This window comes from Caballeronia sp. PC1, assembly GCF_021353155.1.
GTDB classification, from domain to species: Bacteria; Pseudomonadota; Gammaproteobacteria; order Burkholderiales; family Burkholderiaceae; genus Caballeronia; species Caballeronia cordobensis.
Genome location: NZ_JAJUBH010000001.1, coordinates 2,857,077 through 2,912,903, shown reverse-complemented (window position 1 = coordinate 2,912,903; position 55,827 = coordinate 2,857,077). Strand labels below are relative to the sequence as shown.

General features: G+C 64.2%; 56 protein-coding genes and 1 riboswitch (2 of these 57 running past the window's edge). Of the genes, 22 read left to right on the top strand and 34 right to left on the bottom strand.

What is annotated here, in order from left to right:
• The 4 genes from LY284_RS13900 to LY284_RS13885 all read right to left on the bottom strand — a co-directional run.
• Positions 1–1,066, bottom strand: the 5' portion of a protein-coding gene (locus LY284_RS13900; RefSeq protein WP_233386800.1) for a multifunctional CCA addition/repair protein. 170 nt of this gene lie to the left of the window's left edge; only the first 1,066 of its 1,236 coding nucleotides appear in the window; the start codon lies at positions 1,064–1,066; the stop codon falls past the left edge of the window.
• Positions 1,063–1,683 (bottom strand): glutathione S-transferase family protein, encoded by a 621-nt coding sequence (locus LY284_RS13895; RefSeq protein ID WP_014192588.1) that lies wholly within the window; start codon positions 1,681–1,683, stop codon positions 1,063–1,065. Before LY284_RS13895 ends, LY284_RS13900 begins: the two co-directional genes overlap by 4 nt.
• A gap of 31 nt (positions 1,684–1,714) precedes the next feature.
• Complete coding sequence (locus LY284_RS13890) at positions 1,715–2,671, bottom strand: complex I NDUFA9 subunit family protein (protein WP_014192589.1); 957 nt, start codon at positions 2,669–2,671, stop codon at positions 1,715–1,717.
• Between the two features lie 123 nt (positions 2,672–2,794).
• The gene (locus LY284_RS13885; protein ID WP_014192590.1) at positions 2,795–4,762 is read right to left on the bottom strand and encodes a lytic transglycosylase domain-containing protein; all 1,968 of its coding nucleotides are present in this window, start codon (positions 4,760–4,762) and stop codon (positions 2,795–2,797) included.
• 19 nt (positions 4,763–4,781) lie between these two features.
• Here LY284_RS13885 and LY284_RS13880 point away from each other — a divergent pair, with 19 nt between their 5' ends.
• The gene (locus LY284_RS13880) at positions 4,782–5,411 is read left to right on the top strand and encodes a 5-formyltetrahydrofolate cyclo-ligase (protein WP_233386792.1); all 630 of its coding nucleotides are present in this window, start codon (positions 4,782–4,784) and stop codon (positions 5,409–5,411) included.
• Here the strand turns inward: LY284_RS13880 and LY284_RS13875 are convergent.
• On the bottom strand, positions 5,408–5,920 hold the full coding sequence (locus LY284_RS13875) for a winged helix DNA-binding protein (RefSeq protein WP_008352632.1): 513 nt from the start codon (positions 5,918–5,920) through the stop codon (positions 5,408–5,410). The genes LY284_RS13880 and LY284_RS13875 overlap by 4 nt on opposite strands.
• Positions 5,921–6,101: 181 nt before the next feature.
• On the opposite strand from LY284_RS13875, the gene pxpB reads away from it, so the two are divergent.
• From pxpB to LY284_RS13850, 5 genes are all read left to right on the top strand, one after another.
• Positions 6,102–6,755, top strand: a complete 654-nt coding sequence (gene pxpB / locus LY284_RS13870) for a 5-oxoprolinase subunit PxpB (protein ID WP_014192592.1) — start codon at positions 6,102–6,104, stop codon at positions 6,753–6,755.
• Positions 6,752–7,792 (top strand): biotin-dependent carboxyltransferase family protein, encoded by a 1,041-nt coding sequence (locus LY284_RS13865; RefSeq protein WP_014192593.1) that lies wholly within the window; start codon positions 6,752–6,754, stop codon positions 7,790–7,792. The genes pxpB and LY284_RS13865 overlap by 4 nt, the downstream gene beginning before the upstream one ends.
• A gap of 64 nt (positions 7,793–7,856) precedes the next feature.
• Complete coding sequence (pxpA, locus tag LY284_RS13860; RefSeq protein ID WP_233386790.1) at positions 7,857–8,606, top strand: 5-oxoprolinase subunit PxpA; 750 nt, start codon at positions 7,857–7,859, stop codon at positions 8,604–8,606.
• 101 nt (positions 8,607–8,707) lie between these two features.
• On the top strand, positions 8,708–9,427 hold the full coding sequence (locus LY284_RS13855; protein WP_014192595.1) for a DUF969 domain-containing protein: 720 nt from the start codon (positions 8,708–8,710) through the stop codon (positions 9,425–9,427).
• Complete coding sequence (locus LY284_RS13850; protein WP_014192596.1) at positions 9,424–10,380, top strand: DUF979 domain-containing protein; 957 nt, start codon at positions 9,424–9,426, stop codon at positions 10,378–10,380. Before LY284_RS13855 ends, LY284_RS13850 begins: the two co-directional genes overlap by 4 nt.
• Before the next feature lie 177 nt (positions 10,381–10,557).
• Here LY284_RS13850 and LY284_RS13845 read toward each other — a convergent pair whose 3' ends face one another.
• From LY284_RS13845 to LY284_RS13795, 11 genes are all read right to left on the bottom strand, one after another.
• A complete protein-coding gene (locus tag LY284_RS13845) occupies positions 10,558–11,652 on the bottom strand; it encodes a TraB/GumN family protein (protein ID WP_014192597.1) in 1,095 nt (364 codons plus the stop codon).
• 42 nt (positions 11,653–11,694) lie between these two features.
• Complete coding sequence (locus LY284_RS13840) at positions 11,695–12,699, bottom strand: peptide ABC transporter ATP-binding protein (protein WP_014192598.1); 1,005 nt, start codon at positions 12,697–12,699, stop codon at positions 11,695–11,697.
• Entirely contained in the window at positions 12,696–13,685 is a 990-nt protein-coding gene (locus LY284_RS13835; RefSeq protein WP_014192599.1) for an ABC transporter ATP-binding protein, read from the bottom strand. Before LY284_RS13835 ends, LY284_RS13840 begins: the two co-directional genes overlap by 4 nt.
• Before the next feature lie 3 nt (positions 13,686–13,688).
• The gene (locus LY284_RS13830) at positions 13,689–14,606 is read right to left on the bottom strand and encodes an ABC transporter permease subunit (protein ID WP_014192600.1); all 918 of its coding nucleotides are present in this window, start codon (positions 14,604–14,606) and stop codon (positions 13,689–13,691) included.
• 89 nt (positions 14,607–14,695) lie between these two features.
• Positions 14,696–15,706: an ABC transporter permease subunit gene (locus LY284_RS13825; RefSeq protein WP_014192601.1), complete on the bottom strand. Its 1,011-nt coding sequence runs from the start codon at positions 15,704–15,706 to the stop codon at positions 14,696–14,698.
• A 123-nt stretch (positions 15,707–15,829) separates the two neighbouring features.
• On the bottom strand, positions 15,830–17,461 hold the full coding sequence (locus tag LY284_RS13820; RefSeq protein ID WP_045451418.1) for an ABC transporter substrate-binding protein: 1,632 nt from the start codon (positions 17,459–17,461) through the stop codon (positions 15,830–15,832).
• A 323-nt stretch (positions 17,462–17,784) separates the two neighbouring features.
• Positions 17,785–18,624: a methylenetetrahydrofolate reductase [NAD(P)H] gene (metF, locus tag LY284_RS13815; protein ID WP_014192603.1), complete on the bottom strand. Its 840-nt coding sequence runs from the start codon at positions 18,622–18,624 to the stop codon at positions 17,785–17,787.
• A 31-nt stretch (positions 18,625–18,655) separates the two neighbouring features.
• Positions 18,656–19,009: a phage holin family protein gene (locus LY284_RS13810; RefSeq protein WP_014192604.1), complete on the bottom strand. Its 354-nt coding sequence runs from the start codon at positions 19,007–19,009 to the stop codon at positions 18,656–18,658.
• 99 nt (positions 19,010–19,108) lie between these two features.
• Complete coding sequence (gene ahcY, locus LY284_RS13805) at positions 19,109–20,530, bottom strand: adenosylhomocysteinase (RefSeq protein WP_014192605.1); 1,422 nt, start codon at positions 20,528–20,530, stop codon at positions 19,109–19,111.
• A 32-nt stretch (positions 20,531–20,562) separates the two neighbouring features.
• Positions 20,563–20,700, bottom strand: a riboswitch (S-adenosyl-L-homocysteine riboswitch).
• Positions 20,701–20,735: 35 nt separating this feature from the next.
• Positions 20,736–21,458, bottom strand: coding sequence for an LrgB family protein (locus LY284_RS13800; RefSeq protein ID WP_045452248.1), 723 nt, complete (start codon positions 21,456–21,458; stop codon positions 20,736–20,738).
• Between the two features lie 10 nt (positions 21,459–21,468).
• Complete coding sequence (locus tag LY284_RS13795; RefSeq protein WP_045451420.1) at positions 21,469–21,912, bottom strand: CidA/LrgA family protein; 444 nt, start codon at positions 21,910–21,912, stop codon at positions 21,469–21,471.
• A gap of 129 nt (positions 21,913–22,041) precedes the next feature.
• On the opposite strand from LY284_RS13795, the gene LY284_RS13790 reads away from it, so the two are divergent.
• Positions 22,042–22,986, top strand: coding sequence for a LysR family transcriptional regulator (locus LY284_RS13790; RefSeq protein ID WP_233386788.1), 945 nt, complete (start codon positions 22,042–22,044; stop codon positions 22,984–22,986).
• Between the two features lie 85 nt (positions 22,987–23,071).
• Here the strand turns inward: LY284_RS13790 and LY284_RS13785 are convergent, their stop codons facing one another.
• The gene (locus LY284_RS13785) at positions 23,072–24,742 is read right to left on the bottom strand and encodes an OmpA family protein (RefSeq protein WP_233386786.1); all 1,671 of its coding nucleotides are present in this window, start codon (positions 24,740–24,742) and stop codon (positions 23,072–23,074) included.
• A gap of 321 nt (positions 24,743–25,063) precedes the next feature.
• On the opposite strand from LY284_RS13785, the gene LY284_RS13780 reads away from it, so the two are divergent.
• Positions 25,064–26,767: an isovaleryl-CoA dehydrogenase gene (locus LY284_RS13780; RefSeq protein WP_233386784.1), complete on the top strand. Its 1,704-nt coding sequence runs from the start codon at positions 25,064–25,066 to the stop codon at positions 26,765–26,767.
• Here the strand turns inward: LY284_RS13780 and LY284_RS13775 are convergent.
• From LY284_RS13775 to fliE, 5 genes are all read right to left on the bottom strand, one after another.
• Positions 26,764–27,075 (bottom strand): EscU/YscU/HrcU family type III secretion system export apparatus switch protein, encoded by a 312-nt coding sequence (locus tag LY284_RS13775; RefSeq protein WP_014192612.1) that lies wholly within the window; start codon positions 27,073–27,075, stop codon positions 26,764–26,766. The two genes, LY284_RS13780 and LY284_RS13775, sit on opposite strands and share 4 nt — an antisense overlap.
• The gene (locus LY284_RS13770) at positions 27,072–28,400 is read right to left on the bottom strand and encodes a flagellar hook-length control protein FliK (protein WP_233386782.1); all 1,329 of its coding nucleotides are present in this window, start codon (positions 28,398–28,400) and stop codon (positions 27,072–27,074) included. Before LY284_RS13770 ends, LY284_RS13775 begins: the two co-directional genes overlap by 4 nt.
• 46 nt (positions 28,401–28,446) lie before the next feature.
• Positions 28,447–28,776 carry a flagellar protein FliT gene (locus tag LY284_RS13765; protein WP_233386781.1) on the bottom strand — a complete coding sequence of 110 codons (330 nt, stop codon included), beginning with the start codon at positions 28,774–28,776 and terminating at the stop codon, positions 28,447–28,449.
• Between the two features lie 29 nt (positions 28,777–28,805).
• Positions 28,806–29,225, bottom strand: coding sequence for a flagellar export chaperone FliS (gene fliS, locus LY284_RS13760; protein ID WP_014192615.1), 420 nt, complete (start codon positions 29,223–29,225; stop codon positions 28,806–28,808).
• Between the two features lie 245 nt (positions 29,226–29,470).
• Complete coding sequence (fliE, locus tag LY284_RS13755) at positions 29,471–29,839, bottom strand: flagellar hook-basal body complex protein FliE (protein WP_233386779.1); 369 nt, start codon at positions 29,837–29,839, stop codon at positions 29,471–29,473.
• A gap of 267 nt (positions 29,840–30,106) precedes the next feature.
• Between fliE and fliF the strand changes: the two genes are divergently transcribed.
• The 13 genes from fliF to fliR all read left to right on the top strand — a co-directional run bounded on the left by fliF (position 30,107) and on the right by fliR (position 42,254).
• Positions 30,107–31,885: a flagellar basal-body MS-ring/collar protein FliF gene (fliF, locus tag LY284_RS13750; protein ID WP_045451426.1), complete on the top strand. Its 1,779-nt coding sequence runs from the start codon at positions 30,107–30,109 to the stop codon at positions 31,883–31,885.
• The gene (fliG, locus tag LY284_RS13745; protein ID WP_014192618.1) at positions 31,875–32,870 is read left to right on the top strand and encodes a flagellar motor switch protein FliG; all 996 of its coding nucleotides are present in this window, start codon (positions 31,875–31,877) and stop codon (positions 32,868–32,870) included. Before fliF ends, fliG begins: the two co-directional genes overlap by 11 nt.
• Complete coding sequence (gene fliH, locus LY284_RS13740; RefSeq protein WP_233386777.1) at positions 32,863–33,537, top strand: flagellar assembly protein FliH; 675 nt, start codon at positions 32,863–32,865, stop codon at positions 33,535–33,537. The genes fliG and fliH overlap by 8 nt, the downstream gene beginning before the upstream one ends.
• On the top strand, positions 33,531–35,054 hold the full coding sequence (gene fliI, locus LY284_RS13735; protein ID WP_233386775.1) for a flagellar protein export ATPase FliI: 1,524 nt from the start codon (positions 33,531–33,533) through the stop codon (positions 35,052–35,054). Before fliH ends, fliI begins: the two co-directional genes overlap by 7 nt.
• 65 nt (positions 35,055–35,119) lie before the next feature.
• Positions 35,120–35,575, top strand: a complete 456-nt coding sequence (gene fliJ, locus LY284_RS13730) for a flagellar export protein FliJ (protein ID WP_045451435.1) — start codon at positions 35,120–35,122, stop codon at positions 35,573–35,575.
• Positions 35,576–35,602: 27 nt separating this feature from the next.
• The gene (locus LY284_RS13725) at positions 35,603–36,961 is read left to right on the top strand and encodes a flagellar hook-length control protein FliK (RefSeq protein ID WP_233386773.1); all 1,359 of its coding nucleotides are present in this window, start codon (positions 35,603–35,605) and stop codon (positions 36,959–36,961) included.
• A 758-nt stretch (positions 36,962–37,719) separates the two neighbouring features.
• Positions 37,720–38,208 carry a flagellar basal body-associated protein FliL gene (gene fliL, locus LY284_RS13720; protein WP_014192623.1) on the top strand — a complete coding sequence of 163 codons (489 nt, stop codon included), beginning with the start codon at positions 37,720–37,722 and terminating at the stop codon, positions 38,206–38,208.
• A gap of 25 nt (positions 38,209–38,233) precedes the next feature.
• The gene (gene fliM, locus LY284_RS13715; protein ID WP_014192624.1) at positions 38,234–39,232 is read left to right on the top strand and encodes a flagellar motor switch protein FliM; all 999 of its coding nucleotides are present in this window, start codon (positions 38,234–38,236) and stop codon (positions 39,230–39,232) included.
• Positions 39,225–39,668, top strand: coding sequence for a flagellar motor switch protein FliN (gene fliN / locus LY284_RS13710; protein WP_041730814.1), 444 nt, complete (start codon positions 39,225–39,227; stop codon positions 39,666–39,668). The genes fliM and fliN overlap by 8 nt, the downstream gene beginning before the upstream one ends.
• Positions 39,665–40,156: a flagellar biosynthetic protein FliO gene (gene fliO, locus LY284_RS13705; protein WP_041730816.1), complete on the top strand. Its 492-nt coding sequence runs from the start codon at positions 39,665–39,667 to the stop codon at positions 40,154–40,156. The genes fliN and fliO overlap by 4 nt, the downstream gene beginning before the upstream one ends.
• Before the next feature lie 246 nt (positions 40,157–40,402).
• A complete protein-coding gene (gene fliP, locus LY284_RS13700; protein ID WP_053567159.1) occupies positions 40,403–41,173 on the top strand; it encodes a flagellar type III secretion system pore protein FliP in 771 nt (256 codons plus the stop codon).
• 17 nt (positions 41,174–41,190) lie between these two features.
• Positions 41,191–41,460, top strand: coding sequence for a flagellar biosynthesis protein FliQ (fliQ, locus tag LY284_RS13695; RefSeq protein WP_014192628.1), 270 nt, complete (start codon positions 41,191–41,193; stop codon positions 41,458–41,460).
• Entirely contained in the window at positions 41,460–42,254 is a 795-nt protein-coding gene (gene fliR / locus LY284_RS13690) for a flagellar biosynthetic protein FliR (protein WP_233386771.1), read from the top strand. The genes fliQ and fliR overlap by 1 nt, the downstream gene beginning before the upstream one ends.
• A gap of 644 nt (positions 42,255–42,898) precedes the next feature.
• Here fliR and flgL read toward each other — a convergent pair.
• The 12 genes from flgL to flgB form a co-directional block, all read right to left on the bottom strand.
• Positions 42,899–44,137 (bottom strand): flagellar hook-associated protein FlgL, encoded by a 1,239-nt coding sequence (gene flgL / locus LY284_RS13685; RefSeq protein WP_233386769.1) that lies wholly within the window; start codon positions 44,135–44,137, stop codon positions 42,899–42,901.
• Positions 44,138–44,148: 11 nt separating this feature from the next.
• Positions 44,149–46,092 (bottom strand): flagellar hook-associated protein FlgK, encoded by a 1,944-nt coding sequence (gene flgK / locus LY284_RS13680; RefSeq protein ID WP_233386767.1) that lies wholly within the window; start codon positions 46,090–46,092, stop codon positions 44,149–44,151.
• A gap of 816 nt (positions 46,093–46,908) precedes the next feature.
• Positions 46,909–47,661 carry a flagellar brake protein gene (locus tag LY284_RS13675; RefSeq protein ID WP_041731201.1) on the bottom strand — a complete coding sequence of 251 codons (753 nt, stop codon included), beginning with the start codon at positions 47,659–47,661 and terminating at the stop codon, positions 46,909–46,911.
• Between the two features lie 282 nt (positions 47,662–47,943).
• On the bottom strand, positions 47,944–48,999 hold the full coding sequence (flgJ, locus tag LY284_RS13670; RefSeq protein WP_200826395.1) for a flagellar assembly peptidoglycan hydrolase FlgJ: 1,056 nt from the start codon (positions 48,997–48,999) through the stop codon (positions 47,944–47,946).
• 16 nt (positions 49,000–49,015) lie between these two features.
• Positions 49,016–50,143, bottom strand: coding sequence for a flagellar basal body P-ring protein FlgI (locus LY284_RS13665; RefSeq protein ID WP_041730821.1), 1,128 nt, complete (start codon positions 50,141–50,143; stop codon positions 49,016–49,018).
• Positions 50,144–50,145: 2 nt separating this feature from the next.
• A complete protein-coding gene (locus tag LY284_RS13660; protein WP_053567163.1) occupies positions 50,146–50,829 on the bottom strand; it encodes a flagellar basal body L-ring protein FlgH in 684 nt (227 codons plus the stop codon).
• A gap of 75 nt (positions 50,830–50,904) precedes the next feature.
• On the bottom strand, positions 50,905–51,693 hold the full coding sequence (flgG, locus tag LY284_RS13655) for a flagellar basal-body rod protein FlgG (protein WP_014192636.1): 789 nt from the start codon (positions 51,691–51,693) through the stop codon (positions 50,905–50,907).
• Between the two features lie 36 nt (positions 51,694–51,729).
• Complete coding sequence (flgF, locus tag LY284_RS13650) at positions 51,730–52,482, bottom strand: flagellar basal-body rod protein FlgF (RefSeq protein WP_233386765.1); 753 nt, start codon at positions 52,480–52,482, stop codon at positions 51,730–51,732.
• 34 nt (positions 52,483–52,516) lie between these two features.
• Positions 52,517–53,734: a flagellar hook protein FlgE gene (gene flgE / locus LY284_RS13645; RefSeq protein ID WP_014192638.1), complete on the bottom strand. Its 1,218-nt coding sequence runs from the start codon at positions 53,732–53,734 to the stop codon at positions 52,517–52,519.
• Positions 53,735–53,779: 45 nt separating this feature from the next.
• Complete coding sequence (locus LY284_RS13640; RefSeq protein WP_014192639.1) at positions 53,780–54,502, bottom strand: flagellar hook assembly protein FlgD; 723 nt, start codon at positions 54,500–54,502, stop codon at positions 53,780–53,782.
• Between the two features lie 23 nt (positions 54,503–54,525).
• The gene (flgC, locus tag LY284_RS13635; RefSeq protein ID WP_014192640.1) at positions 54,526–54,951 is read right to left on the bottom strand and encodes a flagellar basal body rod protein FlgC; all 426 of its coding nucleotides are present in this window, start codon (positions 54,949–54,951) and stop codon (positions 54,526–54,528) included.
• Positions 54,952–54,968: 17 nt separating this feature from the next.
• On the bottom strand, positions 54,969–55,448 hold the full coding sequence (gene flgB / locus LY284_RS13630; protein WP_233386763.1) for a flagellar basal body rod protein FlgB: 480 nt from the start codon (positions 55,446–55,448) through the stop codon (positions 54,969–54,971).
• 212 nt (positions 55,449–55,660) lie between these two features.
• Between flgB and flgA the strand changes: the two genes are divergently transcribed.
• On the top strand, positions 55,661–55,827 hold the beginning of the coding sequence (flgA, locus tag LY284_RS13625; RefSeq protein ID WP_233386762.1) for a flagellar basal body P-ring formation chaperone FlgA. Its footprint extends 1,099 nt past the window's final position; the window shows 167 of its 1,266 coding nt (coding positions 1–167); its start codon is at positions 55,661–55,663; the stop codon falls past the right edge of the window.

Here is a 55,827-nt window from a genome sequence, read left to right as displayed (position 1 = left end):
ACCCAAGCCGCCCGCGCGCATCCGCCAAACAGGCCTGCAGCGCTTCGGCAAACCGCGCCGGTTTCCGCAACGCGTCCGATCGCTCAAAAAGCCGCACGAGCGCCTCCGCGCCCATCTCCATCACGCGATGAATATTGCCGTGCTCCCGCGCGACGAGCATCGCCAGATCGCGGCATTCGTTCGGCACGCGCAAGCGCTCGCACAACGGCCGCAGCAAATCGACGCTGCGCCCTTCGTGGCCGACGTGACGAGGCAAGATATCCTCGGGCGTCGTCGCCTTGCCAAGATCGTGCGTGAGCGCCGCGAAGCGCACCGGCAACGCGAAACCCTGCGACGCCGCATAGTCCAGCACCATCATCACGTGCACGCCGGTATCGACTTCCGGATGATAGTCGGCGCGCTGCGGCACGCCCCACAATGCATCGACCTCGGGAAGAATGCGCGCGAGCGCGCCGCACTCGCGCAACACCGCGAACATGCGCGACGGTTTCTTCTCCATCAGGCCGCGCGACACTTCCTGCCATACGCGTTCGGGCACGAGCGCATCGACTTCGCCGGCCGCGACCATCTTCTTCATCAAGGCCGCCGTCTCCGGCGCAACGTCGAAATCCGCGAAACGCGCCGCAAACCGCGCAAGACGCAGGATGCGCACCGGATCTTCGATGAACGCATCGCCCACATGCCGGAACAGCTTGTTCTTCAGGTCGCCTTGGCCGTCGAACGGATCGATCACCGCGCCGGTCAACTCGCCCGCGGGCGTCACTTCGCGCGCCATCGCGTTGATCGTGAGATCGCGCCGCGCGAGATCCTCCTCCAGCGTCACGTCCGGCGAATAGTAGAACTGGAAGCCGTGATAGCCCGCCGCCGTCTTGCGCTCGGTGCGCGCGAGCGCATATTCCTCGTGCGTCTCCGGATGCAAAAACACCGGAAAGTCCTTGCCGACCGGCCGATACCCCTGCGCCACCATCTGCTCGGGCGTCGCGCCCACGACGACATAATCGCGATCGACCACCGGCACGCCAAGCAATTCGTCGCGAATCGCGCCGCCGACTGCGTAGATGTTCATCGCGCCGCCTCGCGCGCGCCGTCGATCCACGCCGCGACCGCCGGCAGCGCCGTGATGCGCTCGCCATATTCGAGGGACGTCGCGCTCAGCGCCGGCGCATAAGTATTGAAGCGCATGACGACCGGCGCGTACATCGCGTCGGCGATACCGAATTCACCGAACAGAAACGGCCCGCCCGATTTCGCGAGGCACTCCGCCCAGATCGCCTCGATGCGTGCGATGTTCGCCAGCACCTCCGGCGTCGCGCCCGTGCCCGGCGCGTGCGTCGTGATTTCCATCGGCATGTTCTGACGCAGATCCGCGAAGCCGGCGTGCATTTCCGCGCTGACGCTGCGGGCATGTGCGCGGGCGGCGGCATCGCGCGGCCACATGGCGTGCTCGGGATACGTTTCTGCAATCGTCTCGACGATCGCCAGCGATTCCCACACGGCGTCGCCCGCATCGGTGACGAGACACGGCACCTTGCCGGACGGCGAGACTTCGAGAATCTTCGACTTCGTGTCGGGCTGGCCGAGGCGGATCAGCGCCTCTTCGAACGGGATGCCGAAATGCTTCAGCAGAACCCACGGACGCATCGACCAGGAAGAATTGAACTTGTCACCGATTACTAGTTTCATGCGCGAGTTTCGTGCGATCACAAAAAAATGTTTAACGATGCGCGGTTGCGCGAAAAGCGTTGAAGCGCGAGCGCGACGCGTTGCCCGTCAGATACAGCGGCGCAATCGTCTCGATGCTCGCGGGCTCGTCGATGCCCAGTTCCGGCGAAAGTGGCCCGCTCGCGATGCTCGGCGTCTTCATCGAATCGAGATTGTCGCGCGAGATGATCGGCTGGCCGGGGGCCATTTCCATTGTCATCGCCTGCAGGCGGCCGAGGCTCTCCGGCAGCTTGATGATGCGCGAATGCTTGCCGATGGTCGCGCCCGCGAAGCGCACGAGCTCCGCGAGCGTGTACACGCTCGGACCCGCGAGCTCGTAGACCTGGCGGTTCGCGGCGTCGAGGTCGAGCACGTTGACCATCGCCTTCGCCACGTCGCCGACGAACACCGGCTGGAACTCGGCGTCGGCGCACGCGAGCGGAATCACCGGGAACACGCGCTCGAGAAACGCAAACTGGTTGAGCAGATTGTCCTCGGGGCCGAACACGACGGAGCTGCGGAAGATGGTCCAGTCCAGTCCCGATTCGCGGACGATCTTCTCGCCATCGCCCTTCGAACGCAGGTACATGCTCGGGCCTTGCGGGTCGGCGCCGATTGCGCTCATGTGCAGCAGACGCCGCACACCCTTCGCCTCGCACGCCGCCGCGATCTTGTGCGGCAGTTCCACATGCGCCTTCGCGAACTCCGGCCCATACGGATCGTCGCGCCGCCCCTGCAGCACGCCGACGAGATTGATCACCGCGTCGCTCTGATCGATGAACGCGGCGAGCTTCACGGGATCGTGCACGTCGGTTTCGATGACATCGACCGGCAGGAGCGTCAGATGCGCGGCGTTGACGCGCCGCCGTGTCGCGATGCGCACGTTCTTGCCGAGATCGACGAGCGCATTGACGAGATGACTGCCGATGAAACCCGAACCGCCGATCAGCGCTATGTGTTGGTGTCGCATGGTTCGCCTCTAGGGTCGCGGCCTGAAGAATGCGGCGTCAGTCAAGAACGGCGGCGCCGAAAATGAAAACGCCCGCGCGTCCTGTCATTCGACGCGCGGGCGTGAGCTTTCGCTGGCGGACGGTCAGGGCGCGATGTAGCCCAGACGCGTCTTCAACGACTGCGGACGGCCTTCGAACAGCGCGGCGTAATAGACGGTGTTCGACAGCACGTTTTTCACGTAATCGCGAGTCTCGGTGAACGGAATCGTTTCAGCAAAAATCGCACCCTCCACGGGCGCGCGCAAGTCCTGACGCCACTGCTTCGGCCGGCCCGGCCCCGCGTTGTAACCGGCGGTGGCGAGCACGGGCGAGTTGTCGAACTGATTGTAGATCATCGACAGGTAATTCGTGCCGAGCAGAATGTTGGTGTTGATGTCGTTCATCTGCTCGCGCGAAACCGGCCCGAGTCCGATCTTCTTCGCGACGAGTTGCGCCGTGCCGGGCATCAGCTGCATCAGACCGCCCGCGCCCACTTCCGAGCGCGCGTTGATGATGAAGCGCGACTCCTGGCGAATCAGCCCGTACGCCCATTCGATATCGAGCCCGGTGTTCTGCGCGTCGCGCTCGACGATATCGCGGAACGGCGAGAGATAGCGCAGCGAGAAGTCGTGCTCGGCCTTCGTCTTGTCCGCGGTGTTGACGGTGCGGTCGAACATCTCGATACGCTTCGCGTACTGCGCGGCGGCGATCAACTGGCGGTCGGTCATGGTGCGCAGCGGCCAGTTCCATTCGCGATTGCCTTCGAGCCGCATGTTCAGCGCGTAGAAACGCTGCGACAGCGCGAAGCCGGGCACGGACTGCATCTGTGCGATTTCGGCGTCCGATACGGTCGTGCGCGGCGGCACCGTGATCTTCTGGCCGAGTTCTTCGAGCGCGAGCTGGCCGTAGAAATTGTATTGATCGGCGATGGTCTGGAATTCCTGATTCGCCGTGGCCGCGTCGCCCGCCTGCTTCAGCGCGCGCCCGTGCCAGTACACCCACGCGGGCTGGGCGCGCAGCGTGGGCGGCATCTGTTCGATGGACCAGCGCACCATGTTCCAGTCGCCGGCGAGCAGCGCGCTGCGCGTGCGCCATTCATACGCCGGGTTCGACAATTGCGCGTTCGCCGACAGCCGGTACCAGTCCGACGCGGCCGGCATGCGCTTGATCGCCGCCTGATAGCCGATCGTTCCCCAGCCGGTCGCGCGTTCGGTGGGCGTCAGGCTCGGCGCGACGGAACTGAAGGTGGCCGCGGCCATCGCCGGATCGTTGCGCGCCATGCGCGTGATGGCGAGCAGCGTCAACTGATGTGCCGGCGTATTGGGCATCACGCCGCGCGCGAGATAGAGCGGCGGCTTGTTGACGGCGTCGTCCAGCAACGTGCCCTTCGGCTTTTCCTGACCGAGCGCCTCGACGATGTTCGAGCCCGTGGTCGTGTAGTTCTGCTCATAGGCGAGACGGATTTGCTGCCAGATGTCGTCGCTGGTGAACTGGCCCGACTCGGCGAGCGCGCCGATCAGATCGACACAGCCGTCGCCGTACCATTTCGGCTCGACGAGCAGCGCGCGCGCCGCGTCCGCGACGTTCTCGCCGCGCGACAGGCGAGCTTCGAGCGCATAGCACTTGACCTGCGTGTCGTCGTTCAGAACGAAACGGGAATATTGCTGCTCGAAGTTCTTCCAGTCGTGACGGCCGCCGAGCACGACGAGATAGTCGTTGCGCATGCGGTCTGCAATCGCCTGGCCGTCGTAGCGCTGCAGGAACGAGAGCACGGGCGCGTCGGGCGCGTCGATGCGCGCGTGGCCCTGCGAATCGAAAAGCTGCGGCTTGATCGTGAAGTATTCGAGGTAGCTCGGCGCCGGATAGTTGGGAATCTGGGCGGCGAGCGCGGCGGCCTTGCCGGCATCGTTCGCGCGCGCGGCATCGCGCAGTTGCAGGAAGATGCGGTCGTCCGGGCCGGGCGACAAGTCAGCGTCGGGGCGAACGGCGGACGCCGTGCCGCAGGCGACGAGCGTCACCGCGGCAAGGGCCGAGCCGACCGCGAGATATACTCGGTTGAGGCGTTTTGACATCGTTATTTCTGGAGCGCGAATGGTCTTGAACCGGGTCCTGAGATCGGAGGAAAGCATAGCACGCAACGTTTGCGATCAACCCAAGAGCGAACCTAAAAGCGCCCTGCGCGCAACGCTCCTCGCGACCCGCGAGGCGCAGAGCGAGCAGGCCGGCCAGATCGCGAAGAATGCGGCGCTCGCGGCGCGCATCGAGGAAGTGCTCGCGCGGCACGACGCGCGATGCGTCGGCCTGTACTGGCCGGTCGCGGGCGAGTTCGACGCGCGCGCCGCGATGACCCGCTGGCTCGCCGCCGATGCCGCGCGCGGCGGGGCGCTGCCCGTGGTCGTCAAGCCGCACGCGCCGATGGTCTTTCACGCATGGAGCGCGCACATGCCGATGAAGGAAGGCCGCTATCGCATTCCGGTGCCCGCCGAAGAGCGCGTCGTGGTGCCGGAATTGCTGCTGATTCCGTGCGTAGGTTTCGATGCCCATCGGTATCGCCTGGGCTACGGCGGCGGCTATTACGACCGGACGCTCGCCGCGTGGCCGGACGCGAAACGGCCCGTGACGATCGGCATTGCGTACGAATCGGGCAAATGCGGCGTGCTGCCGCGCGAGACGCACGACATGCCGCTCGACGCGATCGTCACCGAATCCGCGATCTATTAGAGCGATGCCGCCGCGCGTGCGGCGGTATCGTAGAGACCGGACGCATTGCGCATCAATTGCGCGGCCTCGCCGATCTGCTCGTTGGTGAGTCCGCTTTCGCGCAGCGTTTCGATGAGGCACGCCTCGCGCACTTCGCGATACTTGCCGCAGAGCTCGCGCCCCGCCGGCGTCGCGGAAAAGAACACTTCTTTGCCTGACTTCTCGCTTTGCACATAGCCGCGGGCGACGAGTTTCTTCAGTGCATACGTGGCAACGTGCGTGTCCTCGATGTTCAGCACGAAGCAGATGTCGGCGAGCTTCTTCTTGCGGTCGCGATGGCTCACGTGATGCAGCAGCGACACTTCCACCGCCGTCATGTCCTTCGCGCCCGCGGCCGACATGCAGCGCACCATCCAGCGATTGAACGCGTTACCGGCCATGATGAGGCCGTATTCGAACTCCGACAGTTCCGCGCTGGCTTCGGAGACGAGATGCTCGGACGAAACGATCTTGGTGGGATGGCGCGGCATGGCGGTGGTCGATATGAAGTGCGTTGGAGTGTAGCTCAACGTCATTTGTGAGCGGAAAGCACGCCTCGGCGAAAACGTTAATTGATAATTTCTTGATAATTTATTGACAATGTAACATTCTGCGATGGCGCGAAGCCGGTCCGACCGACGATATTTCGCGCCCGCAAAGGCAATCAAACGCATGACGAAACCACGAATCCACCCCCTGGGCGACACCGCGCTCGTGTGCGAAGCCGCGCCGCCCGCCACGCTCGACTGCCAGCGCCGCGTCTGGGCGCTGGCGGAACACGCGCGCCTGATGCCGCACGTCGTCGAAGTGGTGCCGGGCATGAACAATCTGACGATCGTGTTCGATCCGCTCGAAGCGGACTACGAAACGCTCGCCGCGCAACTGGAATCCGGCTGGGACGCCGCCCAGGCGGTCGACATGGAAAGCGCCGAAATCGAGATTCCCGTGCGCTACGGCGGCGCCGACGGCCCCGATCTCGCCGCGCTCGCGAAACACGTCGGCCTTTCCGTCGATGAAGTCGTGAAGCGCCATACCGAAGCCGAATACATCGTGTTCTTTCTGGGCTTTCAGCCGGGCTTCGCCTATCTCGGCGGGCTCGATCCCGCGCTCGCGATGCCGCGCCGCTCCGAACCGCGCATCGAGGTGCCGGCGGGATCGGTCGGCATCGGCGGGGCGCAGACGGGCATCTATCCGGCGGCGTCGCCGGGCGGCTGGCAATTGCTCGGGCGCACGGAACTGAAGCTCTTCGATCCGGCCAGGAATCCGCCGACGCTCATGCAGCCCGGCGATCGCGTGCGCTTCACGGCGCTGGAGGTGCGCGCATGATCGACGTGATTCGCGCGGGCGTGCTCACGTCCGTGCAGGACCTGGGCCGGCGCGGCTACCGCCATCTGGGCGTGAGCGCGGGCGGTGCGCTCGATGCGCTGTCGCTGGAAATCGGCAATCGCATCGTCGGCAACAAGCCGGATGCGGCGGGCATCGAAGTGACGTTCGGGCCGACCGTGCTGCGCTTCAAGCATGCGACGCGCGTGGCGATCACCGGCACGGATTTCGGCGCGACGCTCGACGACAAGCCGGTCTATTCGTGGTGGAGCCTGCCGGTGCGCGCGGGGCAGGAACTGACGCTGCGCGCGGCCAAGCGCGGCATGCGCTGCTACGTGGCGATCGCGGGCGGCATCGACGTCCTGCCGATGCTCGGCTCCCGCTCGACCGATCTCGCCGCGTGCTTCGGCGGCCTCGGCGGGCGTGCGCTGCGCGACGGCGACCGCTTGCCGGTCGGCGTGCCGCAGCCGCACAAGGGCATTGCGTTTTCGCCGGAAGAACCCGCGTTCGGCGTGAAGGCGCCGGCGTGGTGCAAGTTCGTGCTCGTCGACGAACCCGTGCGGCGCGGGCGTCATTCCCCGGGCCTCGCGTGGGCGGTGCCGATCCGCGTGCTGCGCGGGCCGGAGTACGACAGTTTCAGCGACGCGGCGCAGGCGCGTTTCTGGAACGAGGAATGGACGATCACGCCGAACAGCAACCGCATGGGCTTTCGCCTCGCGGGCACGGCGCTGGAACGCAGGGAGAAGATCGAACTGCTGTCGCACGCGGTTTTGCCCGGCACGGTGCAGGTGCCGCCGAACGGCCAGCCGATCGTGCTGATGGGCGACGCGCAGACGACGGGCGGCTATCCGAAGATCGGTGCGGTCATCAAGGCGGATCTGTGGAAGCTCGCGCAAGTGAAGCTGAACGGCGGCGTGCGCTTCATCGAGACATCGGTGGAAGAAGCGCGCCACGCGCTCGCCGATGAACGGCAATACGTGAGCCAGGTGGAAACGGCCATCGCGATGCACGAAGAACGCATCGCGCGCGCTGGCTCCTGAAGCGAAGACCGCGCGGCCGACGCGGCGCATCACACTCAACATTCAACGGGACGACCAAAACATCATGGAAATCGATCTCAATGCCGATCTCGGCGAAGGCTGCGGCTCCGACAAAGCGCTGCTCGATCTCGTGAGTTCCGCGAACATCGCGTGCGGCTGGCATGCGGGCGGCGCCACCGCGATGCGCGACTGCGTGCGCTGGGCCGTGGAGAAAGGCGTCGCCATCGGCGCGCATCCGAGCTTCAACGATCCGGAGAATTTCGGGCGCAGGGAAATGCATCTGCCGCCCGAGGAAATTTATGCGGGCGTGCTGTATCAGCTTGGCGCGCTGTCGGCGATCGCGCAGGCGGAAGGCGGGCGCATCGCGCACGTGAAGCCGCACGGCGCGCTCTACAACCAGGCGGCGAGAAGCCCCGACATCGCCGATGCGATCGTGTCCGCCGTGCACGACTTCGATCCGTCGCTGCTCGTGTTCGGGCTCGCGAACAGCGGGCTCGTCGAAGCGGCGCGGCGCGCGGGCCTGATCGCGATCGAGGAAGTGTTCGCGGACCGCGGCTATCGCGCGGATGGCTCGCTCGTGCCGCGCAAGGAGCCGGGCGCGCTGCTCGACGACGAAAACCTCGTGCTCGACCGCACGCTCGCGATGGTGCGCGAGCAGCGCGTTCAGGCCGTGTCGGGCGAATGGGTGCCGCTCAATGCGCAGACGATCTGCCTGCATGGCGACGGCGCGCACGCGCTGGAATTCGCGCGCCGCATTCGTGGCGCGCTCGCCGATGCGGGCATCGAAGTCCGCGCGGCGCACGCCGACGCCTGAAGTCATTTTCAGCAAGTTCCAACGCCCCGCGACGCCGGGGCGTTTTAGCAAGAAAGCGCCCGGTTCGAGGCGCGTCTTTTCCTGTCAGTGTGGAGATCCTAATGGCAAATGCAGTCAATCTATGGCCGCTCATCGGCGTGGCCGTCATCATCGTGGGGTTCGTGCTGCGCTTCAATCCGATGCTGATCGTCGCGGCCGCGGCAATCATCACCGGCTTGGCGGCGCATTTTCCGGTCGAGCGCATTCTGACCGCGATCGGCAGCGGCTTTCTCAAGACGCGCAATATTCCGCTCATCATCCTGTTGCCGCTGGCGGTGATCGGCCTGCTCGAACGGCACGGCCTGCGCGAGCGCGCGCAAATGTGGATTTCGAGCATCAAGGCCGCGACCGCGGGGCGTCTCCTGATCGTCTATCTGTTCGTGCGTGAAATCACGGCGGCGGTCGGTCTGACGGGACTCGGCGGCCATCCGCAGATGGTGCGGCCGCTGCTCGCGCCGATGGCCGAAGGCGCCACCGAAGCGCGCTACGGCAAGCTCTCCGATGAAACGCGCTACAAGCTGCGCGCCTATTCCGCCGCGACCGACAACGTCGGCCTGTTCTTCGGCGAGGACATCTTCGTCGCGTTCGGCGCGATCGTGCTGATGGTCACGTTCCTGAAGGAAGCGGGCATCGTCGTCGAACCGATGCATGTGGCCGTGTGGGGCATTCCCACCGCGATCTGCGCGTTCCTGATCCACGGCTTCCGGCTGTGGCTGCTCGACCGCAGGCTCGCGCGCGAACTCGGCGCGCTCACGCGCAACGTCGCGGGAGAGAAGGCATGACGCTCACGATCAACTATCTCTTCTATCTCGTCGGCATCGTGCTCGTGGTCGTCGCGGGCATGATCCTCACGGACAAGTCGCATCCGCGGCGTCTCTCCGCGGGCGTGTTCTGGCTCATCTACGCGCTGATCTTTCTCGTCGGCGACTGGATTCCGGTGACGGTGGTCGGCGTGCTTGTCGTGGCGATGGCGCTGATCGCGGGCCTTGGCGGCGTGACCGGCGCGAAGCCCAAGATGCTTTCCGAAGAAACGCGCCGCCAGAGCGCCGTGCGGCTCGGCAACAAACTCTTCGTGCCCGCGCTGACGATTCCCGTCGTCACCGTGATCCTCACCCTTTCCGTGAGCCACCTCGTGTTCGGCGGCAAGCCGCTCATCGATCCGAAGAACGTGACGCTGATCGGCTTCGGCATCGGCTGCGTGATCGCGCTTGCAATCGCCTGCGTGATGACGCGCGATACCGTCGGCCAGTCGATGCGTGAAACGCGCCGGCTCATCGACGCGCTCTCGTGGGCAGCCGTGCTGCCGCAAATGCTGGGCATGCTCGGACTTGTATTTTCCGATGCGGGCGTCGGCAAGGCGGTCGCGCATGTGACGACGGCTTACGTCAACATGGACTATCGGTTCGTCGCGGTGGCGGTGTATGTCGTCGGCATGGCGCTCTTCACGATGGTGATGGGCAACGGTTTCGCCGCATTCCCGGTGATGACGGGCGGCGTCGGCGTGCCGATTCTTGTCGGCATGTTCCACGGCAATCCCGCGACGATGGCCGCGATCGGCATGTTCTCCGGCTACTGCGGCACGCTCATGACGCCGATGGCGGCGAACTTCAACATCGTGCCGTCGGCGCTGCTGGAGCTGCCCGACAAGAACGCGGTGATCAAGGTGCAGGTGCCGACGGCGTTGACGCTTTTGATTGCGAATGTGTTTTTGTTGAACTGGCTGATGTTTATTTGAACGGCGGCGAGCGCGCGTTTTCTGCAACGCGTGCTTGCGCGCTCATTTCAAGATAGCCAGTCTCCGCCAGGGCGTTGTTTCCAAGAGGTAAGACGCTCGCTCAGCGTTCGACGGCTTGTCGAACGGCAGTGGTCTCCTTGATATGGGACTGAACCTGTTTTCGAGGAAGGCAAGTCGCTAGCCCCCCGCCACCACAAACCCTCTCTTCCTCAACAATTCGAGCACCCCCCGCGCCCCGCCCAAATGCAGCGCCCCGATCGCGACAAAAACCGGCTTATCCGGCGCCGCCAACGCAACCATCCTCTGCACAAACCGCTGGTTTCTCTGATAAACCACGCGGTTATCCACCTGCTCGGCCAGCGCCTTGTTGCGCGCCAGTTTCGAGCTCTTCGCATCGTCCCAGGCCTTCAACGCATCCGCATCGCCGATACGCCATAACCGGTGCAGCTCCTTCACGTCCGCGACATTCTCCGCGGGCGTCTGCACGAGATCCTGCGCGAGCATTTCGCGCTGCTGCGCCGACGTGAGCCGCGTGAACGTCGATATCTGTTCATTCAACGTCTCCAGCCCGACGATCTTCCCGCGCACCCGCAGATACACGTTCTGCAATTGCGCCTCGGTCCCATACTCGCTCTGAAAACCCGCCTTCAACGTGTCGTACGTTTCGATCAGCATCGAAGCCAGCCACGGCCGCGTGTGCCGCAGTTCCTTCAACGCCTGCGGATTGCTGCGCATGCGCGTCTCGACCTTCTTCCACATCGCGTCGGGCAAATAGTCGATGAGACACTCGCTGCGGCACATGCCATAGCGATTCACGTCTTCCTGAGAGAGCAGCAGTTCGTCGGGAGAGATTTCGAGCGCCAGTGTCGGCGAAGCATCGAGCGCCGCGAGTATCGGCTTGCGAAACGGTTGCTCGGGCGGATAGTCGCTCGCGAAACCCACATGGAGCGTGCCGAGCACGTAGATGGTCGTCGCGCCCTTGGTCGCGACGTAGAACGGCATACGCGGCGGCTGCGCGCGCACCGGACCGCTCGCGGTCGTGCCGGTCGAACGATCCGCGCGCGGCGGCGCAGGCGCCGGGTTCGACGGCGCGGTGGCGGAACCGGCATCGCCCGCGGCCTGCGGCGTGCGTGCTCCGATCACGGCGAAGCTCGGCGACCACCACGCGACACCCGCCGTAAACAGCACGAACGACAGCACGATGACTGTCGTTTGGGCGAGCGCCGCGCGCAAAGAGCGCGGCTTGACGTATGAATCCGGCACGACCGTCATCTTAAAACATTCACATGACGCGTCGCGCGCGTCCGCCGAGATTCAGGCTTCGCCTTCTCCCACCTCCTCGGCGCGATGACACGACACCTGCCGCCCATCCACGGCGCGCAGCTTCGGCTCCTCGACGCGGCATCGCTCGATCGCATACGGGCAGCGCTGATGAAACGTGCAGCCCGACGGCGGATTGAGCGGCGAAGGCATTTCGCCCTGCAGCTTGATCTTGATGCTCCGGTCTTCCTCGAAGATCGCGGGCGTCGCGGACATCAGCGCGCGCGTGTACGGATGACGCGGCTTCGCGAAAATCGTCTTCTTGTCGCCGAGCTCGGCGACGCCGCCGAAGTACATCACCATCACGTCGTCGGCGATATGCTCCACCACCGACAGGTTATGCGAGATGAACACGTAGCTCGTGCCGAACTGCGCCTGCAAATCCATGAACAGATTCAGAATCTGCGCCTGGATCGATACATCGAGCGCGGACACGGGCTCATCGGCGACGACGATCTGCGGGTCCAGAATCATCGCGCGCGCGATCGCCACGCGCTGACGCTGTCCGCCCGAAAACATGTGCGGATAACGCGACGCATGTTCGGGCCGCAAGCCGACGGTGCGCATCATGTGCGCAATGCGCTCGGCGCGCTCGGTCGCGCTCAGCTTGGTGTTGATCGCGAGCGGCTCGCCAAGCGTCTGCTCGACGGTCTTGCGCGGATTCAACGACGCAAACGGGTTCTGAAACACCATCTGCACGCGCTGACGCAACTCGGCGATCTTCGCCTTGCTCGCCCCGGCGACGTCGTCGCCTTCGATCAGCAAGCGGCCCGACGTGGGCGCTTCGATCATCGTCAACTGACGCGCGAGCGTCGACTTGCCGCAGCCCGATTCGCCGACGACCGCGAGCGTGCGCCCGCGCTTCAGCTCGAACGACACGCCGTTCAACGCCTTCACCGTGCCGTGCTTGAACGCGCTGCGCTTCACGTCGTAGTGCTTCGTGAGCCGGTCGGCGGCAAGCACGATCTCCTGACTGATTTCCTTCGGTACGGCGTTCATCGCGCGCCCTCCACGACTACATCGATATTCAGCGGCTTGATGCAACGCGCGCGCACGGCCGGGTCGTTCTTGTCGAGCTGAAACAGATTCGGCCGCGCCTTCCAGCAATCGTCGACGACATACTTGCAGCGCGGCGCGAAGAGGCATCCGCCCGGCCGGTCGTCCTTGCCCGGCACCATGCCCGGCAGCGCGGCGAGGCGCGACGTGCCGCGGTTATGCTCGGGAATGGCCGCGAGCAGCGCTTCCGTGTATGGATGATGCGGCTCGCTGAAGATCGTCGGCACATGATTCGTTTCGATGATCTCGCCCGCGTACATCACCGCGACGCGCTGCGCCACTTCCGACACCACGGCGAGATCGTGCGAAATCAGCACGAGCGCCATGCCGCGTTCTTTCTGCAGGCGCACGAGCAGTTCCATGATCTGCGCCTGAATGGTGACGTCGAGCGCCGTGGTCGGCTCGTCGGCGATCAGCAGCTTCGGATTGCACGCGACGGCCATCGCGATCATCACGCGCTGGTTCATGCCGCCCGACATCTGATGCGGAAACGATTCGATGCGGCTCTTCGCATCCGGAATGCCGACCTGATCGAGCAGTTCGACGGCGCGCTTGTGGAGCGCATCGCCACGCAAGCCTTCGTGCAGCTTCAGCACTTCCTTGATCTGATAGCCGACGGTATAGCTCGGGTTCAGGCTCGTCAGCGCGTCCTGAAACACCATCGCGATATCCTTGCCGATGATTCTGCGACGCTCGCGCGCCGACGCCTTCAGCAAGTCGCGGCCATCGAACGTGACCTGATCGGCGGTCACTTTGCCGGGCGCGTCGATGAGGCCCATCAGCGCCATCATCGTGACGCTCTTGCCGGAGCCGGATTCGCCGACCACGCCGACAACTTCGCCCGGTTTCACGGAAAGATCGATGCGATCGACGGCCTGCGTGCCGCCGAACGTCACCTGCAGATTACGGATAGTCAAAAGATCGTTCATCGCTTAGCCCATCCGCTTGAGTTTCGGATCGAGCGCGTCGCGCAGACCGTCGCCGAGAAGGTTGATGACGAGCACCGAGACGAGAATCGACAGGCCCGGCATCGTCACGATCCACCACGCGCTTTCGATGTAGTCGCGCGCCGATGCGAGCATCGCGCCCCACTCCGCCGCGGGCGGCTGCACGCCGAGGCCCAAGAAGCCGAGCGCGGCGGCATCGAGAATCGCGGAAGAAAAGCCGAGCGTCGCCTGCACGATGAGCGGCGCGGCGCAGTTCGGCAGCACTTGCGAGAACATCAGCCGCACCGTGCCCGCGCCCGCGACGCGCGATGCCGTCACGTATTCCTTCTGCAACTCGCCGAGCGCCGACGCGCGCGTGAGACGCACATAGCCCGGCAGCGCGACGATCGCGATGGCGAGCATGGTGTTGACGAGCCCTGGCCCGATGATCGCGACGACCGCAACCGCCAGCAGCAGCGACGGCAACGCGAGCAGCACGTCCATGACGCGCATGATCGGCGTGTCGAGCCAGTGGAAGAACGCGGCCATGAGCCCGAGCACGACGCCCGGAATCAGCGCGAGCACCACCGACACGAAGCCGATCCAGAACGACAGCCGCGCGCCGTACATGAGGCGCGAAAGAATGTCGCGGCCGGCTTCGTCGGTGCCGAGCAGGAACATGCGATTGCCGCCTTCGAGCCACGCGGGCGGGATCTTGACGTAATCGCGGTATTGCTCGATCGGGCTATGCGGCGCGATCAGCGGCGCGAGCAGCGCGACGAGAATCAGCGCGACCACGATCGCGCCCGCGACCACGGCGCCGCGATTGCGCGAGAAGTTGAACCAGAACTCGCGCGCGGCGACCATGCGGCCGGACGGCGGCGTCAGCGCGCCCGGCGGGAGATTGTTTTGAACGTCAGCCATAACTTTTCATGCCTCGCGCCGAGCCGCCTCAAGCGAGGCATGCGCCCCCTCGGGGGGCAGCGAACAAATGTGAGCGTGGGGGTACATGCTTACCTCGTATGGCGAATGCGCGGATTCAACACGCCGTAGAGCAGATCGACGACCAGATTCACGACGATCACGAGCGTCGCGATCATCAGAATGCCGCCTTGCACGACCGGATAATCGCGCCGCGAAATGGCGTCGATGAGCCACTTGCCCACGCCCGGCCACGAGAACAGCGTCTCGGTCAGCACCGCGCCCGCGAGCAGCGTGCCCACTTGCAGACCGATCACGGTCACGACCGGAATCAGCGCATTGCGCAGCGCATGCACGACCACCACGCGCAGCGGCGACAAACCCTTCGCGCGCGCGGTGCGGATGTAGTCCTCGCGCAGCACTTCGAGCATCGACGAGCGCGTCATGCGCGCAACCACCGCAAGCGGAATCGTGCCGAGCACGATGGTCGGCAGGATCAGGTGACTCACGGCCGACCTGAACGCGCCTTCATCGGTGGAGAAGAGCGCATCGATCAGCATGAAGCCCGTGACGTGCGGAATGTCGTATTCCACCGCGATGCGGCCCGACACCGGCGTCCAGCCGAGCTTCGCGGAGAAGAACATGATGAGGATCAAGCCCCACCAGAAAATCGGCATCGAATAGCCGGTGAGCGCAGTGCCCATCACGCCGTGATCGACCACCGTGCCGCGCCGGAGCGCCGCCGCGACGCCCGCCGGCAAGCCGACGGCGAGCGCGAAAATCATCGCGCAGATGGACAGTTCGACGGTCGCGGGAAAGCGCGCGAGGAACTCGCCCATCACGCTCGTATTCGTGATGATGGACGTGCCGAGATCGCCCTTGAGCGCGTGCCCGACATACGTCAGATATTGCAGCGGAAGCGGCTGATCCAGCCCCAGGCGCTTCATGGCTTCGGCGTGCATCGCCGGGTCGACGCCGCGCTCGCCCATCATCACTTCGATGGGATCGCCAGGAATCAGATGGATGAGCGCGAACGCAAGAATCGTAATGCCGATGAACGTCGGTATCACCATTCCTATGCGTCGCAAAACGAATCGGAACATGATCGCCCTTTGGTGCTTTGGGAGGACAGAATGTGAGTCCGGCGGCTTGGATCTCGTGAACCCGCGCCGCCGGCGTATTCGAATAGTTATGGTTTAGTGCAAAAAGCGTTCCGCTGACAAACTTTATTGCATGCCGACGCCATCAAAACGCACGTAGCCGAGCGGCTCGATCTTCATGTTCGTCACCTTCTTGCTGACGGGCTGATAGACCGTCGAGTGCGCGATCGGCGAGAACGGGAGCTGCTGCGCGAAGATCTGCTGCGCGTCGGTGTAAGCCTTCGTGCGCGCGGCGACATCGGTCGTCGAACGGCCTTTCACGACGAGTTCGTCGAACGGCTTGTAGCACCACTTCGAGAAGTTGCTGCCCTTCACCGCGTCGCAGCCGAGCAGCGTGCCGAGCCAGTTGTCGGGATCGCCGTTGTCGCCGGTCCAGCCGATGAGCAGCGCATCATGCTCGCCCGCGTGCGCGCGCTTCAGATACTCGCCCCACTCGTACGAGACGATCTTCGCCTTCACGCCGATCTTGGCCCAGTCGGCCTGGATCATTTCCGCCATCAGACGCGCGTTCGGGTTGTAGGCGCGCTGCACGGGCATGGCCCACAGCGTGATTTCCATGCCGTTCGGGAAGCCCGCCTTCGCGAGCAAGTCCTTCGCCTTCGCGGTGTCGTACGCCTGGCCCTTCAGGTTCTTGTCGAACGACCATTGCGTCGGCGGCATCGGTGCGGTGGCCGGCTGGCCCGCGCCCTGATACACGGAATCGATGATCGCCTTCTTGTTGATCGCCATGTCGAGCGCGCGGCGCACGTCGGTGTTGTCGAGGCCTTTCTTCGTCACGTTGTAGGCGACGTAACCTTCGTTGAAGCCCGCCTGCGACGGCGTATCGACGGTCGATACCGACTTCAGTGTCGAGATATCGCCCGGACGCGGATAGCTCATCACCTGGCATTCGTTGTTCTTCAGCTTCTGCACGCGCACGGCGGCGTCCGGCGTGATCGAGAAGATCAGCTTCGAGATCTGCACCGCGTTCGGCTTCCAGTAATCAGGATTGCCGTCGAAGCGGATGGTCGCGTCCTTCGTGTAGCTGCGGAAAATGAACGGGCCCGTTCCCACCGGCTGCTGGTTGATGTCGGCGGCCTTGCCGTCCTTCATCAGCGTGTCGGCGTATTCGGAAGAAAGAATCGACGCGTATTCCATCGCCATGTTCTGGATGAACGGCGCGCTCACTTCCTTCAGCGTGAACTTCACGGTGTACGGATCGACCTTCTCGATCTTCGAGATCAGCTTGTCCATGCCGAGATCCGTGAAATACGGAAACTGCACGTTGTACGCCTTGCGGAACGGATTGTTCGGATCGAGCATGCGGTTGAACGTGAAGATCACGTCGTCCGCGTTGAATTCGCGCGTCGGCTTGAAGAACGAGGTCGTCTGGAACTTCACGCCGTGACGCAGATGGAACGTGTAGGTGAGGCCGTCCGACGACACATCCCACTTCTCGGCGAGACCCGGCTCGACCTTCGTGCCGCCGCGCTCGAATTCGACGAGGCGGTTATAGACGGTGAACGTGTTCGCGGTGAAATCGGTGCCGGTGGTGTACTGCGCCGGATCGAAACCCGCCGGGCTGCCTTCCGAGCAGTAGACGAGCGTCTTGTTCGGGATGGCGGCGTTGGCGGCGCTCGCCGCGAAGAGCGATGCCGTGGCCACGGCGCCCACGAGCGCCGACATGCGGACGGCTCGCAACAGGCTGTTTTTGTTCATGTTTCCTCCAAGTCAATGCCGGCGTTCGGGCCGGCGTAGCGCGAGTTTACTGGATCGCGTCGCTCGTTCTTTCGGAAGCGTGTGCGCGAAGTGGGCGCTACCCTAGCACGAACAAAAGTGACATGCGTTCTTGGTTTTCCCCACTATCGTTTGCCGCCGGCCGCGCTTCGATAAGGGCACGTTATCGGCCATGCGTTTAAGTGATAGACCGGAGGACGAAATATTGCGCGTCAGGGCGCGAGAGCGCGCAAAAAGGGCGGAATTTGAAGGGGAGAGGAAAGAACCGCGCGGCGAGCGCCGCGCGGGAACAACATTGATGCAGGTCAGACGCTCTTGAAGCCGAGCCGCTCGCAAATCATCTTCGACGCCCAGGCGCCGTTGAGCGTGTAGAAATGCAGGCCGGGCGCGCCTTCGTCGATGAGACGGCGGCACAGACCCGTCACCACATCGACGCCGAACGCGCGGATCGACTCGCGGTCGTCGCCGAAGCTTTCGAGCCGGCGCGCGACCCACTTCGGCACTTCCGCGCCGCACATGTCGGAGAAGCGCATCAGTTGCGAGAAGTTCGTGATCGGCATGATGCCTGGCACGATCGGCACGTCGACGCCCAGCTTCCGCGCTTCCTCGACAAACTTGAAGTACGAGTCCGCGTTGAAGAAGTACTGCGTGATCGCCGAATTTGCGCCCGCCTTCACCTTGCGCGCGAAGTTTTCGAGATCGGCGCGCGGCGATCTCGATTGCGGATGAAACTCGGGATACGCGGCCACTTCGATGTTGAACCAGTCGCCGTGCTCCTGGCGGATGAACGCCACGAGTTCCGACGCATAGCGCAACTCGCCGACTTCGCCCATGCCCGAAGGCAGATCGCCGCGCAACGCGACGATATGGCGAATGCCGTGCTCGCGGTAATTGGCGAGGATCGCGCGCAGGTTGTCTCTCGACGACCCGATGCACGACAGATGCGGCGCGGCCTCGAAACCTTCCGCGGCCATTTCGAGCACGGTGTCGAGCGTGCCTTGCTGCGTGGAGCCACCCGCGCCGAACGTCACGGAGACGAACTTGGGCGACAACTTCTTGAGTTCGGCGCGGGAAGCGCGCAGCTTGTCCACGCCTTCCTGCGTCTTCGGCGGGAAAAACTCGAATGAGAGTTCGATCGGTTTCATGATGATGAGGACTCGAGCGGCGGCAGTCCGTCTAGCCGAAGTTGCGGTTCCCGAATATGAGTGCCGACAACAGCCAGGACACGATGCTGTACAGAATCGAGCCGAAGAACGCGGACCAGAACCCCGACACTTCGAAGCCCTTCAGCAGCGATGAGCACAGCCAGAAGCAGAGCGCGTTCACCACCAGAATGAAGAGTCCGAGCGTGAGTACCGTCACCGGCAGCGTGAGGATGATAAGCACCGGCCTCAGCACTGCATTGATGAGTCCGAGCACCACCGCGATGATGAGCGCCGTGCCGAAACTGCGAATGTGAATCGACGGCACCAGATACGTGATGATCAGAAGCGCGAGCGCGTTGATCAGCCATGTCAGCAGCAAGGTCATCGAGGGTTCTCCGGGTTTGAGGCGTCAGCTTGCATGCGCCGCGCGGGTGCGATCTTCAACTGTTCGCACCCGTGCGGACGAACGCCGCCGCTCAGGCGATTAATAGCGGTAGTGGTTCGGCTTGAACGGGCCGTTCTTGTCGACGCCGATATAACCGGCCTGCTCGTCGCTCAAAACCGTCAGTTCCACGCCGATGCGGCCGAGGTGCAGACGCGCGACCTTCTCGTCGAGATGCTTCGGCAGCACGTAGACCTTGTTCTCGTACTTCTTGCCTTGAGTGAACAGTTCGATCTGCGCGAGCGTCTGGTTCGTGAACGAGTTCGACATCACGAACGACGGATGGCCCGTTGCGCAGCCGAGGTTCACCAGACGCCCTTCAGCCAGAATGATGATCTTCTTGCCGTCCGGGAAGACGATGTGGTCGACCTGCGGCTTGATGTTGTCCCACGTGTACTGGCGCGTGGAAGCAATATCGATTTCCGAATCGAAGTGACCGATGTTGCAGACGATCGCGTTGTTGCGCATCGCCTTCATGTGGTCGTGGTTGATGACGTGGTAGTTGCCCGTCGCCGTCACGAAGATGTCGGCGCGGCTCGCGGCGTATTCCATCGTCACGACGCGGTAGCCTTCCATCGCGGCTTGCAGCGCGCAGATCGGATCGATTTCCGTGACCCACACGGTCGCGCCCAGGCCGCGCAGCGATTGCGCGCAGCCCTTGCCCACGTCGCCGTAACCCGCGACGACCGCGATCTTGCCCGCGATCATCACGTCGGTGGCGCGCTTGATGCCGTCGACGAGCGACTCGCGGCAGCCGTACAGGTTGTCGAACTTCGACTTCGTGACCGAATCGTTCACGTTGATGGCCGGGAACGGCAGACGCCCTTCCTTCTCCATCTGATACAGGCGATGCACGCCCGTGGTCGTTTCTTCCGTCACGCCCTGAATGTGCGAGAGGCGCGTGGAGTACCACTTCGGATCGGCGTCGAGGTGCTTGGCGATGGACTTGTACAGCGCGACTTCTTCCTCGTTCGTCGGCTTGGCGATGACCGAGCGGTCCTTCTCCGCCTTCGCGCCGAGAATGAGCAGCAGCGTGGCATCGCCGCCGTCATCGAGAATCATGTTGGCGAATTCGCCGTTCGGCCATTCGAAAATGCGGTGCGAGAATTCCCAGTACTCGTCGAGCGACTCGCCCTTGAACGCGAACACCGGCGTGCCGCCCGCGGCGATGGCGGCGGCGGCGTGATCCTGCGTCGAGAAGATGTTGCACGATGCCCAGCGCACGTCGGCGCCGAGCGCGGTGAGCGTTTCGATCAGCACGCCCGTCTGGATCGTCATGTGCAGCGAACCGGCGACGCGCGCGCCCTTCAGCGGCTGCTGCGCCTTGTACTCTTCGCGCGTCTGGATGAGACCCGGCATTTCCGTTTCGGCGATGTCGAGTTCCTTGCGGCCCCATGCGGCCAGCGACATGTCGGCGACGACGTAATCCTTGGAATCTTTGGAATCGAGAACTGCGGCGTTCATCACGCCCTCCTTTCTAAAAAGTACTAGAAATGTTGACGTGAGCGCCGTTCGAATGCGGTGGCTCAGCGGGCGCTTTTTCTGGCGCTTTCGAACCGTCCGGATTGAAAGCTTCCGAGCCTGGCGGCCATGTACTGTCGTACTGAAAGGCCGTCGCAACGCTCCTCGGAAGCGAACGCAGATTGTAGCAAAGTCTCGCTGCTCGCGATCAGAACGGCAACACCGACAACACCGGCGCGAGCAGCACCATCGCGACGCCGGCGATCATCATCGTGAGACTGGCGACGACGCCTTCTTCGCTCCCCAGTTCGCGCGCCTTCGCCGTGCCGACGCCGTGCGCGGCCGCGCCGAACAACGCGCCGCGCGCGAGCCGCGTGCGCAACGGCACGAGCGCCAGGACGATTTCGCCGAACAGCATGCCGCAGACGCCCGTCGCGATCACGAACAGCGCCGTGAGATCTTTCGGCGCGTGGATCTTGTCGGAGACGGCGAGCGCGAAAGGCGTCGAAACGGAGCGCGTCGCGAGGCTGCGCTGCAATTCCGGCGACAGATGCAGCAGCTTCGCGAGCATCAGCGATCCGCCGACCGCGACCAGAATGCCGACCGTCACGCCGACCGTCAGCGAAATCCAGTGCCGCTTGATGAGCGCGCGGTATTCGTAGATCGGCACCGCGAACGCAACCGTCGCCGGGCCGAGCAGCCACATCAGCCAGCGCGTATCGGCGTAATAGACGGAGTACGGAATGCGCGCCATCACGACGACGAGCGCGAGCACCGCCGGGACCGCCAGCAGCGGCGTGAGCCACGGCCGTTTGAAACGCGTATAGAGATGTTTCGCCGCGAAATACAGCGCAACGGTCAGCACGAAGCAGCCCGCCGCGATGAGGCGCGCGGCGTCGTCTTCGAGAAGGGAATCGAGAAAGTGGTTCATGACGGCGTAATCAGGCGCGGGCCGCATGCCGCGCCACGAGCGCGCGGCGCAGCGCGAGCCGGCGTTCGAGGCGCGCCGCACGGTCGACGGCGAACGCGACTGCGACCATCACCATCAAGGTTCCGCCGACGACAACCAGCGCAAGCCGCCAGCCGTCTTCCATGAAAAGACCGCCGTACTGCACCGCCGCCACCGCCGCCGGAATAAAAAACAGCAGCATGTCGGAGAGCAGCCAGTCGGCGCCGGCCTTCACCCAGCGCGGCGCGATTCCGCCGCAAAACAGCAGCGCGAGCAGCGCGACGAGGCCGATCACGCCGCCAGGCAACGGCAGCGCCAGCTTGCGCGCGACGAAGTCGGCCACCGCCCAGATGGCCGCAAGCACGGCGGACTGCGACGCGATGCGCACGAAGCGTCCGAAAGCGGAAGGCGTTTTGGTCGAGAGGACGGCGGACATGTGGGCTCTTCTACGTTGAATGCGATTGATTAGGGTTATCCCGTAGTCCGAGTATATGGGCGCCCCTCGCATAATAAAAATGACTTAACCTTATCTAAATCATTCCAAACTGGAATTTCGGAGCCGACGATGGAATTGCGCGCCTTGCGGTACTTCATCGAGGTCGTGAAGCAGAAGAGCTTCACCGCCGCCGCCGAGCACATGTTCGTGACGCAGCCGACCATCAGCAAAATGGTGAAGTCGCTGGAGGATGAAGTCGGCTCGCCGCTTCTTCTGCGCGAAGGCCGTCAGATGGTGCTGACCGATGCGGGGCAGATCGTCTATCAGCGCGGCGTCGAGGTGCTGGCCGCCCACGCGCGGCTCGAAGCCGAACTCAACGATCTCGGCACGTTCGGGCGCGGCACGCTGACGATCGGCATTCCGCCGATGGGCGGTGCGCTCTTCACGCCGGCCATCGCCGCGTTCCGGCAACGCTATCCGAAGGTCGAGCTCAAGCTGTTCGAGCGCGGATCGAAGGCGATCGAGGCCGCGCTGATCGATGGCGAACTCGAACTGGGCGGCGTGCTGCAGCCCGTGAACACCGAAGTCTTCGACGTGTTGCCCGTCAGCCGGCAAGTGCTCTGGCTCGTCGCGCCGAAAGGCTCGCGCTGGGACCAAGCGCGCGAAGTCGCGCTCACCGATCTCGCCGCCGAGCCGTTCGTGTTCTACGGCGAGAGCCTCGCCTTGAACGATGTCGTGCTCAACGCGTGCCGCGAGGCCGGTTTTGCGCCGACGATCGTCGGGCGCAGCGGGCATTGGGATTTCATGGCGGCGCTCGTGCAGGCGGGCATCGGCATTGCGCTGTTGCCGGCGCCCTATTGCCGCCGCCTCGACGCCGACGCGTTCACCTGCCGTCGCGTCGTCGCGCCCGAGATTCACTGGGACATGGCGCTCGGCTGGCGGCGCAACGGTTATCTGTCGCACGCGGCGCGCGCGTGGATCGAGGTCGCGCGCGAAATGCTGCCTGCGAATCTCGACGAGGATTTCATGGCCGATGGCTTCCCGCGCGCCCGGCGCGGCGAGCCGGAATCATGACCCGCCGAGCGCCAAAACAAAACGCGCCGGCCCGCGATAAGCGGGCCGGCGCGTCATTCGAAACGGCCTGCGGGCCTTTTCCGAATCAGCTCACTTCCTTGAACTCGATCCGGCGATTCGCCGCGCGGCCTGCGGGCGTCGTGTTGTCGCCGATCGGTTGCGCGTCGCCGAAACCTTCCACCGAGAGCGTGTCCGCCTTCACGCCGTGCTGGATCAGGTACTTGCGCACCGTCTCCGCGCGCTGTTTCGAGATACGCAGGTTCGCTGCCGGGTCGCCGGTGCTATCCGTGTAACCGCCGATCTGCAGCTTGATCGGCGTGCCTGCCGTGCCGCACTCCGTCAGCGACTTCGCCGAATCCGCGAGATCGTTCAGCGCTGCGCGCGGCAAGGCGTTCGATGCAAAGCCGAAGTTGATCGGATGCGCGTTCATGTGCTTGGCGATGTCGGCGGCGGCGCAGGCCGCGGCAGCTTGCGCGTCGGACGCAGCCAACGTGCGCGCCGCCGGCGTGCTTTCGCTTGAGCCGATCGTCCAGCCGGCGCCGAAGAAGGCCTTCAGCCTGTCCAGCCAGCCGAGCTTCGCGTCGGCGGCGCTTCCGCCGAGATCGATCGTCTCGCCCGTGACGCTCACTTTCGCGCCCGGCAGCGCCATGACCGGCAGCAGGCCTTCGAGCTTGGCGATCCACGAGGCCGGCTTCGTGTCCGGATCGACGGTGATGTTCGCGTGGAATTTGTCCGCGCCGAGCTTCGCCGCGAGCGTATCGATCACCTGGCTACGTTCCGCTTCGCTGTGAACCGTGGCGCTCAGCGTGGGAATGCCGGCTGCGTCCACGACGAAGGACATCGTCGAATCCTTGCCCGGCGTCGCGGCGGCCGCCGAATCCGACGCAACCGATACAGCCGATGCGTTCGACTCGACCGCCGCGGCCGAAACGGCCTCGGAAGTCGCTTCAGGCGTTGCCGCGGGCGCCGCTTCCTGCTCCGTCTTCTCCGTCGAGCAACCGCGTCCGAGCAGAATCGCGAGCAGCGCAAGCGCGGCGGCAAGCGCGATCCACCACCATTTCTTCTTGCTCGCCTTCTCCTGGACGGGCTGCTCGTGCGTGACGTGCGTTTCCACCTGCTGCGGGAACGCCGCCGCCTCGTGCGTCGACGGATGCTCCAGATGCGCGGATACCGCTTTCAGCCGCGATGCGACGCCCGCGAGGAACGCGCCGACCGAGCCGAGCCCGAGCGCATGCGCGAACGTGTCGGTGAGGTTCGCGCGCACCACCGGCAACTGATGGCCGAGCAGCGTCGGGAGCTGGCCGGGATGACCGTTGTGCTGCGTCAAATAGCGCTTGAGCACGCCGAAGAGCGTCGCGCCGACCACGCCGGTCAGCGTGCGCGTGGCGCTCGACGCCACGCCCGTGTATTCCGCGACACGCTCGGCGAGCAGGTTCAGGCTGTCGTGCGAGGCGATCGCCTGATCGGTTTTCGCGCTCGTGTCGATGAGCGTTCTAAAGCCATCGTCGTGCGCGGCGAAATGCGGCAACTCTTCCGCGATGTGCGCGTTCGTCGCCGGCGACATGATCGACGCGAACAGGTTGCGCGCGCCTTCGAGCGACGACGCCTTGTTCATCATCGCGCCGATAAGCGCCGGGCCGCACAGCGAGACCACGCGCATGGCCGATTCCGGCGCACAGCCGATGCGCCCGGCAATATTCTGCAGCACGCTTTCTGTCAAAGCGCCCTGTACGAGTTGATTGAGGTTGATGCTCATAGACTGCTTCCCTGAAAGGCGTTGTTGCATCTGCCGGAGAAATAGGCGTGCCGATTATAGGTTCGGGGTCCTGCACGTCATCGGGGAGGGAATAACAATCGGATTTATCTCAGCAATTGGCGCTTTAGGACTGCGCATAAGAAAAGCACGCCCGATTCCGAAAAGAACGATGCCTCTACCCGTCCAACGCGCGTGCGGCCTATGATTCTTGAATTCGAGATGGCGCCGGAATGGCCGATCGGCCCAGACCGACCGTTGCGCCCGCCCGACAGTGACAAAACCGCGCGCCGGCCTTTCGCGCGCGTCAAAAGGAGACCGACGATGGCCGATCCCGCTGACCGCCCGTTCGGGCAGACACACGAAGTCACGAATCAGGCCCCGCCGCTCGTCGGCTACGACGCTTTCGCGTTCGATCCGGCGCTCGTCGCGGCGCTCGGGCGGGAAGGCGCGCAATGGCACGCGCAAGCACTATCGCGCGACGGCATGGCGCTCACTCAGCCGGATGTCGTCGCGCTGGCCGATCTCGCCAACCGGCACGAGCCGGAACTCGCGACGCACAACTCGCGCGGCGTGCGCGTGGATGCGCTGGAGTTTCATCCGGCGTGGCACGAACTGCTGCGGCGTCTGCGTCACGAAGGGCTGCACGCGTTGCCGTTCGAACCGTCGGCGCGCGCCGGATCGATGGCCGCGCGCTGCGCCGGCTACTATCTGCACGGGCAGCTCGAATCGGGCTCGCTGTGCCCGATCACGATGACCTTCGCGAGCATTCCGGTGCTGCGCAACGAGCCGGATCTGTTCGCGCGGATCGCGCATCCGCTGCTGTCGCGCGAGCACGATTCGCGCGACATTCCGCTGGAGGCCGGCAAGCATTCGATGCTGATCGGCATGGGCATGACCGAGAAACAGGGCGGCTCGGACGTGCGCAGCAACCGCACGCGCGCGCATGCCATCGCGGGCGCGGCATCGGGGCGCGGCGGCGCGTATCGGCTCGTCGGGCACAAGTGGTTCTTCTCCGCGCCGCAATGCGACGCCCATCTGGTGCTCGCGCGCACCGCCGACGAAGGCGGCCTGTCGTGCTTTTACGTGCCGCGCTTCACGCCCGACGGCCGCAAGAACGCGGTCCAGGTTCAGCGCCTGAAGGACAAGCTGGGCAATCGCTCGAACGCGAGCAGCGAAGTGGAGTTTCTCGATGCCTACGGCGTGATGATCGGCGACGAGGGACGCGGCGTGCCGACGATCATCGAGATGGCGAATTTCACGCGGCTCGATTGCGTGATCGGCAGCGCGGCGCTGATGCGCGCGGCGCTCGCGCAGGCGATTCATCACGCGCGGCACCGCAGTGCGTTCGGCGCGCATCTCGTCGATCAGCCCTTGATGCGCAACGTGCTCGCTGATCTGGCGCTCGAATCCGAAGCGGCGACGGTGCTCTTCATGCGCCTCGCGGGCGCGTTCGAGCAGAGCGCCGCGCCGGATGGCGCGCTCGCCGAGCGGGCGTGGCGGCGCATCGTGACGCCCGCCGCGAAGTTCTGGGTCTGCAAGCGCGCGCTCGAATTCACCGGCGAGGCGATGGAAGTCTGGGGCGGCAACGGCTATGTCGAAACGGGGCCGATGGCGCGCTTCTATCGCGAGGCACCCGTCAATTCGATCTGGGAAGGCTCGGGCAACGTCATGTGCCTCGACGTGCTGCGCGCGTTCGAGCGCGAACGGGACGCCGCGCACGCGCTCTTCGACGACTGGAAGACGACGGCGGGCGCGCATCCGGCGCTGGCGGGCGCGCTGTCGTCGTTATCGGACATGCTCACGGGCGATCCGGCCGCGCGTGAAGCGTCGGCGCGGCGCATCGCGCAGCAATTGACGTTGTGCGCACAAGGCGTGCTGCTTGCGCGGCATGCGCCGCAGGAAGTCGCCGATGCCTTCATCGACACGCGTCTGGGCGATGCGCGCGGCGATACGGGGCGCGTGTATGGAACGCTGCCGGCACGCTTCGATCATGCGGCGATCGTGACGCGGGCATTCGCGATCTAGCGCGCGAGCCTGCCCGCTTCCCGCATCGGCTCTTCGTTTTCCAGCCGGTAAACCCACGACAGCAATTCCGCCACCGCCTGATACAAGGCGGGCGGAATATGCGCGTCCAGATCGACCTGCATCAGAAGCGACACCATTTCGGGCGATTCGTGCACGTACAGCCCCGCTTCCTTCGCGCGCTGCACGATCATTTCAGCGACCATGCCGTAGCCCTTCGCGACCACGCGCGGTGTCGACTCGCGATTGCCCGCCTCGTAGGCGAGCGCCGTCGCCTGCTTGCGCGTGTAGAGCGGTTGATCGGCGCTCATGCTCCGCCTCCGTCGCCGTCCGGTGAGCGGAAAAGATGCTCCAGCGGCGAGCGCAGCGGTTTCTTCGCGGCGGGTTTGTCGCCGGTAAGCGCGAGATCGGTGACGCCGTCCATGGAACGCACGGAAAGCGACGCCAGTGCGATGCCCGCCGCTTCGAGCTGGCGCGCGAACGCTTCGCCCTCGGCGGCGAGACGGCGCGCGCCCGAATCGCCGGCCCGGATGCGCGCGACGAGCTTGTCGCCCGTCAGGACCAGTTCGGCGTCCATCGTGCCCAGCGCCGGCAGCGACAAGGTGATGCGCGTGCGCCACGCGCGTTCGTCGGCGGCTTCGTCGGCCATCGTGCGCGGATCGCGCGGTTCGCGCGCGATTTCCCATTCGAAGCGCGTGCCGGGCCACGCCTCGCCCTGCCATCGGAACTGCTGATTGGCGAGCACGTCGAGTTGCTGGCGCACGACATTGAGCGTCGCCGGATGAATACCCGCCGCGATCGACGCCTGCAGCGCGGATTCGTGCTGGCTCGGCTGCGCGCTTTGCGCGCCCGCGCCGGTCGGGTTGCCGCTTTGCGAATTCGACAGCGCGGCGGGCGGCGCATCGCGCACGGATGCCGCCAGCGCCGCGGCCTGCTGCGGATTCTGCGGCGTCGCGACGGCGCGCGCGCCCGCGTGCAAATCGGGCGGATCCGGCGCGAGTTGCGCGGCGCGGGCGTCGTCGAGGCCGGTGTCGCCGTTCGTTGCGGCGTTCGCGAAATCGAGCGGCAGGGCCATCGAGCGGGCGTCGGCGCGCGCTTGCGGCTCGCTGGCGAGCGACGCCGCGCTGCGCTGGCCCGCGAGCCATTGCATCAGATGCGATTCGTAGAAGAGTCCGCTTTCGCCGACGGTTTTAGCCAGCGCGCCAGCCAGCACGGCGGCGGGCAGCGGCGGCAGATTCTGCGTCGCGGCGCGCGCGGCCGCGACGGCGGCGGCATTGGCGGAGAAAGCGGTATCGAAGAGGCCGGTCGTGAGCGCGGCGAAAGCGCTCGCGGGACGCGGCGGAGTCGGCCAGAGCGGGGCGTCGCCGGTCAATGCGGGGGCCGCGCCGCCGAAGCGCGAAATCACGTCGAGCGTGCGCGCAACGCTGGAAAGCTCGGTTTGCGCGGATGCCGCCGGCGTCGCACCGCCCGCCGCCGGCCCGACGAACTGCGCGGTGTCCGTCTGCGTCGTCGTCTGTCCGACGCTCGCGCCGGTCACGCCGCCGCCGGCGACGCCGTTCGGCGCGCGAATCGCGGACATGAGGAGCTCGGTGCGGCTGGCGAGCAGCGTTGCGATCGCGGTGTCGAGTCCAGTCATGCCCACATCCTCATTGGCGCTCCGGGCGTGGCCGGGCGCGAACGGCCTAACGCAGGCCGACCATTTTTTTCAGTACGCGCGCGGGACTGTTGACCGTGAAGAGCGCCGACAGGCGCGCGAGGCTCGGCGAGCTCAGATCGCGGATCGCGGCGTCGTCGGCGAGAATCTTCTTCACGAGGTCCAGCTTGCGCGCCCGGGCGTTCTCGTCGAGTTCCGAGCCGGAATCCACTTCCCTCAACTGCTCGATCAAGTCGCGGTAAGTGCCTTGCAACGTCTTCAGCTCGCTCCATTCGCCGCCGTGCGCGGCCGCCAGCATCTGGCCGGAAATCGCCGCGATGGCTTCGTAATGGGCGAAATATTCTTGTGTCGTCTTCATACTTTCGAGGCAGTCGACGCGCAATCCCGTCAAACGGGCGCCGCGGTCATTTGCGCCACTTCCGGTCCAATTCCCACCCAGGCTTCTTCGAGCGTCGCGAGCAGGTTGTCGACCTCGACCAGCATCGACTCGTCCTGCTTCAGGTTCGCTTCGAGCAGCCGGCGCGACATATACGTGTAGAGCGCGTCCAGACGTTCGGCGATCTCGCCGCCCGCATCCTTGTTGAGCGCCTGCTGCAATCCGCTCTCGATGATGCTGATGGCCTTGCCGACCGCCATGCCGCGCGCGCTGACGTTTTTCTGCTGCAGATGCATGCGCGCCTGCGCGATCGCCTGGCGCGCGCCCTGATACAGCATCACGATCAGACGGTGCGGGCTCGCGCCCATCACCCCTGTCTGAACGCCCACGCGTGCGTAGGCGCTGGCTCCAGCGTGTCCTGGCGAATACATCTCTCGGTTCTCCTTGTGCGATGCCGCGGCGTCCGCGAGCTTCATGCCGACGCCGTGCCTCTCGTCCTGATGCGTGTGGGTCCGGTAAAGCCGGTGCACGCGAGCGCGCTGCCCGCCCATACGGGCGAGCCATCGTTCGCCGTGCCGTTATCGGGGTTATCGGAGAAACGCGGAAAAGCTTTAGGACGCAAGGCTCTAGACGCCATTGGGGCGTTAAAGGGCGGGATCGCGCGGGGAGCCTTGGATCAGACCGAGATCTGCATGATGTCGTTGTAGGCCGAGACGAGCTTGTTGCGCACCTGAAGCCCGAACTGCAGGCCCACGTTCGCCTTCTGCATGTCCACCATCACGTCGTTGAGCGACACGTTCGGCGCGCCGATCTCGAATGCGTGGGCCTGGCTGAGCGCCTTGGTCTGGGTATCGCTGATCTTGTCGATCGACGTTTTCAGTGCATCGGCGAAGCTGCCGGCGCTCGCCGCGCCCGATGTCCCGGTTCTGTCCGCGATGGCGCCCGACGCGACGGTCGAGGCCGCGCCGGCGCCGCCGGCGGCTTGCGACGCCATCGACGAAATCGCCGAGAGAGCGGCGGAAAGCGGATTGATCGGAAAGTTCATGTTGACTCCGGATGACAGGGAAAAGCCGGCGCGCTCGTGGCGGGGACCTGATGCTCGGGCCGCGTTTGGGGAGGGTGTCCGAGTACGAAAAAGATTAGCAGCGGACGGATTTTCAAAGCACCGGAAGAACGGGGAAAACCCCGCTCTATTCGCCGAATCGACTTGCAATCTTCTGCGGATAATCCCCATCGTGAAAAGTCCTCTACCGCCGCTTATTAAAAGTCGGGCGGCCGCAGGGGAAGCAAAGATTCGGAGCCTCGACGCTAAATGGATACGCCCAACAACTCACTGATCACGCCCGACGCCAGAATGGGCCTGGCGGGCGCGCAACCGGGCGCAGCCGCTACGGCCGCTGCGGGCCCGAGCCTCGCGGGAGGCGCCGACTTCGGCGGCTTCACGCAGCGCGTGCCGATGCTCAACCAGTTCCGCTCGAATCCGCGCGTGCCGCTCATCGTGGCGGTCGCGATTCTGGTGATGGTGGTCGCCGGCCTCGTCATGTGGTCGCGCCAGCCGGACTATCGCGTGCTGTTCTCGAATCTCTCCGACCGGGACGGCGGCGCAATCGTTGCCGCGCTCCAGCAGGGCAACATTCCCTATAAGTTGTCCGACGGCGGCGGCGCCATTCTCGTGCCGGGCGAGCAGGTTCACGAAACGCGTCTGCGCCTTGCGAGCCAGGGTCTGCCGAAAAGCGGTTCGGTCGGCTTCGAGCTGATGGACAACCAGAAGTTCGGCATCAGCCAGTTCGCCGAGCAGATCAACTATCAGCGCGCGCTCGAAGGCGAGCTGGAGCGCACGATCGGCTCGATTTCGTCGGTGAAGTCGGCGCGCGTGCATCTGGCGATTCCGAAGCCTTCCGTCTTCGTGCGCGACAAGGAACTGCCGACCGCCTCCGTGATGGTCAATCTGTATCCGGGCCGCGTGCTGGACGAAGGCCAGGTCGTCGCGATCGCGCACATGGTCGCCTCGGGCGTGGCGGACATGCCGGTGAAGAACGTCAATATCGTCGATCAGGACGGCAACCTGCTCACGAGCCAGAGCGCCGCGAACGGCCTCGACGCGTCGCAACTGAAGTACGTGCAGCAGATCGAACACAACACGCAAAAGCGCATCGACGCGATCCTCTCGCCGCTCTTCGGCGCGGGCAACGCGCATTCGCAAGTGAGCGCGGACATCGACTTCTCGAAGCTGGAGCAGACCGCCGAGAGCTACGGCCCGAACGCCAGCCCGCAGAACACGGCGATCCGCAGCCAGCAGTCGAGCGAATCGAGCGAAACCGGCGGCAGCAGCATCGGCGGCGTGCCGGGCGCGCTGTCGAACCAGCCGCCGCAGCCGGCTTCCGCGCCGGTGGATGCCGCCGCGTCGGGCGCCGCCGCCACCGCGAAGACCGGGCCGCAGAACCAGCGCAAGGACACGACCACGAACTACGAAGTCGACCGCACCGTGCGTCACTACGAGCAGGCGACGGGCGGCATCAAGCGGCTCTCGGTCGCGGTGGTCGTCAATTACGAAAAGAAGGTCGATGCGAAGGGCAACGTGACGATGACGCCGCTCGCCGCCGACAAGCTCGCTCAGGTCCAGCAGCTCGTCAAGGACGCGATGGGCTTCGACGAGAAGCGCGGCGACTCGGTGAACGTCGTGAACAGCGCCTTCTCGGCCGATCTGAACGTGACGCCCGAAGCGCCGTGGTGGCGCACCCCGCAGATGATCGCGTGGGGCGTGCAGGCGGCGAAGTACGCGGGCATCGGCATCGTCGGGCTGTTCCTGTACTTCAGCATGGTGAAGCCGGCGATGAAGCGCGCCTTCCCGCCGCCGCCCGAAACCGCGCCGACGCTCGCCGCGCCGGATGAACTTTCGCTGCTCGACGGCCCCGCCGCCGAGGGCGCGAAGAAGCTGGACGAAGACAAGGATGCCGAGGTGAGTCTGCTCGGTCATGAAAGCAAGAAAGCCAAATTCGATCGCAATCTCGACTACGCGCGCATGGTGGCGCGTCAGGACGCGAGAATCGTTGCGACGGTCGTAAAGAACTGGGTGTCCGATGAACGCTGAAGGCCTGAACAAAGCCGCTCTCCTCCTGATGTCCGTCGGTGAGGAAGAAGCCGCCGAAGTATTCAAGTATCTCGCGCCGCGCGAGGTGCAGAAGATCGGCGCGACGATGGCGGCGCTGAAGAACGTCACCCGCGAGCAGCTCGACAACGTGCTGACCGAATTCGTCAGCGAGGCGGAGCAGCACACCGCGCTCTCGCTCGATTCGAGCGAGTACATCCGCTCGGTGCTGACGAAGGCGCTCGGCGAAACCAAGGCCGGCGCGCTGATCGACCGTATCCTGCAAGGCAGCGACACGAGCGGCATCGAAGGCCTGAAGTGGATGGACTCGGGCGCGGTCGCGGAACTCATCAAGAACGAGCATCCGCAGATCATCGCGACGATTCTCGTACACCTGGACCGCGATCAGGCGTCGGAAATCGTTTCGCTGCTGACCGACCGCCTGCGCAACGACGTGCTCCTGCGCATCGCGACGCTCGACGGCATTCAGCCCGCGGCGCTGCGCGAGCTCGACGACGTGCTGACCACGCTCCTCTCCGGCAGCGACAACCTGAAGCGCGCGCCGATGGGCGGTATCCGCACGGCGGCCGAGATTCTCAACTTCATGTCGAGCAATCACGAAGAAGGCGTCATCTCGAACGTGCGCGAATACGACGCGGAACTCGCGCAGAAGATCATCGACCAGATGTTCGTGTTCGAGAACCTGCTCGATCTGGAAGACCGCGCGATCCAGTTGCTGCTGAAGGAAGTGGAGTCGGAAACGCTGATCGTCTCGCTGAAGGGCGCGCAGCCCGCGCTGCGCCAGAAGTTCCTGTCGAACATGTCGCAGCGCGCGGCCGAACTGCTCGCGGAAGACCTCGATTCGCGCGGTCCGGTGCGCGTGTCGGAAGTCGAGCAGCAGCAGCGCAAGATCCTGCAGATCGTCCGCAATCTCGCGGAAAACGGTCAGATCCAGCTAGGCGGCAAGGCGGAGGACGCGTATGTCTGATGCGCGCATCCAGAAGGCGCCGCTCTCGGCTTATCAGCGCTGGGAGATGGCGTCGTTCGATCCGGTCGAAGTCAAGGCCGACGACGGCGCGGCGGAACAGGCCGCGCTCGAAGCGCACCTGCGCCGCGTCGAGGAAGACGCGTATCAGCAAGGGCTCGCGAAGGGCCATGTCGCGGGCCAGGCGCTCGGCTATCAGGCCGGCTACGAGCAAGGCCAAGCGAAGGGTTTCGACGACAGCCGCAAGGAAGCGCTGGCTCAGGCCGCGCGTATCGCCGAGATCGCCGACGCGTTCAAGACCGCGTTGCAGGCCGCCGACGCCGCCATCGCGGAATCGCTTGCGGAACTCGCCGTCGATATCGCGCAGCAGGTCGTGCGCCAGCATCTCGCGCTCGATCCGACCGCGCTCGTCGCGGTGGCGCGTGAGGTGATCGCCGCGGAACCGGCGCTGGCGGGCGATCCGACGCTCGTCGTCAATCCCGCCGACATGCCGATCGTCGATGCGTACTTGAAAGACGAACTCGAAGGCGCGGGCTGGACCGTGCGCCCGGACCCGATCGTCGAGCGCGGCGGCTGCAAGGCGCACGCCGCGACCGGCGAGATCGACTCGACCAACGTGTCGCGCTGGGAGCGCGTCGTGGCCGCTTTGGGGAGAAACAAGCCGTGGTGAACCAAAGGATCACGCAGGATGGCCTCTCCGCGCTCGAACAGGAACTCGCGCGCGCATCGTTCGGCCCGCTCGCCGCCGACGACGACTTCGACACCGAGCCCGACACGCTTGCTGCGCGCACCATCGCCGAACTGGCCGATATCGCCGGCAATCCGCATATCGACGCGTGGCGCGAGAAGCTCGACGCGCTGCGCTCGCGCAATGCGATCGCGAAGCCGCTGCGTCCGTGCGGGCGCCTGACGCGCGCGGCCGGTCTCGTGCTGGAAGCCGTCGGCCTCAAGATGGGCGTCGGCGCCGAATGCATGATCGAACTGCCGCCGGGCAGCGCGATTCCGACCGCCGAAGCCGAAGTCGTCGGCTTCGCGGGCGACAAGCTCTTTCTGATGCCGACCACGGAAATGGGCGGCTTGCTGCCCGGCGCGCGCGTCTATCCGCTCGAAAGCGCGCCGATCAACGATCCGATGGCGGGCGCGAAGCGTTTGCCCGTCGGCTGGGAAATGCTCGGCCGCGTGGTCGATGCGTCGGGCCGCCCGCTCGACGGCCTCGGCCCGCTCGGCGCGAAAGTCGATGCGCCGCTGTCCGCGCCGGTCATCAATCCGCTGAACCGCGAGCCGATTCACAAGGTGCTCGATGTCGGCGTGCGCGCGATCAATTCGCTGCTGACGGTCGGACGCGGTCAGCGCATGGGCTTGTTCGCGGGCTCGGGCGTGGGCAAGTCGGTGCTGCTCGGAACGATGGCGCGCTACACGAGCGCGGAAGTGATCGTGATCGGGCTGATCGGCGAACGCGGCCGCGAAGTGAAGGAGTTCATCGAGCAGATTCTGGGCGAGGACGGTCTCGCGCGCTCGGTGGTCGTCGCCGCGCCCGCGGATGTTTCGCCCGTGCTGCGGATGCAGGCTGCGGCCTACACGACCTCGCTCGCCGAATATTTCCGCGACCAGGGCAAGCACGTCTTGATGCTGATGGATTCGCTGACGCGTTACGCGATGGCGCAGCGCGAGATTGCGCTTGCGATCGGCGAGCCGCCCGCGACGAAGGGTTATCCGCCGTCGGTGTTCGCAAAGCTGCCCGCGCTCGTCGAGCGCACCGGCAACGGCCCGGAAGGCGGCGGTTCGATCACGGCGTTCTACACCGTGCTCACCGAAGGCGACGATCAGCAGGACCCGATCGCTGACTCGGCGCGCGCGATCCTCGACGGCCATATCGTGCTGAACCGGTCGCTTGCCGAGGCGGGACACTATCCGGCCATCGACATCGAGCAATCGATCAGCCGTGCGATGACCGCGCTCATCGACGACAAGCATCTGGAGCGCGTGCGTCTTTTCAAGCAGATGCTGTCGCGCTATCAGCGCAACAAGGATCTCATCAACGTGGGCGCGTATTCGAGCGGCCGCGATGCGCTGCTCGATCGCGCCATCGCGCTGTATCCGCGCATGGAGTCGTTCTTGCAGCAAGGGTTTCGCGAAGAGGCGCCGTTCGAGCCGAGCATCGCGATGTTGAATCAACTGTTCGAATAGTTTTCGACTAGTATCCAAAGCATTCGTCACAAGAAAGCATAAAGACCATACGGGACCGCCACGCCATGTCCAAGAATCTGCCGATCAACACGCTCATCGAACTCGCCGAAGAGGAACTCGACGCCGCCACGAAACGACTCGGCAAGCTCCAGCAGGAGCGAGACGAAATCGAGACGCAGCTCAATTCGCTCGTGACGTATCGCGACGAGTATCACGCGCGGTTCACGGCATCGGCGCAGGAAGGCACCACGGCGCAGACGCTGCGCAATTTCCAGGCGTTCGTCGACACGCTCGATAACGCGATTGCGCAGCAGCGCACGGCGCTCATCATGGCGGACCAGCGCATCGAGTCGGCCAAGCCCGACTGGCGTCTCAAGAAACAGAAGCTCGGCAGCTACGAAGTGCTGGCTGCGCGCGGCGAGGCGATGCTCGCGAAGAAGGCCGCGCGCGTCGAGCAGCGCGAGTCCGACGAGCACGCCGCGAAGATTCTGCGCATGCGCGCCGAGCGGGCTTCGTCGTAATCCAAATTTTTTGCTAAGAGACTTTTCATGTCCTCCGTTTCTCTTCTGGGCGCGCTTTCCGGCGCGGCGTCGTCTTCTCAGGCCGCAAGCAAACGCGCGGCGAGCGCGGGCGCTTCGTTCGGCATGACGCTGCAAAACATCGCTGACAAGGCCCATGCCGACGCGCAGGCCGCGCAGGCGCTGGCGGATTCATCGTCCGACAAGTCGAGCGTGCATGACGCGCCGAAGCCGGATGACAGCGCATCGGCGAAGTCGTCGAGCGAGGACACGCAGGCCGCGTCGAAGCCCGATCACGCGGATGCGCCGAAAGAGGCATCGAAGAATACGGACAAGCCGGAGACGGCGGACGCATCGAAGCCCGCGCCGGCGCAACCGGCCCATTCTTCCGCCGATGCCGCCGCCGCAGCGCAGGCGAAAGCGCGCGCCGACGCCGCGAATGCCGACGACACCGACGCCACGCTCGCCGATCTGACCGATGCGGCCGCGCAGGTGACGGCGAACGCCTCGACCTCGACCGATGACGCGAAGTCCACGGGCGAGACGCACAAGCCCGGCGATGCGAAATCCGCGCAGGATGCGTTGCAGGCGGCGCTGGCGGCGCTCAACAATGCGCAGGCCAATCCGGCGCCCGTGCATGGCGCGGCATCGAGCGCACGCGAGGGCGTGAAGGGCGACGAGGAAGGCGGTCTCCTGGGCAAGGGCGGAAAGGGCGCGAGCCTGATCGGGCTTGTGGCCAACACGAAGATCGACGACAAAGCCGCCGACGCAGCCGCGCTCGCAAGCGCGCAGGCCGCAGCCACGACACCGGCGGACGCCGCGACCGCCGCCTACAAGCAGGCCGCCGATGCGGCCGCGCATGCGGTGGCGATGCAGTCGGCATCGGCGAATGCGGCGGTATCGAGTCCGCAGGGCGCGATGGCGTCGGCGACGAGCGCGGCGATCGCACCGCACGTGGGCGCATCGGGCTGGGACGATGCGTTCAGTCAGAAGGTCGTGTTTCTTTCGAAGGCGGATCAGCAGAGCGCTGAACTCACGCTGAATCCGAAGGATCTCGGGCCGTTGCAGGTGACGTTGCAGGTTTCGGAGAATCACGCGCACGCGTTGTTCGTGTCGCAGCATCAACAGGTGCGGGAGGCGGTCGAGGCCGCCATGCCGAAGCTGCGGGAGGCGATGGAGGCTAATGGCATCAGCCTTGGGAGCGCTTCTGTTTCGGATGGGTCGGCGTTTGCGCGGCAGCAGAATGGGGGTGAGCGGGGTGGTTCTTCTGCTTCCTCTGGCCCTGGTGGGCGGGGGATTGGTGGTGTCGCGGGAGCGGTTGGTGCTGGTGGTGTGAGTGTGAGTGTGCCTGTGAGGCGTACTGTGGGGCTTGTCGATACGTTTGCTTGAGTTTTTTGATTCGCCGGATCCCGTTTTCATGTCGGTCTATTAGCACTGCCTCTCCCCGGGGCGGGGGTAACTTTCTTTGCTGCTGCAAAGAAAGTCACCAAAGAAAGCAGCTCACCGACCGCGGTCACACGCAGTTTGGCCACTCTTCTCCTCGGGGAACGGCCCTCGCCTAAAGAGTGCCCTCACAAGCCCAATCGGGCGTGGATCGCGCACGGTCCGTCACATCGCACCACTTAACGAACCGGTACAGTCATTTCAAGTTCCAGCCCGCTTCGCGGCCGATGGGAAGAGCGGGTACGCGAGTGCACTCGTATTCGCTGGTTTCCCTCGCATACCCAGCGGCAGCGCGTAGCGCTGTGCCGAAGCTATTTGGTGCTGAACCAGCGCCCTGTGGGAACTAGCTCGTCAGACCGTGCGCGATCCACGCCCGGTTAGTCCTTCGAGGGCACTCTTTAGGCGAGGACCATTCCCGGAGGAGAAAAATGGCCAACGTGCGTGTGACCGCGGGCGGTGAGAAGGCTGCTTTCTTTGGTGACTTTCTTTGCAGCAGCAAAGAAAGTTACCCCCGCCCCGGGGAGGGGCAGTGCTAATAAACCACCACGAATACGGGATCCGGCAAAAAAAAGCCAAAACCAAACCAAAAAACGCCAAGCCCGCGCAGGGCAAAAAGCTGGAATAACCCCAAATCCCCCCTCTGTTCGACCCATCGCTTTACACCCCGATAGCCAACAATTCACCCTATCGAAAGAGGCAAGCAAATGGCTACCACGACTGCAAACCAGCAACCCATCGCTCCCGCGAAGAGCGGCAAGCTCAAAAAGATCCTGATCATCGCCGTCGGCGCGATCGTGCTTCTCGGCGCGGGAGCCGGAGGCGCCTACTTCTTCCTCGGCAAGAATCACGGCCCGGCCAAGCCCGCTCCGGAACCGCCGCCCGTGTTCTTCCCGCTCGAATCGCTCACCGTGAATCTGCAATCCGACGACGGCGCCATGCACTATCTCCGCGCCGGTCTCACGCTCAAGCTGAAGGACGAAAAGGTCCAGTTGCTCGTCACCGAGCACATGCCCGAAGTCCGCAGCCGCGTGCTGCTCCTGCTCTCCGGCAAACGCCCCGACGATCTCGCATCCGTCGACGGCAAAAGGCAGCTCGCAGGCGAACTGCGCGCCGCAGTCGAGACGGCGGCGAGCACCACGGAAAAACCGGTGCGCATCGAAGAAGTGCTGTTCACCGAATTCGTCGTTCAGTAACGGCCGCATCAACGAGTAAAGAGCCATGGGCCACGAAGAGTTCATGTCGCAGGAGGAGGTCGATGCCCTCCTCAAAGGCGTCACCGGCGAAATCGATCAGGAAGCTGACGAGAAAAAACCCGCCGGCGTACGTCCGTACAACATCGCGACGCAGGAACGCATCGTCCGCGGCCGGATGCCCGGCCTCGAAATCATTAACGACCGCTTCGCGCGCCTCATGCGCGTGGGCATCTTCAACTTCATGCGGCGTTCGGCGGAAATTTCCGTCGGCCCGGTGAAGGTGCAGAAATACAGCGAGTTCACCCGCAATCTGCCGATCCCGACGAACCTGAACCTCGTCCACGTGAAGCCCCTGCGCGGCACGTCGCTGTTCGTGTTCGATCCGAACCTCGTGTTCTTCGTGGTCGATAACCTGTTCGGCGGCGACGGGCGCTTTCACACGCGCGTCGAAGGCCGCGAGTTCACGCAGACCGAGCAGCGCATCATCAGCAAGCTGCTCAATCTCGTGTTCGAGCACTACGCGACGTCGTGGCGCAGCGTGAAGCCGCTGCAGTTCGAATACATGCGCTCGGAGATGCACACGCAGTTCGCGAACGTGGCGACGCCGAACGAGATCGTCATCGTGACGCAGTTCACGATCGAATTCGGCTCGACGGGCGGCACGCTGCACATCTGCATGCCGTACTCGATGATCGAGCCGATTCGCGACGTGCTCTCCTCGCCGATCCAGGGCGAAGCGCTCGAAGTGGACCGCCGCTGGGTGCGCGTGCTGTCGCAGCAGGTGCAGACGGCGGAAGTCGAACTGTCGGTGGATCTTGCCGAGATCCGCTCGTCGTTCGAGCAGATCTTGAACATGCGCGCGGGCGACGTGCTGCCGATCGACATACCGGAGCAGGTCGTCGCGAAAGTGGATGGCGTGCCGGTCATGGAATGCGGCTACGGAATTTTCAATGGTCAATACGCGCTGCGCGTACAGAAGATGATCAGCGCGACCGACACGATGAAGGAAGGTGGATATGAGTGACCTGATGCAGGAAGGCACGCTGCCGGGTTCGCCCGGCGCGGACGAAAAGAGCGACGAGCTCATGATGGACGACTGGGCGAGCGCGCTCGCCGAGCAGAACGGCAACGACGTGCCCGTCGCGGCGAGCGCCGGCGTGTTTCAGCCGCTGTCGAAGGCCGCGCCGCCGTCGACGCGCAATGACATCGACATGATTCTCGACATCCCCGTGCAGATGACGGTGGAACTCGGGCGCACGAAGATCGCGATCCGCAACCTGCTGCAACTGGCGCAAGGTTCGGTCGTGGAACTCGACGGCCTCGCCGGCGAACCGATGGACGTGCTCGTGAACGGCTGTCTCATCGCGCAGGGCGAAGTGGTCGTCGTCAACGACAAGTTCGGCATTCGCCTGACCGACATCATCACGCCGTCGGAACGTATCCGGAAATTGAATCGATGAAACGCTTCGCCGCCGCGCTGCTCTTCTGCGCGCCTCTTCTCGCCCACGCCGCGGACATGAACGCGGTGAATCACGCCGCGCAGATCGCATCGGGCGTCGGCGCGGGCACCGCGGTGCCGTCGCTCGGCTTCGGCGCGGTGCTGCAAACGCTCGTCGGGCTCGTCGTCGTGATCGGCTTCGTGTTCGGCTGCGCGTGGCTCGCGCGCAAGTTCGGCTTGCACGGCGGCAAGCGCTCGGGGCTCGTGAAGGTGGTCGGCGGCGCATCGCTCGGCAACAAGGAGCGCGTCGCGGTGGTCGAAGTCGGCGATACGTGGCTCGTGCTCGGCGCGGGTCCGGGCAACGTACGGCTCCTGCACACGATGCCCGCGGGATCGGCGGAAGTGGAAGGCGTCGGCATTCCGGCAGCGTCGTCCGGCAGCTTCGGCGCGAGATTTCGCGACGCCCTCGCCGGCGAAGCGAACAAGCGGCTCCAGAAGTTCGTCAAGTAAGGCGGATGGGTCGTTAAATCGGGCGCGGTTCGAAAGGACCGCGCCCGATTTGCGTTTACAGCCGCCGTTTACCAATAGAACGAGTTGGCGCGGGTTTCCCCCTCTTTTCGCGCCATCGTCCGATATCGCGATCGCCGAGAATTCATCCTATCGAAAGAGGCAGGATTTCATGGCTATCACGTTCGTCGTCATTCAAGGTCAGCGCATTCTCGATGCCCTCGCAAGCATCGTCGGCGGGAGCAAGTAATGCAGGTCAGTCGTCATATCGTGCGCGTGGCGAAGCTCGCGCTTCCGGTTCTCATCGGCTCGATGCCGTATCTCGCCTTCGCGCAGAGCACGGCAGGCTTGCCGGCTTTCAACACCAGTCCCGGCCCGAACGGCGGCACGACGTACTCGCTCAGCGTGCAGACGATGCTGCTGCTGACGATGCTCTCGTTCCTCCCCGCGATGGTGCTGATGATGACGAGCTTCACGCGCATCATCATCGTGCTGTCGCTGCTGCGTCAGGCGCTCGGCACGTCGAGCACGCCGCCGAATCAGGTGCTCGTAGGACTCGCGCTGTTTCTGTCGTTCTTCGTGATGTCGCCCGTGCTCGACCGCGCCTACAACGACGCGTACAAGCCCTTCTCCGAAGGCCAGATCGCGATGGACCAGGCGGTGACGCGCGGCGTCGCGCCGTTCAAGCAGTTCATGCTGAAGCAGACGCGCGAATCCGATCTCGCGCTCTTCGCACGCATTTCGAAGGCCGCGCCGATGAACGGTCCCGAGGACGTGCCGCTCTCGCTGCTCGTGCCGTCGTTCATCACGAGCGAGCTGAAGACGGGTTTTCAGATCGGCTTCACGATCTTCATTCCGTTTCTCATCATCGACATGGTGGTGGCGAGCGTGCTGATGTCGATGGGCATGATGATGGTGTCGCCCACGACCATCGCGCTGCCGTTCAAGCTGATGCTGTTCGTGCTCGTCGATGGCTGGCAGTTGCTGATCGGCTCGCTTGCGCAGAGCTTCGTTTCCTGATTTCGTGAGAGTGTGAAATGACGCCAGAATCCGTCATGACGATGGCGCATCAGGCGATGTACGTCGCCTTGTTGCTTGCCGCGCCGCTGTTGCTGGTCGCGCTCGTGGTCGGTCTGGTCGTGAGCCTGTTTCAGGCCGCGACGCAGATCAACGAATCGACCTTGTCTTTCATCCCGAAGCTGATCGCGGTGGCGGTGACGCTCGTCATCGCGGGTCCGTGGATGCTGTCGACGCTGCTCGACTACATGCGCTCGGTCTTCACCATCGCGCCGGGCGTGAGCGGCTGATGTTCTCCGTCACGTACGCGCAACTGAACGGCTGGCTCACGGCGTTTCTGTGGCCGTTCGTGCGGATCCTTGCGCTGATTGCGACCGCGCCCGTGCTGAGCCACATGGCGATTCCGATGCGCGTGAAGATTGCGCTCGCCGCGTTCATCTCGCTGATCGTCGCGCCTACCTTGCCGGCCATGCCGGAGGCGACGGTGTTTTCCGCGGCGGGGGTGTGGATCATCGTCAATCAGTTCTTGATCGGTGCGGCTATCGGCATGGTGATGCAGATTGCGTTCGCGGCGGTCGATGCGGCGGGCGAGTTCATCGGGCAGCAGATGGGCCTGGGTTTCGCGATGCTTTACGATCCGCGCGCTGGTGGGAATGCGGTGGTCGTTTCGCGATACCTCAATACCCTTGCGATGCTCGCGTTTCTCGTCTTCGATGGGCATTTGCAGCTCATCAGTGCGCTCGTCGCGACGTTTCAGAGCGTGCCGATCGAGGCGAATGTCGTGGCGGCGGCGTCGCATGCGCAGGGGTGGCGGGTTTTGGTCGGCTATGGCGGTAGTGTGTTTTCTACGGGGTTGCTGCTGGCGTTGCCGATTGTGGCGGCGTTGTTGATCGCGAATCTCGCGCTCGGGATTCTTAATCGCGCTGCGCCGCAAATCGGGATTTTTCAGGTCGGGTTTCCTGTGACGATGCTCGTCGGGTTGCTGTTGCTGCAGCTCATGGTGCCGAATTTGATGCCGTTTTTTCAGCGTATCTTCGAGGTGGGAATTGGGGAGGTGGGGCGGGTTGCGGCTGGGATGTATTGATTCTTTTTTTCGCTGGATCCCGTTTTGTTGTCGGTTTATTAGCACTGCCCCTCCCCGGGGCGGGGGTAACTTTCTTTGCTGCTGCAAAGAAAGTCACCAAAGAAAGCAGCTTTGTCACCGCCCGCAGTCACACGCACGTTGGCCACTCTTCTCCTCGGGGAACGGCACTCGCCTAAAGAGTGCCCTCACAAGCCCAATCGGGCTTGGATCGCGCACGGTCCGTCACATCGCACCGCTTAACAAACTGGTACAGCCATTTCAAGCTCCAGCCCGCTTCGCGGCCAACGAGTTAATCGGGTCTGCGAGTGCATTCGTGTTCGCTGGTTTCCCTCGCATACCCCACGGCAGCGCGTAGCGCTGTGCCGAAGCTATTTCGCGCTGAACCAGTGTGTTCGAAGTTATGGCGTGTCAGACCGTGCGCGATCCAAGCCCGATTGGTCCTGTGAGGGCGACACTTAGGCGAGTGCCGCCTTGGAGGAGAAGAGTGGCCAACGTGCGTGTGACCGCGGGCGGTGAGAAAGCTGCTTTCTTTGGTGACTTTCTTTGCAGCAGCAAAGAAAGTTACCCCCGCCCCGGGGAGGGGCAGTGCTAATAAACCACCACGATTACGGGATCCGGCGGCAAAACCCAGGCCCAAGCCCCCCTTACCCCCCCCCAATATAATCAAACAACGACATCTTCTGAATCTGCGAAAATGCCATCTGCGCCGCCTGCAGCGAGTTCTGCGTCAACTCATACTGACTAATCGACGAAACGAGATCGATGCTCGTCAAATTCGCGATATCGCTCGCGGTCTGCGTCTGACTCGTCGCCATCGCGGTCTGCGTCGACTGCACTTCCTGCTCGCGTCCGCCCACCACCGTCTGCGCCGACAGCACATTGTTGAACGTGTTGTCGATCTTCGTGCCCGCCGTCGTCAGTGCGTTCGTGAGCGCGGCCTGTGCTTGCGGCGATCCTGTCGGCTGCTTCAACGCATTCACGATATTGTCGATCGTCGCGAAGATGTCGTTGTTCTCCGTCGCCGCGGGCTGCACGGTGAACGTGTCGCCATCCGCGGGCGCGCCCGCGATCGTCACCTTCTGGCCGCCGAGCTTGATGTCGGCCTTGTCCTTGTATGCGACGTTCGTCGGCAGCGTGGCATCGGCCGGGTTCGACGTGATCGAATAGCTCGTCGTGCCGTCCGTCGGCGAGACCGAGAACGTGACCGTGTACTGGCTCGCGTTGCCCTTGTCGGTCGTATCGCTCACGCTGACCGGGCTGATCGTCCCCGTGCCCGAGTTCGCCGCGCCCGCGTGCGACACCGGATCGCTCTCGATCGGCGAGACGCTCTGGAAAATCGATACGCCCGTGTCGCCCACGATCATCGAACGGCCATCGCTGATCTGCACCGTGCGCTGGCCGAAGTCCCCGGAGTAATTCGCGCCGACGCCCGACGGGTCGTTGGAGAACGGCGCCGTGCCGCCCTTGAGACCCGAGAAGATGTAGTTGCCGCTGCTGTCCGTGGTGTTGGCGAGGCCGAAAAGCTGATCGCGCAGACCCTGCATCGCGTTCGCGATCGCGGAGCGGTCCGAGTCGGTGAGCGAGCCATCGCCCGCGTGCGTGATCTGCGTCTTGATGCTCTGCAACACGTCGCTCACGCCGCTCAACGTCGAATCTTCCTGCTGCAGCGACGAAAGCGCCGTCGTCTGGTTGGTCGCGTATTGCGCGAGCGCGCCGCTCTTCAGCGTGAGTTGCACGGCCTGCGCCGCGCCGAGCGGATCGTCGGACGCGGTGAGAATCCGCTTGCCCGACGAGATCTGCTGATACATCGAGGCGAGCGTGCTTTGCTGGTCGCTCATCGAAGCGACGTTCAGATTGAAGTATTGAGAACTGGAAATACGCATCGCGTTTAGCCTCAGTTGAACATGCCGAGCAGCGACTGGAACAGCGTCGAGGCGGTCTGAATCACCTTGCTGTTCGCTTGATAGAGCTGCTGATACTGAATCAGATTGGCCGCTTCCTCGTTCAGGTTCACGCCCTGAACCGATTGCTGCGCCGACGTGGCCTGCGTGAGCAGCGCGTTTTGCGCCGTGCTCGTCGCCTTGAGCTGGTTGGTCGTGTTGCCGATCGTGTTGATGTAGCTCGCGTACGAACTCGTCAGCGTTTCGGTGCCGCCGCTGAGCGACTTGGCGGAAACCAGATTCGCCATGGCGAGCGCGTTGCTGCCGTCGCTCGTGCCGCCCTTGTTCTGCGCGATGGTGAACTTGTCGCCGTCCTTCGGCGTGCCGCTGATGGTCGCCGACACGCCATCGCCCTGAACGGTCATGCCCTTCGACGCATCGTAGGGAATCGTCGTGCCGGCGGTATAGGCCGTTCCGTTCACGGTGACGTCCACGTCCGACGTGAAGCCGTTCGCCGTTGCGTCGTACTTCAGGTTGATGTCGGATGCGAGCGGGCTTTTCGTCACCGTCGCCGATGAAATCGCTGCCGTGCCCGTGTTCGTGCTCGCCGCCGACGTCACCGCGGGCGATGCCGCCGCGATCGCCGCGCCGTTGCTCGTCGCGAGCTTGAAGTTATCGAGCGCGCCGCGCGTGGGCTGGATCGAGAACGAGTCGCCCTTCGCCACGTCGGTCAGCGCGGACACGTCGATGTTCAGGCCGCCGATCGTCTTGTTCGTCTCCGTCGCCGGATCGATGGTGCCGAGCGTCTGGCCGCTCGCCGGGTCCGTCACGTTGAACTTGCTGCCGTCGTACGTGACGGTGAAATCGTTGGCGGGCGGTTGCGTGCCGTCGACGATCGTCGCCGTCGGCACGTGCGTACCCTTGTTGCGCGCGTTGGCCAGAATGTTCGGATTGCTCGTCGTGAACAACTGGCCGCCCTTCTGGCCGTTCAGATCGAGTCCGAGCGCGTTCTGACCGTTCAACTGATTGGCGAAGCTCGTTGCGATGGCGCCGAGTTGCGCCTGCGCAGGATCGAGCGTTTGCGTGCGGAAATCGATGAGACCACCGATCACACCGCCCGTGAGCGCCGAGTTCTCGATGTATTGCGTCGTCGCGGGCGTTTGCACGCTGCCATCGCGATTCTGGAACGCGACGGTAAGTTCGCTCGGATCGGACGCCGAAGGCACCGTCTGCAGCCCGTACTGCGTATTGCCGACGACGAGCGGCTGCCCGTTGCCGATGAACACGTTGTAGTTGCCGTCCTGCTGCACGACCTGCACGCCGATCACCGAGCTCAGGTTCGAGACGAGTTGATCGCGCTGATCGAGCAACTGGTTCGGCTGCTGGCCGCCCGCGCTGGCGATGTTGATCTGCTTGTTGAGATCGGCGATTTGCTGCGAGTAGCTGTTGATCTGCGAGACGGCGCTCGTCAGTTGCGTGTTGACGCTTTGGCGCAACTGATCGTATTGCTGGCCTGCGGAGTTGATCTGATCGGCGAGCGTCTGCGCGTTGCTCATCAGCGATTGCCGCGCGGCCGTGCTGCTCGCCGAATTCGCCACCGATTGCAGGCCGGAGAAGTAATTCGTGATGCCTTGCGCGATGCCTTTGGTCGGATCGCCGACGAGGTTGTTCAGTTGCGAGATCAGCGAGTAGTACGTGTTCGCGGCGCTGCTCGACGCTTGCGTGTTGTTGACTTGCGTCGTGAGGTACTGGCTGTACTGGCGCGTTACGGTGACGGCCTGCACGCCGCTGCCGAGATAGCCCGAGCCCGTGAATTGGCCCGATGCTTCCTGGTACGAGACCTTTTCGAGCGTATAGCCCGGCGTCGCGGCGTTGCTGATGTTTTGCCCCGTCGTCGTCAGGCCCCATTGGGCCGCATTCAGACCGGAAAGACCAATGCTGAAGATGTTATTGGACATGCGTGAATCCTGGTGAAGGCGGCGCGGCCGCTTGGCTTGATTCGTATATCGGCGGATTTGCGGGGAAGTTGAGGTGTTTGCGCCCCGCGGTGGGGGTTTGTTTTTTTAGGGCGGTTGTTGCGATGAGGCCATTATGGGCGGGTTCGGGGGTTGCTATTGGCCGAAATACCTGGGGTTTTGGTGCCTTTTTCGCCGGATCCCGTAATCGTGTTGGTTTATTAGCACTGCCCCTCCCCGGGGCGGGGGTAACTTTCTTTGCTGCTGCAAAGAAAGTCACCAAAGAAAGCAGCTTTCTCACCGCCCGCGGTCACACGCACGTTGGCCACTCTTCTCCTCGGGGAACGGCCCTCGCCTAAAGAGTGCCCTCGAAGGACTAATCGGGCTTGGATCGCGCACGGTCTGACAAACCATAACTTTTAGCGCGCTGGTTCAGCACAAAATTGCTTCGGCACAGCGCTGCGCGCTGCCGCTGGGTATGCGGGGGAAACCAACGGGACACGAATGCGCACGCGAACCCGATAAGCCGGTCGGCCGCGAAGCGGGCCGGAGCTTGAAATGGCTGTACCAGTTTGTTGTGTGGTGCGATGTGACGGACCGTGCGCGATCCAAGCCCGACGGGTCCTATGGGGGCGACACTTAGGCGAGTGCCGCCTTGGAGGAGAAGAGTGGCCAAACTGCGTGTGACCGCGGGCGGTGACGAAGCTGCTTTATTTGGTGACTTTCTTTGCAGCAGCAAAGAAAGTTACCCCCGCCCCGGGGAGGGGCAGTGCTAATAGACCGACATGAAAACGGGATCCAACGAAAAGCAAAAAACCCTTACTTCGCCAAAGACCGCCTCTTCATCTCAAGCTGAGTAATCAACCGCTGGAGAGTATTCTCCGCCGACCCCGGCATAGCAACAAACTTGAACCCGATCGTATACCTACGATCCCCTTTCGCAGTAGTCGATTCCCGATGCGAAACCAGCATCATATCCACCGTAATCCTGCCATTCGCGCTGAAATGCAACTCAGCGTCCTGCACCACGATGCCCATCTCGAGATTCGCCACACGCTCATCCATCGTGCGCAACGCCACGCCGCCGAGCGAAAGATCATGCACTTCGAAGCGGAACCGCTCGCCATCCGGCAACGAGCCCGTACACATGTAAGGATCGAGCACCGGCGCCTCGACGCGGAAATACTCGCGCCGCTGCATGTAATACAACACCGGCGGAAACTCGGCCTCGAACGCCGGACGCCCGTCGAACGCCGTCTCGCGCGGCGTGGGCGTCGTGAACTCCACGCGCACGCCGTCCGGCGCCGCGTTGAAAATGAGCCTCTGCGAAGCCAGCACGCCACGGTTCTGCTCCGCCACGCCGCCCCAGTCGAAAGTGAACCGGTGCGCCGTCACATCGACGTCGAGCAAACGCGTGACGATCTGCCCGTCGCCATATTGCGCCGTCAGAAAATCGCCGCGGTTCGCGAGATTGCGCAGCGCCACGCCGATTTCCAGCGGATTGCGCCGGCCGAAATCCACGATCGGCGCGATATCGTCGTCGGCAACGTCATGCTTGTGATTGGTGTTCATGGTGCTAGCCGTATTCATTGTGCCCGCGCGCCCGCCCACTTCCCCGAACGTCGCGCGTCGATCCGAACCCGCATGGGTCCGGCACTTCGATTATTCAGGTTAGCGGCATGCCTCTTTGAAAGTTTAGGGTCCGCGTGCGTAAAAAGTATGTGGTGCGCCGTCCCGAACGACGTAAAACGTTTGCTGCCGTATAAACGTCCGGGCAACGCGCCCGCGATGCCGTCATCAGCAAATTCGCGGCCGCAAACATCGGCTGTTTGGGAAACGGCGCGCACGTCTTCGTCAGACGATCTGGCGCATGATCGAGATGAGCTTCTTCGCGTACTGCGGATCGGTCGCGTAGCCCGCCTTCTGCATGCCGTGCGCAAAGCCCGCGACATCGCGCGAAGCCTGAATCACCGGCGCATAGCGCGGATTGTTCTTGATGACGCTCGCGTAGTCGGTCAGCGCTTCTTCGTAGGAATCGTAAGCGCGGAACTTCTCCACGACCTTCTGCGGCCTGCCGTTGACGTATTCCGTCGTGACGGAATTCACCGTCTTGCCGCCCCAGTCTTTCGTGGCCTTGATGCCGAAGATGTTGTGGCTCGTCGCACCGTTCGCGTGCTTGATCTCGCGCTTGCCCCAGCCCGATTCGAGCGCCGCCTGACCGATAATGAAGCGCGCCGGAATGCCCGTCGCCGCGCTCGCGGACTGCGCCGGCACGGCGAGCCGGTCGACGAACGCGTTGACCTTGTCCGAGCCGTTGCCGCGCACGGGCGGCTCCAGCGAATCCGCCGCCGTGTAGCCCTTGCCCGCCAGCGCGCTGCTCTTGTTGGCCTGCGCCGCCGCGTAGGCCTTCGCCATCGCGTTCATCGCGGCGAGGTTGCCGGCGTTCGCATCGAGGTCGCCGCTGCCGCCCGCCATGCCGCCGAGCGCCTGCATCGCGTTCATCGTGCCGAGCCCGCCTGCGCCGCCCTTCGAGTCCGTGCCGGTCTGCGCGCCGGCGTTGCGCATGAGCTGCTTCAGCATCATGTCCGCGACGCCGATGCCCTTCGACGACATCTGCTGCGACAACTGCTGATCGAGCATCGACGTGAACGACTTCGTATCGTTCGATTCGAACGGACTGTCCGAAGGCGTCGCGTCGCGCATGCTCTTCAACATCATTTGCGTGAAAACGGCGTCGAACTGCTTCGCCGCTTCCTTCAGCCCTTGCTGCGGATTCGCGCCGGCCTGCGCGCGCAAGGCGTCGAAGCCCTGCGTATCGAGCGCGAAACGGTTCGACAGGCCCGAGAAACCGCTCGTCGTATCGGTCGATGCCAGCGCGGTGCCGGCGATTCCGTTCGTGGTCGAGTTCATGGGTTTTTATAGGTTCTTAGATGATTTCGAGGTCGGCGCGCAGCGCACCCGCGGCCTTCATCGACTGAAGGATCGAGATGAGATCCGCCGGCGTCGCGCCGAGCGCATTGAGCGCCTTCACGACATCCGCGAGGTTTGCACCGGCGGAGAGCATCTTGAGCGCGCCGCTGTCCTGCTTCAGTTGGATCGACGACTCCTTCGCCGCGACGGTCTGCCCGTTCGAGAACGCGCCCGGCTGGCTCACCGCCGTCTTCGTGTTGATGACGACCGACAAATTGCCGTGCGCAACGGCGCAGTTCTGCAGCGTGACCATCTGGTTCATCACGATGGAGCCGGTGCGCGCGTTCAGGATCACCTTGGCGGCGGCCTGCGCCGGACGCACGTCGATGTTCTGCAACTGCGCCATGAACGACACCTGCTCGCTCGCGTCCTGCGGCGCGCGAAGCTGGATGGTGCGGCCGTCGAGCGCGAGCGCCGTGCCCATGCCGAACTGGTTGTTCACCGCCGCGACAATGCGCTGCGTCGTGTCGAAATCCATCTCGCGCAGTTCCATCTGCATGACGCCGCCTTGCTGCTGCAACGCCGAAGGCACCGCGCGCTCGACGATCGCGCCCGCCGAAATGCGGCCCACCGCGAGCTGATTGACCTGCACCTTGCTGCCGTTCGCGCTCGCGCCCGCGCCGCCGACGACGAGGTTGCCCTGCGCCATCGCGTATACCTGGCCGTCCGCGCCCTTGAGCGGCGACATGAGCAGCGTGCCGCCGCGCAGGCTCTTTGCGTTGCCGAGCGACGAAACGGTGACGTCGATCGCCTCGCCGGGGCGCGCGAACGGCGGCAGCGTCGCCGTGACCATCACGGCCGCGACGTTCTTCAACTGCATGTTCTGCGTCGTCGCCGAATTCACCGTGATGCCGAGGTTGCCGAGCATGTTGGTGAGCGATTGCGTCGTGAACGGCGTCTGCATCGTCTGGTCGCCGGTGCCGTCGAGACCGACGACGAGGCCGTAGCCGATCAGCGGATTGTCACGCACGCCCTGGAACGAGACGAGGTCTTTCAGACGCTCGGCGTGAGCGTGCGGCGCGGAGCCGATGGCAACCAGCGCGGCCGCGAGCGAGAACGAAACGAAACGGAGAAGCGGATTCATGATCAGAACGGCGCGACGTTGAGGAAGAAGCGCTGCAGCCAGCCCATGTTCTGCGCTTCGTCGATGTAACCCTTCGCCGAGTATTCGATCTTCGCGTCGGCGACTTGCGTGGAGAACACGGTATTGGTGCCCGAAATGGTCGTCGGGTTGACGACGCCCGAGAAGCGCACGAATTCGTTGCCCTGGTTGATGAGCATCTGCTTTTCGCCGCTCACCATCAGGTTGCCGTTGGGCAGAACGTCCGTGACGGTGACGGTCAGCGTGCCGCTGAACGTGTTGGCCGCGCTCGCGCCGCCCGCCGCGGCGAACTTGTTCGCGCCCGTCGCGGACAGGTTCGTGTTGTTGAAGAGGCCGCCGAAAATGCCCGGCGTCGTCGGCACCGCGAACGAGCCGTTGCCGGCGCGGTTGGTGTTCGCCGCCGACGACTTCGTCGCGTTGACGTTTTCCGAAATCACGATGGTCAGGATGTCGCCCACGTTGCGCGGACGCTGGTCTTCGAAGAGCGGCCGGCCGGCGTAGCCCGCGTTGTAGATCGCGCCGGGCGAGCGCGTGCCGACAGGCGGCTGCGGCGGACGCGCGGTCATCGGCTGCTGGACGATCGGCTCTTTCGGCACGAGGCCGCACGCGGCCGTCGCTGCGATGAGCGCCGCGATCGAAGCGCGCGAAAGAATGTGAGTAAGCGACATCGTGATAACTCGTTTGAAGCGAATGAGGCGTCAGTGTGACGCCATCCGCTTAATTCCCATCCGTCGAATAGAGGGTTAAACCTGCATCTGCGAGAGCGTCTGCAGCATCTGGTCGGACGTCGTAACGGCCTTGCTGTTGATTTCGTACGCGCGCTGGGTCTGGATCATGTTGACCAGTTCCTGCACGACGTTCACGTTCGAGGCTTCCACATAACCCTGTTGCAGCGAGCCCGCGCCATTGAGACCCGGCTGCGACACGTTCGGCGCGCCCGAGCTGCCCGTTTCGGAGAAGAGGTTTTCGCCGCGCGCTTCGAGACCGGCCGGGTTGATGAAGGTCGCGAGCTGAACCGCGCCGACCGTCGTGCTGGCCGAGCTGCCCTGCTGCGTGATCGACACCGTGCCGTCCGAACCGATGGTGATCCCCGTCGCGTTCTGCGGAATCGTGATCGCCGGATTGAGCTGATAGCCGCTCGACGTGACGAGCTGGCCCTGCGCGTTCGTCTGGAACGAGCCGTCGCGCGTGTAGGCGGTCGTGCCGTCGGGCATCGTCACCTGAAAGAAGCCCTGGCCGTTGATCGCGACGTCCTTCGAGTTGCCGGTCTGCTGCAAATTGCCTTGCGTGTACAGGCGCTCCGTCGCGACCTGCTGCACGCCCGTGCCGAGCTGCACACCCGAGGCAAGCTCGGTCTGCTGCGTCGAGTTCGCGCCCGGCTGGCGCGTGGTCTGATACAGCAGATCCTCGAACACCGCGCGCGAACCCTTGAAGCCGTTCGTGCCGACGTTGGCGAGGTTGTTCGAGATCACGTCCATCTGCGCTTGCTGCGCATTCATGCCGGTCGCGGCGATGTAAAGAGAGCGATTCATGTTCTTGCGTTTCCTGAGTGTCTGTTGCGTCGCCGCTTAGGAGAAGTTCAGCAGCTTGTTGGCCGATTGTTCGTTCTGGTCCGCCGATTCCATCAGCTTCGTCTGCATCTGGAACTGACGCGCGTTGGTGATCATCGAGACCATCGCGGCAACCGGATTCACGTTGCTGCCTTCGAGCGCGCCGCCCGCCACGACAACGTTCGGGTCCGCATCGGCGGGGTCGCCGGTCGCGGTGCGAAAGAGGCCGTCGTCGCCGCGCGTCAGGCTCGCCGGATCGGGATTCACGAGCTTGAGTTGATCCACGACCGCGATCGCCGTCGGCGGGTCGCCCGGGATCAGCGCGGAGATCGTGCCGTCCTTGCCGATCGTGACTTCCGCGCCCGGCGGAATCGACAGCGGGCCGCCGCTGCCGAGCACCGGCAGGTTGCTCGCGTTGACGAGCTGACCGTTCTGATCGACATGCAGGTTGCCCGCGCGCGTGTACGCCTCGCTGCCGTCCGCGGCCTGCACGGAGAGCCAGCCGGGGCCTTGCACGGCCACGTCCAGCGGATTGCCGGTCTGCTGGATCGGGCCCGCGGAGTAGTCCGCGTTCGGCGTCGAGGAGAGCACGAAAGTGCGCGTCGTGCCATCGGCGGACTGGTTCTCGAACGACATCGGCACCTGGCGGAACGCCGCGAGCTGCGCCTTGAAACCCGTGGTCGACGTGTTGGCGAGGTTGTTCGCCACGACGGCCTGCTGTTCGAGCGCCTGGCTTGCGCCGGTCATCGCGGTGTAGATCAGACGGTCCATGAATCGCTTCCTTCCCTATGCTTGCGGACGATGCTTACAGATTGATCAGCGTCTGGTCGACGGTCTGCTGCGTCTTGATCGTTTGCGCGTTCGCCTGATAGTTGCGCTGCGCGGTGATCAGATTCACGAGCTCGCTGGTCAGATCGACGTTCGAGTTTTCCACCGCGCCGCCCTGCAGCACGCCGTGGTTGGTCGAGCCCGGCACGGAGACCTGCGCCGCGCCCGAAGCCGCCGTCTGCGCGTACACGTTGCCGCCCAGGTTCTGCAAACCGTTCTGGTTGTTGAAATTGGCGATCGCAATCTGGCCGAGCGCCTTGGTTTCGCCGTTCGAGTAGTTGCCCGTCAGCATGCCGTCCGAGCCGACCGTGAAGCCCGTCAATTCGCCCGTGCTGTTGCCGTCCTGATGCAGGTTCGTGAGGCCGCTCTTCGCGCCGTACTGCGTCGTGCCGGAGAGATCGAGCGTCAGGGATTGCGTCGCGCCGGCGGTCGGGTCCGCGCCGTTCGGGATCGTGAACGTGAAGGTCTTGCCGCTCGTCATGTTGCCCGACGCGTCGAACGTGACCGGGCCGAGATCCGTCTTCTGCGTGACCGGATCGCCGTAGCCCGCGAATGCTTCCCACGTGTTCGTGCTGGACTTCGTGAAGTACACCGACACTTTCTGCGTGCCGCCGAGCGAGTCGTACGCATCGACGGACGTCGACGCGTTGTACGTGTTGCCGTTGCTCGGATCGAAGTCGGCGGCGGCCTTCACGTCGTCCTGCGAATTCAGGTTGAACGCGGCGGTGATCTTCTTGGTCGCGGTCGGCGCGATGTTCGCGGTCGGCACCGTCAGCGGCACCGTGCTCGCGCTGTTGACCACGCCGCCCGAATCCGCCGCGTAGCCCATCAATTGCAGGCCCGACGAGTTGACGATGTTGCCGCTGTTGTCGAGATGGAACACGCCGTTACGCGAGTACACGATCGAACCGTTATTGGACAACTGATAGAAGCCGTTGCCGTTGATCGCGACGTCGAGCGCCTGATTGGTCGTGGTGATCGTGCCCTGCGAGAACTGCTGCTGCACTTCCGCGAGACGCGTGCCGATACCGATCTGATTGCTGACGGCCGTGGCCATCGAGTTCGCGTACATGTCCGCGAATTGCGCCGCGCCCTGCTTGAAGCCAACGGTGTTCGCGTTCGCGATGTTGTTGCCGATCACGTCGAGGTCGCTCGATGCAGCGCCCAGACCGCTCAATGCCTGTTGATAACTCATGTGTCGTTCTCCAGCGAGACCGTGCTCGCCCTGTGGGAATGGGGTTTAAAGAATCGATGCGACGCCGGTGAGCGCCACCGTGGAACCGTTCGAGAGCTTGAGGCCCGGCGCGCCGCCCGGCATCTGCACGACGCTCTGGACCTGAGCAGCCGAAAGGGTCGTCGCGGTCGCCTGCTGGCCGTTGATCGTGCCTTGCGCGCTGATCGTGTAGCTGCCGTCGGCGAGCGTGTTGCCCTTCGAATCGACCGGCTTCCAGCCCGTCACCGGCACGACGCCCGCGCCTTGCGCGCCGAGATCGAGCGTGTTGACGATCTGGCCCGACGCGTTCTTCACGACGATCTGCAGGTCGCTCACGTCGTTCGCCAGTTGCACGCCGAAGCTCGACGATGCACCGCTCGCGACCGTCATCGAATTGCCCGCCGCGAGCACGTTCGAGCCGATGAGCAGCGCGGCCTGCGTCTGCTGGCCGGCGGAAAGCTGCGTCGCGAGCGAAGACAGCGACGTGTTCAACTGGCCGATGCCCGTCACCGTGTTGATCTGCGCGAGCTGCGAAGTCATCTGCGAACTGTCGGCGGGATTGGTCGGATCCTGATTCTTCAACTGCGTCACGAGCAGCGTGAGAAAAGTGTTCTGCAGTTCCGTCGCCGATTGCGCGCCGGTCGCCGAGGTCGACGAAGACGCCGACGCGCTCGATGTGCCGTTCATGGTGTCGAGCAGCGTCTTCGACACGTTCGTGCCGTTGCTGCCGATGGTTGTGCTGGTCGTCACGTTGTGTTCCTTGAATGTCCGAATCAGGTGCCGATGGTCAGGGTCTTGAGCATCAGTTGCTTGGCGGTGTTGAGTGTTTCGACGTTCGCCTGATAGGAACGCGACGCGGAAATCATGTTGACCATTTCCTGCACCGGATCGACGTTCGGCAGCGTCACGTAGCCGTCCGCGTTCGCCGCGGGGTTGCTCGGGTCGTAGCTGGTTTTCATCGGGCTCGGATCGTCGATGACCCCGCTCACCTGCACGCCGCCGACCTGCTGGCCCGACGCGGTGCGCGCGCCGCCGAGCGGATCGACCGCGAACACGACCTGCTTCGCCTTGTACGGCTGGCCGTCCGGGCCGGTGGTGCTGTCCGCGTTCGCCAGGTTCGAAGCGGTGACGTTCAGGCGCTGCGCCTGAGCGGACATCGCCGAGCCGGCGACGTTGAAGATGTTCATCAAAGAGGGCATTTCTTCTCCTAATGCGCTCAGCTATTTGAAGTGATCGCCGAAAGCATCGATTTGATCTGCGAGCTCAGCACCGTCATGCCCGCTTCGAAGTGCAGCGCGTTGTCGGCGAACTGCACGCGCTCGGCATCGAGATCGACCGTGTTGCCGTCGAGCGAAGGCTGATTCGGCACGCGATAGGCGAGCTTGCCGTAGTCGTCGCTCGGGCCGCCCGATGCGGTGAGCGTCGAGGTGCCGGACATATGGCCCTTCGACGTCACGGCCATCGCGCCGCTCGCGCTCACGCTGACCGGCTGCGCCATCTTCAGCGTCGCGTTGTTCGATGCGCCGCCGCCGTGCTTCAGCGCGCCCGCGAGCGCGGTGGAGAAATCGACGTCGCGCGCCTTGTAGCCGGGCGTGTCGGCGTTGGCGATATTCGACGACAGCAATTCCTGCCGGTACGCGCGCACGTCGAGCGCCTCACGGCCAAAAGCGAATTCCTTGTCGAGTCTGTCTAGCATTGCGGTTTCTCCTGTCGGCGCGGCCGAGGGCTTTTTGCATGACACGCATCTTAGGAGCCGCGCACAAGAACTAATCCGACGAATAACCGGGAAACGGGGCCTCTATTCGACGCTTGCCCGTTTCGGCCGATATCTAGAATTCGTTTCGTAGAAGTCGCCGCGTGCTTTCACTGTGTTCGCGGCTCGATCGAATCAGGAATTGGAGAGAAGTGATGAGCAGGTCCGCGAAGCGTGCATCGAACCCTACGGCTCGCGCCGCAGCGACGTTCGCGCGCCGCACGCTGGGCGCGTCGCTGTTCATGGGCGTCGTGTTGAGCGCGCAGGCTCAGCCAGGCGACGGCATGATCGTCATTCCGGGCAACGCGGAGACCAATCCCGC

Coding starts and splice junctions, on each gene's coding strand:
- LY284_RS13895 (WP_014192588.1), bottom strand. CDS start 1,683: ATGAAACTAGTAATCGGTGACAAGTTCAATTCTTCCTGGTCGATGCGT.
- LY284_RS13890 (WP_014192589.1), bottom strand. CDS start 2,671: ATGCGACACCAACACATAGCGCTGATCGGCGGTTCGGGTTTCATCGGC.
- LY284_RS13885 (WP_014192590.1), bottom strand. CDS start 4,762: ATGTCAAAACGCCTCAACCGAGTATATCTCGCGGTCGGCTCGGCCCTT.
- LY284_RS13880 (WP_233386792.1), top strand. CDS start 4,782: ATGGTCTTGAACCGGGTCCTGAGATCGGAGGAAAGCATAGCACGCAAC.
- LY284_RS13875 (WP_008352632.1), bottom strand. CDS start 5,920: ATGCCGCGCCATCCCACCAAGATCGTTTCGTCCGAGCATCTCGTCTCC.
- pxpB (WP_014192592.1), top strand. CDS start 6,102: ATGACGAAACCACGAATCCACCCCCTGGGCGACACCGCGCTCGTGTGC.
- LY284_RS13865 (WP_014192593.1), top strand. CDS start 6,752: ATGATCGACGTGATTCGCGCGGGCGTGCTCACGTCCGTGCAGGACCTG.
- pxpA (WP_233386790.1), top strand. CDS start 7,857: ATGGAAATCGATCTCAATGCCGATCTCGGCGAAGGCTGCGGCTCCGAC.
- LY284_RS13855 (WP_014192595.1), top strand. CDS start 8,708: ATGGCAAATGCAGTCAATCTATGGCCGCTCATCGGCGTGGCCGTCATC.
- LY284_RS13850 (WP_014192596.1), top strand. CDS start 9,424: ATGACGCTCACGATCAACTATCTCTTCTATCTCGTCGGCATCGTGCTC.
- LY284_RS13845 (WP_014192597.1), bottom strand. CDS start 11,652: ATGACGGTCGTGCCGGATTCATACGTCAAGCCGCGCTCTTTGCGCGCG.
- LY284_RS13840 (WP_014192598.1), bottom strand. CDS start 12,699: ATGAACGCCGTACCGAAGGAAATCAGTCAGGAGATCGTGCTTGCCGCC.
- LY284_RS13835 (WP_014192599.1), bottom strand. CDS start 13,685: ATGAACGATCTTTTGACTATCCGTAATCTGCAGGTGACGTTCGGCGGC.
- LY284_RS13830 (WP_014192600.1), bottom strand. CDS start 14,606: ATGGCTGACGTTCAAAACAATCTCCCGCCGGGCGCGCTGACGCCGCCG.
- LY284_RS13825 (WP_014192601.1), bottom strand. CDS start 15,706: ATGTTCCGATTCGTTTTGCGACGCATAGGAATGGTGATACCGACGTTC.
- LY284_RS13820 (WP_045451418.1), bottom strand. CDS start 17,461: ATGAACAAAAACAGCCTGTTGCGAGCCGTCCGCATGTCGGCGCTCGTG.
- metF (WP_014192603.1), bottom strand. CDS start 18,624: ATGAAACCGATCGAACTCTCATTCGAGTTTTTCCCGCCGAAGACGCAG.
- LY284_RS13810 (WP_014192604.1), bottom strand. CDS start 19,009: ATGACCTTGCTGCTGACATGGCTGATCAACGCGCTCGCGCTTCTGATC.
- ahcY (WP_014192605.1), bottom strand. CDS start 20,530: ATGAACGCCGCAGTTCTCGATTCCAAAGATTCCAAGGATTACGTCGTC.
- LY284_RS13800 (WP_045452248.1), bottom strand. CDS start 21,458: ATGAACCACTTTCTCGATTCCCTTCTCGAAGACGACGCCGCGCGCCTC.
- LY284_RS13795 (WP_045451420.1), bottom strand. CDS start 21,912: ATGTCCGCCGTCCTCTCGACCAAAACGCCTTCCGCTTTCGGACGCTTC.
- LY284_RS13790 (WP_233386788.1), top strand. CDS start 22,042: ATGGAATTGCGCGCCTTGCGGTACTTCATCGAGGTCGTGAAGCAGAAG.
- LY284_RS13785 (WP_233386786.1), bottom strand. CDS start 24,742: ATGAGCATCAACCTCAATCAACTCGTACAGGGCGCTTTGACAGAAAGC.
- LY284_RS13780 (WP_233386784.1), top strand. CDS start 25,064: ATGGCCGATCCCGCTGACCGCCCGTTCGGGCAGACACACGAAGTCACG.
- LY284_RS13775 (WP_014192612.1), bottom strand. CDS start 27,075: ATGAGCGCCGATCAACCGCTCTACACGCGCAAGCAGGCGACGGCGCTC.
- LY284_RS13770 (WP_233386782.1), bottom strand. CDS start 28,400: ATGACTGGACTCGACACCGCGATCGCAACGCTGCTCGCCAGCCGCACC.
- LY284_RS13765 (WP_233386781.1), bottom strand. CDS start 28,776: ATGAAGACGACACAAGAATATTTCGCCCATTACGAAGCCATCGCGGCG.
- fliS (WP_014192615.1), bottom strand. CDS start 29,225: ATGTATTCGCCAGGACACGCTGGAGCCAGCGCCTACGCACGCGTGGGC.
- fliE (WP_233386779.1), bottom strand. CDS start 29,839: ATGAACTTTCCGATCAATCCGCTTTCCGCCGCTCTCTCGGCGATTTCG.
- fliF (WP_045451426.1), top strand. CDS start 30,107: ATGGATACGCCCAACAACTCACTGATCACGCCCGACGCCAGAATGGGC.
- fliG (WP_014192618.1), top strand. CDS start 31,875: ATGAACGCTGAAGGCCTGAACAAAGCCGCTCTCCTCCTGATGTCCGTC.
- fliH (WP_233386777.1), top strand. CDS start 32,863: ATGTCTGATGCGCGCATCCAGAAGGCGCCGCTCTCGGCTTATCAGCGC.
- fliJ (WP_045451435.1), top strand. CDS start 35,120: ATGTCCAAGAATCTGCCGATCAACACGCTCATCGAACTCGCCGAAGAG.
- LY284_RS13725 (WP_233386773.1), top strand. CDS start 35,603: ATGTCCTCCGTTTCTCTTCTGGGCGCGCTTTCCGGCGCGGCGTCGTCT.
- fliL (WP_014192623.1), top strand. CDS start 37,720: ATGGCTACCACGACTGCAAACCAGCAACCCATCGCTCCCGCGAAGAGC.
- fliM (WP_014192624.1), top strand. CDS start 38,234: ATGGGCCACGAAGAGTTCATGTCGCAGGAGGAGGTCGATGCCCTCCTC.
- fliN (WP_041730814.1), top strand. CDS start 39,225: ATGAGTGACCTGATGCAGGAAGGCACGCTGCCGGGTTCGCCCGGCGCG.
- fliO (WP_041730816.1), top strand. CDS start 39,665: ATGAAACGCTTCGCCGCCGCGCTGCTCTTCTGCGCGCCTCTTCTCGCC.
- fliP (WP_053567159.1), top strand. CDS start 40,403: ATGCAGGTCAGTCGTCATATCGTGCGCGTGGCGAAGCTCGCGCTTCCG.
- fliQ (WP_014192628.1), top strand. CDS start 41,191: ATGACGCCAGAATCCGTCATGACGATGGCGCATCAGGCGATGTACGTC.
- fliR (WP_233386771.1), top strand. CDS start 41,460: ATGTTCTCCGTCACGTACGCGCAACTGAACGGCTGGCTCACGGCGTTT.
- flgL (WP_233386769.1), bottom strand. CDS start 44,137: ATGCGTATTTCCAGTTCTCAATACTTCAATCTGAACGTCGCTTCGATG.
- flgK (WP_233386767.1), bottom strand. CDS start 46,092: ATGTCCAATAACATCTTCAGCATTGGTCTTTCCGGTCTGAATGCGGCC.
- LY284_RS13675 (WP_041731201.1), bottom strand. CDS start 47,661: ATGAACACCAATCACAAGCATGACGTTGCCGACGACGATATCGCGCCG.
- flgJ (WP_200826395.1), bottom strand. CDS start 48,999: ATGAACTCGACCACGAACGGAATCGCCGGCACCGCGCTGGCATCGACC.
- LY284_RS13665 (WP_041730821.1), bottom strand. CDS start 50,143: ATGAATCCGCTTCTCCGTTTCGTTTCGTTCTCGCTCGCGGCCGCGCTG.
- LY284_RS13660 (WP_053567163.1), bottom strand. CDS start 50,829: ATGTCGCTTACTCACATTCTTTCGCGCGCTTCGATCGCGGCGCTCATC.
- flgG (WP_014192636.1), bottom strand. CDS start 51,693: ATGAATCGCTCTCTTTACATCGCCGCGACCGGCATGAATGCGCAGCAA.
- flgF (WP_233386765.1), bottom strand. CDS start 52,482: ATGGACCGTCTGATCTACACCGCGATGACCGGCGCAAGCCAGGCGCTC.
- flgE (WP_014192638.1), bottom strand. CDS start 53,734: ATGAGTTATCAACAGGCATTGAGCGGTCTGGGCGCTGCATCGAGCGAC.
- flgC (WP_014192640.1), bottom strand. CDS start 54,951: ATGCCCTCTTTGATGAACATCTTCAACGTCGCCGGCTCGGCGATGTCC.
- flgB (WP_233386763.1), bottom strand. CDS start 55,448: ATGCTAGACAGACTCGACAAGGAATTCGCTTTTGGCCGTGAGGCGCTC.